This window comes from Pseudomonas sp. B35(2017) (genome assembly GCF_002113645.1).
Lineage (GTDB): Bacteria > Pseudomonadota > Gammaproteobacteria > Pseudomonadales > Pseudomonadaceae > Aquipseudomonas > Aquipseudomonas ekonensis.
Genome location: NZ_NEIZ01000005.1, coordinates 115,344 through 173,014 on the forward strand (window position 1 = coordinate 115,344; position 57,671 = coordinate 173,014).

The window sequence follows — 57,671 nt, forward strand, 5'->3', positions numbered from 1 at the left end:
GCACAAGCTCGAAAGCGGCGGCCTGGCCAAGCGCCCTTGGCTGGTGCTGACGGTGCTGGTGCTGCTGCCGGTGGCGCTGCTGGCGTTGCTGCTGGTGGTGCTGGAACCGGTGGCCTACGGCCTGCTGGCCCTGCCGGTGCATCTGCTGGTGGTGATCTACAGTCTGGGGCGCAACGACCTGCTCGGCGGCCTGGGGCCGTTCCGCGACGCCTGGCGCCGGGAAGACCTGCAAGCGGCGGCCCACGTGGCCAAGCGCGACCTGGGCATCTGCGCCGACCGTGGCGAGCAGTTGCTGGCGCGGGTGCAGGGGCATCTGCTGTGGCAGGCCTACCAGAGCTTCTTTGCGGTGATCTTCTGGTATTTCCTGCTGGGCCCGGTGGCGGCCTTGAGTTACCGCTTGCTGGCGCTGGCCGAGGAGAACGCCGCGAACCCGGCGGTGGCCGAACGGGCGGCGCAGCTGCGGCACGCGTTCGACTGGGTGCCGGTGCGCCTGCTGGCGGCGAGCCTGGCCTTGGTGGGCAACTTCGTCGCGGTCAGCCGGGTGATGCTGCATGAACTGCTGAACTGGCACATCAGCGCCGCCCGCCTGATCGACAAGGCAGGCCTGGCCGCCGGGGAGATCCCGCCGCCGGTGACCGGCCCGGAAGGCATCAACACCCTGGATTGCCTGTGGGAACTGCTGCTGCGCGCCGCCGTGCTGTGGTACGCCGGGTTTGCCTTGTGGACCGTCCTGGTCCGCTGACCCGCATAGCCTGAGGCGAGGGCGCTTGCTCCCGTCGGACTGCGCAACACGCCCGCTGCGAATGGGGCGCTCCGCTTCCCGGCGGGAGCTAGCGCCCTCGCCTCGGCCGTTAACCTTAAGTTACAAAACCTCCCTCCGATTTGAGCTATACAGAGATGGCGCTCGATAGTGGCTATCTGCTTTCGCCCCGCGCCTGCCAATAAAAACAAGAACAAACCTAGGGAGACTTCCAGTGAAGAGCTTGCTCTATCCCGCCGTCTCGCTGATGAACCGCCTGAGCTTCGGCATGAAGTTCAGCCTGATCAGCGTCCTGTTCCTGGTGCCGATGCTGGTGACCAACTTCTATCTGGTGCGCGATTCGTACCGCGAGTTCCAGGGCACCCGGGTGGAACTGCAAAGCCTCGACCTGCTGGGCAGCAGCCTGAGCCTGCGGCGGGATCTGGAGACCCTCAACAACCTGGTGCAGATCAACGTGACCCTCGGCCAGTCGGGCAAGGCGGGCAATGTCGAAGCGAACATCACCACCCTTGAGCAGAACGTGCTGACGCGCCTGCAAGGGCTGAAGGCGATGACCGACGATCCGGAGCAGACCGCGGTGTTCGACGCCAAGCGCGATGAGATGATCGCCGCGTTCAAGGCCCAGCAAGCGGAGAACTCCCTGCAAAGCAAAAGCGCGCTGATCGGCAAGCTGCTGGGCAGTGCGCAGATCTTCAGCCAGATCGTCGCCAGCCAGGCCGGCCTGAGCCGCGACGGCCAAAGCGACATGCGCCAGCTCAGCGAGCTGGTCACCGCCATCACCCCGGCCGTCACCCAGACCCTCGGCGAAGGCCGGGCCATGGGCTCGTACTCGTTGGGCCAAGGTTTTCTCAACAGTTCATCCAGCACCCGCTTCGACGAGCTGTTGGCGCAGATCGAAAAACTCCAGGCCGAGTACGGCCTGAAGCTGCAGGATGCCCTCGGTTCGAGCAAGGCGGCGCGGGAGTTCCTCAGCGCCCCGGCGGACGCCAGCAAGGCCTCGCTCAAGCAGGCCAGCGAGCTGTTCGAGGAGCAAGTGGTGATGGCCGACACCCTCGATGCGCCCTGGCAGGCGTTCTACGATCAGGTCAGCGGGCTGATGGAGCGCACTTACCAGCTCAACGAAGCGACCCTGAAGTTCCTCGACAGCCAATTGCAGCAACGCCTGGCCCAGAACCGCACGCACATGGTGCTGCAGGCGGTGGCGCTGGCGGTGGTGTTCGTGTTGATTTTCTACCTCTACGGCGGTTTCTACGCGTCGACCCGCACCACCCTGAAACGTCTGGGCGCCATGATGGACAAAGTGGCGGCCGGCGACATGACGGTGAATTTCCGCGCCAACAGCCGGGATGAACTGGGCGAGCTGGGCGAGGTGTTCAACGGCACCGTGAAGAAGATCCACGACCTGATCGAACGGGTCGGGCAGACCGTCAGCGAGGTCGAGCGCCAGGCCGGTCAGGTGCAGAGCGTGTCGGCCCAGAGCAACCAGGCGGTGGCCGGCCAGCGTACCCAGATCGAGCAGGTGGCGACGGCCATGAACCAGATGTCGGCCACCTCCCAGGAAGTGGCGCGCAGCGCTGCGGCGGCGGTCAGCAGCGCCCACAGCGTGAACGACGAGACCGTCAGCGGGCGCGGCCTGGTGGAGTCCCAGCAGGGCAGCATCGCGGCGCTGGCCAGCGAGATCGATCAGTCAGTGCTGGTGATCAACCAGTTGGCCAGCGACAGCCAGTCGATCAGCAGCGTGCTGGAAGTGATCAAGAGCATCGCCGAGCAGACCAACCTGCTGGCGCTCAACGCCGCCATCGAAGCGGCGCGGGCGGGCGAGCAGGGGCGGGGTTTTGCGGTGGTGGCGGACGAGGTGCGCACGTTGGCCAAGCGCACCCAGCAATCGACCGAGGAAATCGAGCAGATGATCGCCAAGCTCCACGGCGGCGTGGGCGCGGCGGTGAAGGCCATGGGCGTCAGCCATCAGATGGCCAACGGCACCGTGGGGCAGTCGGAAAAGGTACAGCAGGCGCTGGAAAACATCCTCGGCGCGGTCGGAATGATCGTCGACCAGAACCAGCAGATCGCCGCCGCCGTGGAGCAGCAGACTGCCGTGGCCCACGACATCGACCAGAACATCGTCGAGATCAACCGTGCCGGCGAGCGTACGGCGCAAGGCGCGCACCAGACCGAGAACGCCAGTCGCGCCCTGTCGGCGCAGGTGGTGGAGCTCAAGCAGTTGATCAACGCGTTCCGGGTCTGACGTTGGGTTCGATCCGGCCTTCGTGGGAGCGGTCGTGCTCCCACGGCTGAGGTTGTGGAATTTTTTGTAGTACTTTTTTGCTTACATTTGTAAGCCAAATCCTGTTTTTCTCCGCGCTCTGTTTTTTCGTCTTCAATCAATCAAGATCACCCGACTTGACCGCTTGGAGGAGCCCGTTAATGTCCGTCGCCACCTTGGGAGTCCAAGGCCGTTGCGCCCATTGTCAGACCACCTTGGTGCTGAAGCCCTGGCAGCTCAATGCCCTTTCGATCAACGAAGCCTTCACCTGCCCCCATTGCGAGCAACGGTTGGAGCTGCGTTGCCCGCAGCAGATCAAACGCTTCAGGTCCCTCGACTCGCTGGGGCTGTTGCGCGCCAGCGCGCGGGTGACGGTGTGCACCGCGCTGCTGGTGGCGCTGGTGATGGAGTGGGTGGGGCTGCTCAGCGTCACCGAACAGTTGAACGCGTCTTTGATCACGGTGTTCGTGTACTTCGCCGTCACGCGTTACTTCCGCCACCGGCAGCACCTGACGCTGATCCTCGACGCCGCCAAGGCCCACGGCGACTGATCACCAGCCGAACACCTCGCAGGCATTGGCCGTGCTGGCGGCGGCCAGTCGTTCGGGGCTGACGGCCATCAGGGCGGCCAGCGCCGCGCAGATCGCCGGCAGATGCGCGGGGGTGTTGCGCACGCCGGGGAACATGGCGGGGGCCATGTCCGGCGAGTCGGTCTCCAGCACCACCGAATCGAGCGGCAGATCCGCCAGCACCCGGTGCAGGCGCAGCGCCTGGGGCCAGGTCGGCGCGCCGCCCAGGCCCAGCCGGAACCCCAGCTTGATGTACTCCCGCGCCTCTTCGCGGCTGCCGGCGAAGGCGTGGATGATGCCGGCGCGCTTGAGCCTGAAGCGCTTGAGCGTGGCGATCACCGCCGCATGGCTGCGCCGCACGTGGATCAGCGCGGGCAGCCCGAAGTCCGCCGCCAGTTGCAGCTGAGCCTCGAACAGCGCCTGCTGGCGCTCGCGGTCGAGGGTTTCGATGAAGTAGTCCAGGCCGATCTCGCCCACCGCGCACAATTGCCGATGGCCGCGCAGCCGGGTCAGCCAGTCGCCGAGGGCCTGCACGTCTTGCGGGCGGTGTCGGTCGAGATACACCGGATGCAGGCCGAACGCCGCGTACAGGTCGGCGTCGCCCTGCACCAGGTCCCACACCCGTTGCCAATTGCCTTCATATACCCCCAGCACCACCATCCGCCGCACTCCGAGGGCGCGGCTCTCGGCCATCAACGCCGTGCGGTCGGCGTCGAAGTCGGGAAAGTCCAGATGGGTGTGGCTGTCGATCAGCTCCACGGTTCAGTCCAGGCGGATGCGCTGCTTGAAGGTGCGGGCGATGGCCTGCACGCCGGGCTCGTAGTCCGATTGCTCGACGGCGGCCAACGCCAGGGCCAGGGCCTTGTCGGCGATCAGCTGGTGCTGCTGGGCCATGGCGTTGACCGGCAGCGGCAGGAAGTCCAGCAGTTGCGTGTCGCCGAAGGTGCCCAGGCGCAGCGGGCGGTTCTTGAGCGGGAAGTCGTGCAGCGCATCGAACACGCCCTGCAGCAGCACGTAGGACGTAGTCACCAGTGCGTCCGGCAAATGCCCCAGCCGTTGCAGGAGTTCTTCCATCAGTTGCTTGCCGCAGTCGCGGCTGAACGACTCGGCATGCTCGATGAGGATGTCGCCCTTGAACCCGGCCAGCGCCTGCCTGAACCCGGCGGCCCGCTCTTGGCTGATGCTCAGTTCGGGACGGGCGCCGAGCAGGACGATCTGCTTGGGTTGCGGTTCGAGCAGGCTTTGGGTCAGGTGCAGGCTGGCCTCGCGGTCGTCGCTGATCACCGAGCAGAAGTGCGCAGGATCCATCACCCGGTCGATGGCAATGATCGGCAGGCCCTTGGCCTGCAATTGGCGATAGCTGTCGTCGCCGGCCGGCAGGCAACTGGCGACGATCAGCGCATCGCAGCGGCGGGCGCGGAACAGTTGCAGCAGTTGCCGTTCGCTGTCCGGCGCATCGTCGGAGCTGGCGATCAGCAATTGGTAGCCCCGGGCCCGGGCGCCTTGTTCCAGCAGCTTGGCGATCCGCGCGTAACTGGGGTTTTCCAGGTCCGGCAGGATGAAGCCCAAGGTGCGGGTGTGCCGGCTGCGCAGCCCGGCCGCCTGGGGGTTGGGGGTAAAGCCGTGCTGATCGACCACCGCCCGCACCCGCTCGACGGTGGCGTTGCTGATGCGTTGCTGTTCGGCCTTGCCGTTGATGACGTAGCTGGCGGTGGTCACGGACACTCCGGCCAGCCGCGCGATATCACTGAGTTTCACCCGGGATTTCCTTGTTTTTTCCAGCGTGCCCCGACATTTTCGCCAATCCTACCCGATTCGGGGAGGCGACCATTGTCGCAGCGCAGCCGACGGTTGGCCTTCAAGGATGGGACATTATCGAGTAACGTGCCGATCAATCTAGATTAAACGTTTCAGCAGGCGTATTTTCTGCACTTTAGTCGCCTTTGGCCGCAGCTGCCGCGAATCCGCCAAAACTGCCCCTGAAAAGTGCAGGCGCTAAGCTGAAACTATCCACAACAATACCTGGCACCTCCCGATGCCAAAAAGGAGAACGCATGCTCGAGCTCACTGTAGAGCAGATTTCCATGGGCCGGTCGGCTGTGGATAAGTCCGCCGCCCTGCAACTGCTGGCTGACCGCCTGGTGGCCGATGGATTGGTGGCCGACGGTTACCTGGCCGGGCTGCAGGCGCGGGAGGCCCAGGGCTCGACCTTTCTCGGGCAAGGCATCGCCATTCCCCACGGCACCCCGGAGACCCGCGATCAAGTGTTCGCCACCGGCGTGCGGCTGATGCAGTTCCCCGACGGCGTGGATTGGGGCGACGGCCAGATCGTCTACCTGGCCATCGGCATCGCGGCCAAGTCCGATGAGCACCTGCGTCTGCTGCAACTTTTGACCCGCGCCCTGGGCGAGACCGACCTGGGCCAGGCGCTGCGCCGCGCCGGCTCGCCCGAGGCGTTGCTGAAGCTGCTGCAGGGCGCGCCCCAGGAGCTGGCGCTGGATGCGCAGATGATCGGCCTTAGCGTGTCCGCCGACGATTTCGAAGAACTGGTCTGGCGCGGTGCGCGCTTGCTGCGCCAGGCCGATTGCGTGAGCAACGGTTTCTCCGGCGTGCTGCAGCAGGTCGAAGCGCTGCCGCTGGGCGACGGCCTGTGGTGGTTGCACAGCGAGCAGACCGTGAAGCGCCCGGGCCTGTCCTTCGTCACCCCGGACAAGCCGATGCGCTACCTCGGCCAGCCCCTCAACGGGCTGTTCTGCCTGGCCAGCCTGGGCGAGGCCCACCAGGCGCTGCTCGAACGCCTGTGCGCGCTGCTGATCGAGGGGCGCGGCCATGAGCTGGGCCGCGCCACCAGCAGCCGCAAAGTGTTGGAGGTGCTGGGCGGCGAGCTGCCGGTCGACTGGCCGAGCGCGCGCATCGCCCTGGCCAATGCCCATGGCCTGCATGCACGGCCGGCGAAGGTGCTGGCGCAACTGGCGAAGAATTTTGAGGGCGAGATCCGCATCCGTCTCGTCGACGGCCAGGACAGCGCCGTGTCGGTGAAAAGCCTGAGCAAGCTGCTCAGCCTCGGCGCCCGTCGCGGCCAGGTGCTGGAACTGATCGCCGAACCGGCCATCGCCGCCGATGCCTTGCCGGCGCTGCTGGCGGCCATTGAAGAAGGGCTGGGCGAAGAGGTCGAGCCGCTGCCGGCGGTCGCCCCTGCGCAGGAGGCGCTCGCCGAGGTGGCCGAGGTGCTTGTCGCGCCGGCCTCCGGCAGCCTGCTGCAAGCCATCGCCGCCGCCCCCGGCATCGCCATGGGGCCGGCGCACATTCAGGTGCAACAGGCCATCGATTACCCGCTGCGCGGCGAGTCCGCCGCCGTCGAGCGCGAGCGTCTCCAGCAAGCGCTGAGCGAAGTGCGCCACGACATCCAGGGCTTGATCGAGCGCAGCCAGGCCAAGGCCATCCGCGAGATCTTCATCACCCACCTGGAAATGCTCGACGACCCGGAGCTCACCGACGAAGTCGACACCCGCCTCAAGCAGGGCGAAAGCGCCGAGGCGGCGTGGATGGCGGTGATCGAGGCGGCGGCGAAGCAACAGGAGTCGCTGCAGGACGCCTTGCTCGCCGAGCGCGCCGCCGACCTGCGCGACATCGGTCGGCGGGTGCTGGCGCAACTGTGCGGCGTGCAGACCCTGAGCGAGCCCGCGCAACCTTACATTCTGGTGATGGAAGAGGTCGGCCCCTCCGATGTGGCGCGGCTCGATCCGGCGCGGGTGGCGGGGATCCTCACCACGCGCGGTGGGGCCACCGCCCACAGCGCCATCGTGGCCCGGGCGCTGGGCATTCCGGCGCTGGTCGGCGCCGGCGCTGCGGTGCTGTTGCTGGCGCCGGGCACGCCGCTGCTGCTCGACGGGCAGCGCGGCCGCCTGCACGTGGACGCCGACGCCGCGACCCTGCAACGGGCCGCCGAAGAGCGCGACAGCCGCGAGCAACGTCTGAAGGCCGCCGCCGAACAGCGCCATCAACCGGCGCTCACCGCCGACGGCCACGCAGTGGAGGTGTTCGCCAACATCGGCGAAAGCGCCGGCGTCGCCAGCGCGGTGGAGCAGGGCGCCGAAGGCATCGGCCTGCTGCGTACCGAGCTGATCTTCATGGCCCACCCGCAAGCGCCGGACGAGGCCACCCAGGAAGCCGAATACCGCCGCGTCCTCGACGGCCTCGCCGGTCGGCCGCTGGTGGTGCGCACCCTGGACGTGGGCGGTGACAAGCCGTTGCCCTATTGGCCGATCGCCAAAGAGGAAAACCCGTTCCTCGGCGTGCGCGGCATCCGCCTGACCCTCCAGCGTCCGCAGATCATGGAAGCGCAGTTGCGCGCCTTGCTGCGTTCGGCCGACAACCGTCCGCTGCGGATCATGTTCCCCATGGTCGGCAGCGTCGAGGAGTGGCGTCAGGCCCGGGACATGACCGAGCGTCTGCGCCGGGAAATCCCGGTGGCCGACCTGCAACTGGGGATCATGATCGAAGTGCCCTCCGCCGCGCTGCTGGCGCCGGTGCTGGCCCGCGAGGTGGACTTCTTCAGCGTCGGCACCAACGACCTGACCCAGTACACCCTGGCCATCGACCGTGGCCACCCGACCCTTTCGGCCCAGGCCGACGGCCTGCACCCGGCGGTGCTGCACCTGATCGACATCACCGTGCGCGCCGCCCATGCCCACGGCAAATGGGTCGGCGTGTGCGGCGAGCTGGCGGCCGATCCGCTGGCGGTGCCGGTGCTGGTCGGCCTCGGTGTGGATGAACTGAGCGTGGCCGCCCGCAGCGTCGCCGAAGTCAAGGCGCGCATCCGTGAACTGACCCTGACCCAGGCGCAAACCGTCGCCCGGCAAGCGCTTGCCGTGGGCAGCGCACAGGATGTGCGCGCATTAGTGGAGGCTCTGTAAATGGCCAAGATCCTGACCCTGACCCTCAACCCGGCCCTCGACTTGACGGTGCGCTTGCCGCGCCTTGAGGCCGGCCAAGTCAACCGCAGCGACGAGATGCACAGCCACGCCGCCGGCAAAGGGGTGAACGTCGCCCAAGTGCTGGCGGACCTTGGGCATCAGCTGACGGTCAGCGGGTTCCTCGGCGAGGAGAACCTGCAAGCGTTCGAGAACCTGTTCGCCCGGCGCGGGTTCGTCGACGCCTTCATCCGCGTGCCGGGCGAGACCCGCAGCAACCTCAAACTGGCCGAGCACGACGGTCGCATCACGGACATCAACGGGCCGGGGCCGGTGGTCGGCGCCGTGGCGCAGCAAGCCTTGCTCGACCGTCTGGTGCAGATTGCGCCGGGGCACGATGCGGTGGTGGTGGCCGGCAGCCTGCCGCGCGGGGTGAGCGCACAGTGGTTGCGCGAGCTGATCGAGCGCCTGAACGGTTTGGGCCTGAAGGTCGCGCTGGACACCAGCGGCGAAGCGTTGCGCACGGCGCTCAAGGCCAACCCGTGGCTGATCAAGCCCAACGCCGAAGAGTTGGCCGATGCGCTGGGTTGCGATGTGCTGTCCCACGAGGCCCAGGCGCAGGCGGCCAACCGCCTGCACGCCCAGGGCGTCGAGCATGTGGTGATTTCCCACGGGGCCGAGGGCGTGAGCTGGTTCGCGGTCGGTGCGGCCCTGCACGCCACGCCGCCGAAGGTCCGCGTGGCCAGCACGGTGGGGGCGGGCGACTCGCTGCTGGCCGGCATGCTTCACGGCCTGCTCAGCGCCGATACGCCCGAGCAGACCCTGCGCACCGCCACGGCGATCGCCGCGCTGGCGGTGACCCAGATCGGTTTCGGCATCCACGATGCGGCGCGCCTGGCGCCGCTCGAACAGGGCGTGCGCGTGCGTCCCCTGACAGAACAATAAGAGGGTTTGTCATGAAGTTAGCCATTGTCACGGCCTGCCCGAACGGCATGGTCACCAGCGTGCTGTGCGCCCGCCTGCTGGAGGCGGCGGCCCAGCGCCAGGGCTGGAGCACCAGTGTCGAGGTGGTGGATGCCGCGCACCCGGAACGCCGGATGTCGGCCACCACCCTCGAGGCGGCCGAGTGGGTGCTGCTGGTCGCCACGGGGCCGGTGGACATGACCCGGTTCATCGGCAAGCGGGTGTTCCGCATCGCGCCGTCGCAGGCGTTGCAGGATGTCGAAGCGGTGCTGCGGCGCGGGGCCGTCGAGGCCGCCGTGCACGTCGCCGATCACGCCGAAGCCGTGCCTGCGGCAGCGGGCGCTCCGCGCCTGGTGGCCGTCACGGCATGCCCGACCGGCGTCGCCCACACGTTCATGGCCGCCGAAGCCTTGCAGCAGGCCGCCAAGCGCCTGGGCTATGAGCTGCAGGTCGAGACCCAGGGCTCGGTCGGCGCCCGCAACCCGCTCAGCGCAGCGGCCATCGCCGAGGCGGACGTGGTGCTGCTCGCGGCGGACATCGAAGTCGCCACCGAGCGTTTCGCCGGCAAGCGGATCTACCGCTGCGGCACCGGCATCGCCCTCAAGCAGTCCGAAGCCACGCTGAAGAAAGCCTTGGCCGAGGGCAAGCAGGAGAGCGCCGCGGGCGACGCAAAGGCTGCGCCGAAACAAGAGAAGACCGGCGTCTACAAACACCTGCTGACCGGTGTGTCGTTCATGCTGCCGATGGTGGTGGCGGGCGGCCTGATGATCGCGCTGTCGTTCGTGTTCGGCATCACCGCGTTCAAGGAGGAGGGCACGCTGGCGGCGGCGCTGATGCAGATCGGCGGCGAGACGGCGTTCAAGCTGATGGTGCCGTTGCTGGCCGGCTATATCGCCTATTCCATCGCCGACCGTCCGGGCCTGGCGCCGGGGATGATCGGCGGTCTGCTGGCGAGCACCCTCGGGGCCGGGTTCATCGGCGGGATCGTCGCCGGGTTCATCGCCGGCTACACGGCCAAAGCGATCAGCCGCTATGTGGCGTTGCCGCAAAGCCTCGAGGCCTTGAAGCCGATCCTGATCATCCCGTTGTTCGCCAGCCTGTTCACCGGGCTGGTGATGATCTACGTGGTCGGCAAACCGGTGGCGGGCATGCTGGCGGCGCTCACGCACTTTCTCGACAGCATGGGCACCACCAACGCGATCCTGCTCGGCGTGCTGCTGGGCGGCATGATGTGCGTCGACCTCGGCGGGCCGATCAACAAGGCCGCGTATGCGTTTTCGGTGGGGCTGCTGGCGTCTCAGAGCTACGCGCCGATGGCCGCGACCATGGCCGCCGGCATGGTGCCGCCGATCGGCCTCGGCCTCGCGACGTTCCTCGCCCGGCGCAAGTTCGCCCAGACCGAACGCGAGGCCGGCAAGGCGGCGCTGGTGCTGGGGCTGTGCTTCATTTCCGAGGGGGCGATCCCGTTCGCGGCCAAGGATCCGCTGCGGGTCATCCCCGCGAGCATCGCCGGCGGCGCGCTGACCGGTGCGTTGTCGATGTACTTCGGCTGCAAGCTGATGGCGCCCCACGGGGGGCTGTTCGTGATGGCGATTCCGAACGCGATCAACCATGCGTTGCTGTATCTGCTGGCGATTGTCGCGGGGAGTGTGCTGACGGCGTTGGCGTACGCGCTGGTCAAGCGGCCGGAGTCGGTGGAGCTGGCCGTGGAGCCCAGCGCCGCGTGATCGCCCGGGGAGCGGGGCTGGCTGTGATAGCGGTACCTGCCTTCATCGCCAGCAGGCGAGCTCCCACAGGCCTGATCGCCTGCCGAAAGGCATCGGGTGTCACTCCGGGGTCATGAAGCCGTGCTTTAGTTTTCCTTTTTCAGGGAGAACACCATGAGCGAATTCGACCTCGGTCGCCGACGGGTCATGCAGGTCGTCGGCGCCGGATTGCTGGTGCCGGGGATGGCGCCGGCCGTGATCGCCTCGGTCAAGGACCGGCCGAAACTCACCGACGGCGTGCAGTCCGGCGATCTGCTGGGCGACCGGGCCATGATCTGGAGCCGCACCGACCGCCCGGCGAAGATGGTGGTGGAATGGGACACCCGCAGCCGCTTCGCCAATCCGCGCCGCGTCGTATCGGCGCTGGCCGATGCCGGCACCGACTTCACCGCCCGGGTCGAGCTCACCGGCCTGCCCGCCCACCAGGCGATCTTCTATCGCGTGCACTTCGAAGACGCCCGCACCGGGGTCGCCAGCGAACCGTGGCTGGGCCACCTGCGCAGCGCACCGTCGGGCCGGCGTGACATTCGTTTCGTCTGGAGCGGCGACACCGTCGGCCAGGGCTTCGGCATCAACCCGGACATCGGCGGCATGCGCATCTACGAAGCCATGCGCCTGCGCCTGCCGGACTTCTTCATCCACAGCGGCGACACCATCTACGCCGACGGCCCGGTGCCGGCGCAACTGACCGTCGAAGGCGGCCGCCTCTGGCGCAACCTCACCAGCGAAGCCAAGAGCAAGGTCGCCGAAACCCTCGACGAATACCGCGGCAACTACCGCTACAACCTGATGGATGAGAACGTCCGCCGGTTCAACGCCGAGGTGCCGCAGATCTGGCAGTGGGACGACCATGAAGTGGTGAACAACTGGTCGCCGGGCAAGCAGCTCGACGAGCGCTACCAGGAAAAGGACATCCACACGCTGGTGGGCCGCGCCCGCCGCGCCTGGCTCGAGTACGCGCCGATGCGCCTGCAGGCTGCCGACGGCGGCGGGCGGATCTACCGCCGGCTGAGATACGGGCCGATGCTGGAGGTGTTCGTGCTCGACATGCGCAGTTACCGCGGGGGCAACGACGACAACCTCGGCGCGGCCAAGCCGTTCCTGGGGCGTGAGCAGTTGGACTGGCTCAAGCGCGGGCTCAAGAGTTCCAAGGCCCAGTGGAAGGTGATCGCCGCCGACATGCCTATCGGCCTCGGCGTGCCGGACGGCGAAGTCAGCCCCGGCGTGCCGCGCTGGGAAGCGGTGGCCAACGGCGACCCCGGCCCGGCCCAGGGGCGCGAGCTGGAGATCGCCGAACTGCTCGGTTTCCTGCGGGCGCAGCAGGTGCGCAACTTCGTGTTCCTGACGGCGGACGTGCATTATTGCGCCGCCCATCACTACCACCCGGACCGCGCCGCGTTCCAGGACTTCGAGCCGTTCTGGGAGTTTGTCGCGGGGCCGTTGAACGCCGGCAGCTTCGGGCCCAATGCGCTGGACAAGACCTTCGGTCCCGAAGTGGTGTTCCAGAAGGCGCCGCCGACGCAGAACGCCTCGCCGTTCGCCGGCTTCCAGTTTTTCGGTGAGGTGAACATCGACGGCCGCAGCGGCGAGATGAGCGTGGTGCTGCGGGATCTGAACGGGGTGGCGGTGTTCGAGCAGAAGCTGCAGCCGGCCTGACCCCTGCGGCACCTGTAGAAGCGAGCCTGCTGGCGATGGGGCAGTCAACGGTGAGTCGACAGGCCCGGCGCCATCGCCAGCAGGCTCGCTCCCACAGTGGGGATGTGTCAGTAGACGTCGCGGCGATAGCGGCCCTGTTCGATCAGGCGTTCGACTTCGGCGGCGCCGAGGATGTCGTTGAGCGCTTCGTCGACGCCCGAGGCCATGCCCTTGAGGCTGCCGCAGATGTAGATCACCGCGCCGTCCGCCAGCCATTTCTTCAGCTCGCCGGCCGATTCGCGCAGGCGATCCTGCACGTAAATCTTTTCGGCCTGATCCCGCGAGAAGGCCAGATCCAGCCGCGCCAGATCGCCGTTGACCAACCACTCCTCCAGCTCCGCGCGGCAGAGGAAATCGTGCGCGCGGTTACGCTCGCCGAACAGCAGCCACTGGCGTTGCTGGCCATCGGCGATCCTGGCCTTGAGCAGGCTGCGCAGCCCGGCCAGCCCGGTGCCGTTGCCCAGCAGAATCATCGGCACCGGCGCATTGGGCAGGTGGAAACCGCTGTTGCGCCGCACCCGCAGGCTGATGCTGCCGCCCACCGGGGCATGCTCGGTCAGCCAGCCGGAGCCGATGCCCAGGCTGCCGTCGCTGCGCAGTTCCTGGCGCACGATCAGCTCCAGCACGCCGTCGGCGGCGATCGAGGCGATCGAGTACTCGCGCATCGGCAGCGGCACCGTCGCATCGATCAGCGCCTGGGCATGCAGGCCCACCAGGTGCGCCCGGTGTTCGGGCAACTGGCGGCTGGCCAGGGCCAGCTCCAGCGGTTCTTCGAGGCCGTTGACCTTGACGGTGCTTTCGCCGCGGATGCCCAGGCCGTCGAGGAAGTGCTCGATGGCCCACGGGCAGTTGCGCGGCAGCACTTCCACCAGGTCACCGGCCAGCCAACTGCCGATGCCCGGTGCTGTCAGGCCCAGCAGGAAGACCGGGGCGCCGCTGCTGTCGGCGTTCATCAGCTCGCGGCGCGCCAGCGTCCAGTTCTCATAGTCCGGGGCCTGCCAGGTGTCGACCGGGGCCTGCCCGGTGATCAGGCCCAGCTGCGTCTGCCAGTGGCGCAGGGCGTAGGGGTCGCCGCCGTCGACTTCCACCGGGGCGAACAAGGTCTTGCCGCCGTGCTCGCCCAGCCAGCGGTGCAGGCGCCGGGCGAAGCCGCAGAAGTGTTCGTACTGGCGGTCGCCGAGGCCGAGCACGGCGTAGTTCAGGCGGTCGAGGGCCGGGGCGTTGCCCAGCACCTTGCGTTCGAAGCCCCGGGCGCTGTCCGGCGCCTGGCCGTCGCCGAAGGTGCTGACCACGAACAGGGCGTTGTCCGACTCGCGCAGGTCCTGTTCGCTGACGTGCGCCAGCGGCTGCACCTTCACCGGCAGCCCGGCGGCCTGCAACTGGCCGGCGGTCTGCCAGGCCAGCTGTTCGGCGAATCCGCTCTGGCTGGCGAAGCCGATCAGCCACGCCGGCGCGTCGCCGGTCGGTTGCCCGATGCCTTGGCGGGCGTCCCTGACCTGCTTTTTCTTGCGCCGGCGGTCCAGGTACAGCAGCCAGCCGGTGATGAAGAACAGCGGCATGAGCACGGCGGCGACGGTCACGATGATCCGCCCGGCGAGGCCGAAATAGCTGCCCACGTGCAGGGCGTAGATGCTGGTCAGCAGCTGTGCCTTGAAGCTCTTGTCCGCGTAGCGGTCGACCCGTTTGACGATGCCGGTGGCCGGGTCGAGGGTGATCTGGTTGAGGGCGCGCTCATGGGGTGAGCTCTCCAGCAGGTAGAACACGGTGGCCGGTTGACCGGCCACCGGCGGCATGCGGATGTTGTAGGCGGCCAGGCCGGGGCCGGCGGCGCTGTAGATGCTGCTCCACATCGCCGCGTAGTCGGCGGTCGGCGCCGGGCCTTCGGGGGCCGGGCCGCGGCCGCCGCGCACGCGCTCGTTCTGCGGGGCGTCCGACAGCAGGCGGGTCAGGCCTTTGTTGTACCACTCGTAGGACCAGGACAGCCCGGTCAGCGCCAGCAGCAGGTACACCAGCAGGCACCAGGTGCCGGCCACCGAGTGCAGGTCCCAGTTGAAGTTGCGGCCTTTCTTGTTCCAGTCCAGGGTCAGCCACACGCGCCAGCTGTTCCACTGGCGCGGCCAGCGCAGGTACAGGCCGGACAGGCAGAAGAACACCAGGATCAGGGTGCAGGCGCCGGTGATGTTGCGGCCGGTGTCGCCCATGGCCAGAAAGCGGTGCAGCTGCAGCATCAGGTCGAAGAAGTCCTGGCCGACGGCATCGCCCATGAACTCGGCGGTGTAGGGGTTGAAGTAGCGCATTTCGCCGCGGCGCTCGCCCTTGGGCGGGGTGAAGTACACGCGGGCGGCGGTGCCGCTGTCGGTCTCGACCCACAGCATCGAGACCTTCTTGCCCGACGCGCCCTCGATGCGTTCCACCAGCTCGGCGGGCGGAAGGACGCCGGCCACCTGTTTTTCCACCTGCAGCACCGAAGGGTTCAGCGCCCGCAGGATTTCGTCCTGAAAGGAATAGGCCGCACCGGTGATGCCCATCAGGGCCAGCACCAGGCCTGCGCTGATGCCAAAAAACCAGTGCACCTGGAACAGGGTCTTCTTCAACACGTCATTCGCCTTGTCCGTTCGAAAATGTCGTCACGGCGCGCATTATGCCGTGGGCTTCGAGAAGCGTTCTTTGATTACGCACAAATGCCCCGTTCAATCGAATGAACGGGGCATTTGCGTTTCCACGTCTTCCTTGTGGGAGCGAGCCTGCTCGCGAAAGCGGTGGGTCAGTCAGCATCGATGTCGCTGATCGATCGCCATCGCGAGCAGGCTCGCTCCTACAGGTCTTGCAGCCGTCAGAAGTGGAAGTTGGTGCTCAACAGTGCCGTACGGCCCGCCGCCTGGTTGGCGAAGTGGGTCGAGAAGGCCTTGTCGTAGTAGGTCTCGTTGGTCAGGTTCTGCACGTTCAGCTGCAGGTCGACGTTCTTGCTCAGCTTGTAGGCGGCCATCGCGTCGTAGCGCACGTAGGAATCGACCATGGTGGTGTTGGCCACGCTGCCGAACACGTCGTCCACATAGAACGCCCCGCCACCGACGGTCAGCTTCGGCGTGACCTGATAGGTGGTCCACAGGCTGGCGCTGTTCTTCGGCGTGTTGGGCAGTTCGTTGCCGTCGTTGGCCTTGCCCATCGGGCCGCCGTCGATCTGCTCGCTGTCCATGTAGGCGTAGCCGGCGAACACTTGCCACTTGTCGGTGATCTTGCCGCTGGCCGACAGTTCGATGCCCTGCACGCGGGTCTTGCCGGCGTTTTCGTACGAGGTGGTGTCGACCTGGACGCGGGCGTTCTCCTTCTCGGTGCGGAAGATGTCGGCGGTCAGCGACAGGCGATCGTTCAGCAGGTCCCACTTGGTGCCGATTTCGTAGTTCTTGGTGGTTTCCGGCTCCATGTCGCTCTTGAGCAGGTTGCCGTTGCGGTCCGGCGTGCCGGCCAGCGGGTTGCCTTCCATGCCTTCGCCCAGGGTGTTGCCCGGCGGCGTGGCGGAGGTGGCGTAGGACGCATAGATGCTGCCGTTCTCGGCCGGCTTGTAGACGACGCCGAACTGGCCGGTGACGAACTCGCTGGTGTCGGAACCTTTGGCGGTGGTGGTGCCCGCGTTGGTGTAGGTCTTGTAGCCGGTCTCGAAGTGGTCGTAGCGCAGGCCCATGTTCACCAGCCACTGCTCGTGCAGCTCCAGGGTGTCGAACACGTACAGCGCGTAGGTGTCGGACTGGGTGTCGGTGCCGGCGTAGTTGCGCGAGATGGCGCCGTTCCACGGGTCGTTCGGGTTCGGGTTGGACAGCGAGGTGCAGTTGTAGCCGCTCGGTGCGCCGATCATCGCCGGGGTGCAGTTGGTGCTGGACGGCACGTTGGTGGTGCGCGGCGTGGTGTCGGTGTTGACGTTGTACGAGGACTTGCTGCTTTCCTCGCGGGTGTACTCGACGCCGGTGGAGAAGCTGTTCTTGAAGCCGCCCAGGTAGAACGTGCCGAACAGGTCGGTCTGGTTGGTGGTGGTCTCGGTGTTGCTCACGCGGGTGTTGGCGCGGCGCCAGACGCTGCCGTTGTTGACGTTGCCCTTGCTGTCGTCCGGCTGGGTCAGGATGTAGTCCTGCATGCTGGTGCCGTGGCGCAGGGTGTTCTTGATCGTCAGCGAGTCGTTCAGGTCATGCTCGATGGCGAAGGTCGCGGTGTCGGTGCGGCCCTTGCGGAAATCGCGGTCCAGACCGTAGAAGTTGCTGTGGTCGCCGCCGGCGTAGGGCTTGTCCGGATCGGACTTGGTGCGTGCGGCGGAACCGGCTTTCGGGATGGTGTACGGGATGCCCGAATCCGGGGTGTCGTTGCTCTCGAGGTGGTAGTAGTCGAGGTTGACGCGGGTGTCGGTGCCCAGGCCGAAGGCCAGGGACGGCGCGATGCCCCAACGGTCGTAGTCGACCTTGTCGCGGCCGGCGACGTTGCTTTCGTGGCTCATCAGGTTCAGGCGGCCGGCGGCGGTGTCGCTGAACTGGTAGTTGCCGTCCAGGGTGTAGCGCTGGGTCTGGTCGGAGCCCCAGGTGAAGCCGCCGTCGAACGAGTTGCCCAGGTGCGCCTTCTTGCTCACCAGGTTGATGCTGCCGCCGGCGGCGCCGCGCCCGCCGATGGCCGAGTTCGGGCCCTTGCTGACTTCGATGTTTTCCACGGCGAAGATTTCGCGGCTCTGGGAGCCGGTGTCGCGCACGCCGTCCAGGTAGGTGTCGCCCTGGGCGTCGAAGCCGCGGATGAACGGACGGTCGCCCTGAGGGTTGCCGCCTTCACCGGCGCCGAAGGTGATGCCCGGCACGGTGCGCAGCGCGTCCTGCATGTTCAGGGCGCCGGTGTCCTTGAGGACTTGTTGCGGAATCACGGTCACCGAGCGCGGTGTGTCGACCAGCGGCGCGGTGTACTTGGGCGAGGAGGCTTTCTCGACCTGGTAGGAAGTCGAACTCTGGTTTTCGCCGGTGATGGACGTGGCGTCCAGGGCGATGGCATTGCCGGAAGGCTTGCTGTCGGTCTTTTCGGCGGCGAATGCCACGTGGCCTGCGGAGCTGGCGGTGATCGCCACGCCAATGGCAGAAGCGAGCAAACGTGGTGAGCTGACCGGCATTTGTACTTGTCGACGTGACATTGAAGATTCCCCTCCCCAAGGATTTGAGGTCGCGGAATATAGGGTAAACAAGTATTCGTATCAATTGCGAAACATTGCCATTCGCACTGAATTTACATTCTTTACAATTTAGCCTTACGGTTTTTGCCGGTTCATTCGTCACGCGGGTTTTACACAGCCAATAAGAATCAATACCATTGCCGCCTCTTTGCCATCAGGTGACATCGCCATGCTGCTGCACATCCCCGGACTGTTCGAAAAGGACGAAGTGCAGCGCATCCGCGAGGCGTTGGAGCAGGCCGACTGGGCCGACGGCAAGATCACCGCCGGCTACCAATCGGCCAAGGCCAAGCACAACCTGCAACTGCCCGAAGGCCATCCGCTGGCCAAGGAAATCGGCGCGGCCATGCTCGACCGGTTGTGGAAGAACCCGCTGTTCATGTCCGCCGCGCTGCCGCACAAGGTGTTCCCGCCGTTGCTCAACTGCTACACCGCCGGCGGCAGCTTCGGCTTCCACATCGACAATGCGGTGCGCCAGCCCAAGGGCAGCATCGAGCGGGTGCGCACGGACCTGTCGGCCACGCTGTTCTTCAGCGAGCCTGAGGACTACGACGGCGGCGAACTGGAGGTCCAGGACACCTACGGCACCCAGCGGGTCAAGCTGCCCGCCGGCGATATGGTGCTGTACCCCGGCACCAGCCTGCACAAGGTCAACGCCGTCACCCGCGGCGCGCGCTATGCGTCGTTCTTCTGGACGCAGAGCCTGGTGCGCGAGGACAGCCAGCGCGCCTTGCTGTTCGAGATGGACGGCGCGATCCGCCAGCTCACCCAGGACATGCCCGACCACCCTTCGCTGATCCGCCTCACCGGCACCTACCACAACCTGCTGCGCCGTTGGGTCGAGGTGTAAGTGACGGACTTCCGCTTGCGCCGCGAGGAAGCCCTCGACGGCGACCGGCTCAACGCCATGCTCGAAGAGAGCCCGGCCCGCGCCGCCCAGGCGATTCTGCTGGCGGCGGGCGAAGGCGTGCTGGAGGCGCAGGCATTGCTCGGGCAGATCCTGCTCGACGGCCACGGTATCGCCCAGGACCTGCCGCTGGCACTGCGTTGGTTCGGGATCGCGGCAGGGCAAGGCCATGCGATGGCGCGCAATATGGTCGGCCGTTGCCATGAGCACGGTTGGGGTTGCGCGGCGGACGCTGCGCTGGCTGCACGGCATTACCGGATCGCGGCGGACGCCGGACTGGACTGGGCGATGTACAACCTCGCCAATCTGCTCGCCACCGGACGCGGCATGGACGAGGACCAGGGGCAAGCGCTGGAACTGTATCGGTGCGCCGCTGAACGGGGGCATGCCAAATCCATGAACCTGTTGGGACGCTATCTGGAGCAAGGGCAGGCATGTGCGCAGGATGTGGCGGCGGCGCATGAGTGGTATCGCCGCTCGGCCGAGGCCGGGGATTTTCGTGGGCAGTTCAGTCATGCAGCAGTGCTGGCGGATCAGGGGCGAGTCGAGGAGGCACTGGTCTGGCTGGAAAAAGCGCGGGTCGGCGGCAATCTGAAATTTCTGCGGGTGGCGAGCGAAGCGCTGGCCGGGGCGAGTGATCCCCGGATTCAAGCCATCGCAGACACCTACCGGACGCGCCAAAACGAACTGACTGCCTGACCCTGTGGGAGCGAGCCTGCTCGCGAAAACGGTGGGTCATTGCAGATGCTGGAGCCTGACACGACGCCATCGCGAGCTGGCTCGCGCCTACCGGAGAAGTGCCAAACAAAAAAGCCCATGACGTGTCATGGGCTTTCGCTTGGCGCTTGCAGCTTGATACGGACCGCTGCCTTTACACGTAGAACGACTTCAGCGGCGGGAAGCCGTTGAACTCCACCGCGCTGTAGCTGGTGGTGTACGCGCCGGTCGACAGCCAGTACAGGCGGTCGCCGATGGCCAGGTTCAGCGGCAGGCCGTACTTGTAGTTCTCGTACATGATGTCGGCGCTGTCGCAGGTCGGGCCTGCAATGACCACTTCTTCCATCTCGCCTTTCTTTTCGGTCCAGATCGGGAACTTGATGGCTTCGTCCATGGTTTCGATCAGGCCGGAGAACTTGCCCACGTCGGTGTACACCCAGCGCTCGACGGCGGTGCGCGACTTGCGCGCCACCAGCACCACTTCACTGACCAGGATGCCGGCGTTGGCGATCAGCGAGCGGCCCGGCTCCAGGATGATTTCCGGCAGGTCGTCGCCGAAGTCTTCCTTGAGGAAGCGGATGATTTCCTCGGCGTAGGTCTCCAGGCTGTTGGTGCGGGTGATGTAGTTGGCCGGGAAGCCGCCGCCCATGTTGATCAGCTTCAGGTGGATGCCGTCTTCTTCCTTCAGGCGTTCGAAGATCACCTTGACCTTGGCGATGGCGGCGTCCCACACGCTGATGTCGCGCTGCTGCGAGCCGACGTGGAACGAGATGCCGTAAGGCACCAGGCCCAGGTCGCGGGCGAGGATCAGCAGGTCCATGGCCATGTCGGTCTGGCAGCCGAACTTGCGCGACAGCGGCCAGTCGGCGGTGGTCGAGCCTTCGGTCAGGATGCGTACGTACACTTTGGCGCCCGGCGCGGCCTTGGCGATGTTGCGCAGGTCGGCTTCCGAGTCGGTGGCGAACAGACGCACGCCCTTCTCATAGAAGTAGCGGATGTCCTTGGACTTCTTGATGGTGTTGCCGTAGCTGATCTGGTCCGGGCGCACGCCGCGGCCCAGCACCTTGTCCAGCTCGTAGATGGAGGCGATGTCGAAGCTCGAACCCTTTTCCTTGAGCACGTCGATGATCTCGACGGCCGGGTTGGCCTTGACCGCGTAGTAGACCTTGGCGAATTCGAAACCGGCGCGCAGGTCATCGTAGGCCTGGGCGATCATCGCGGTGTCGATCACCACGAACGGGGTTTCCTGCTTGTCGGCGAACGCCTTCATCTTCTGAAAGGTTTCGCGCGCGAAATAGTCTTCGACCTGGATCGACATACCTGGGAGCTCCTATGGGCAAACTCGTGAAAACAATGGGTGCAATGAACGTCCTCCGTATCCCCACTTTGGTTCGCCTACTTCCCAAGGCATGTCGCCGAAAGCAAAAAGGCCATGGGAAATGCAGCTTTCTTTCCCTTGGCCTTGCTGTCTCGTCGTCAGTACTTGAGCCGGATGGATCGTTTCCAGCATGGACGTTCGGCGCGAACTTTAGGGCGTGGGGGGCCTGAGATCAACTAAAAATGTCGCGTTTTTGCACGCTTCTGACGTACGTCGTCCGCAGCACTCTTTGTAGCCGACCGAGATGACGGCCAGATGTTCCATGAAAATATCGAAGTGTTAAAAATACCTGCATGTTCGAAGCTTTTGCGCGCCAGATCGTCGATAAGTACGATGGCTGCAACTTCGGCGACGTTGGCCGCGAGAAGGTTTTCCGAAAGGGGATTTGGTCGGTTCGGGAGGGATTCTTTAGGGGGACTTCGAGGACGTGGTGTTGATATTTCTTTCCGGTCGCTGTGCTGGTCGAAAAATGTACAGGGCCTAGGGGCGACGGGGCTGATCCGGCCCTGCGGCGCCTTGACTCACCCCACCATCAGCACGCTGGTTCCCAAAGAGAACCAGGGTGAAGGGAGAATCTCTGGCCACCGAATAGCCCTGCGGGAGCGGGCTTGCCCGCGAAGGCGTCCTCACGGACACCTTCGCGGGCAGGTTTCCCGGTGATGGCCGGGTCAGGCGAGCGCTTCGGCCGGCGACACGATGTGGGTCTTCATCCCCCGCGAACGGCCCGAGCTCAGGTACGCCGCAATCGACTCCTGCGTCACCTCGCCGAGGAACACCCGCTCGGCGTCGAGCACCGGCAGCCATGCACGGTTGAACTCGTACATGCGCGACAGCAGGATCCGCAGGTGCTCGTCGTAGGCCGCCGTGGCGTTGAACTCGCGCAGGAACTGCCCGCAGGCGCCGGCCTGGCGGTGCAGGTCGCGGCGGCGCACATAGCCCAGCGCCTTGTTCTGGGCGCAGGTGACCACGACGTAGCGGCGGTCGAGTTCGTCCATCAGTTCCAGCGCCTCGGCCACCGGGGTCTCGGGGCTCACCGACGGCGCGTTGTCCGCGGCGTCTTCGGCCTTCACCAGCAGCAGGCGCTTGAGGGTGCTGTCCTGGCCGACGAAGTGGCTGACGAAGTCGTCCGCCGGGTGCGCGAGCAACGTGTCGGGATGGTCGATCTGCAACAGCTTGCCGGCACGGAAGATGGCGATCTTGTCGCCCAGCTTGATCGCTTCGTCGATGTCGTGGCTGACCATGATCACGGTCTTGTTCAGCGCCCGCTGCATCTCGAAGAACTCGTTCTGGATCATCTCCCGGTTGATCGGGTCGACCGCGCCGAACGGCTCGTCCATCAGCAGCACCGGCGCATCCGCCGCCAGCGCGCGGATCACGCCGATCCGCTGCTGCTGCCCGCCGGACAGCTCGCGGGGGTAGCGGTGCAGGTACTGCTTGGGTTCCAGCTTGATCATGTTCATCAGTTCGCGGGCGCGGTCGTGGCATTTCTGTTTGTCCCAGCCGAGCAGCTTCGGTACCACCACGATGTTTTCCTCGATGGTCATGTTCGGGAACAGGCCGATCTGCTGGATCACGTAGCCGATGTTGCGGCGCAGGGTCACTTCATCGAGGGCGGTGGTGTCCTCGCCGTTGATCAGGATCTTGCCCGAGGTCGGTTTGATCAGGCGGTTGATCATTTTCAGGGTGGTGCTTTTGCCGCAACCCGATGGCCCGAGGAACACGCAGATTTCACCTTCATTGACGGTCAGGCTTACCGAGTCCACGGCTTTCACATCTTTGCCGTTGCTTTGGAAGGTCTTGCTGAGGTTTTGAAGTTCGATCATTTGAGGAGTCCTTTTGGAGTCAGCGAACGTTGCAGCCACTGCAGAATGAGGTCGGCGAAAATCGCCAGCAGGCTGACCAGCAGCGCGCCGACGATCAGCATCGGCATGTCGCTGCGGCTGATGGAGGCGAGGATCAGCACGCCGAGGCCGCCGGCGCCGATGGTGGCGGCGATGGTCATCACGCCGATGTTCATCACCACGGCGGTGCGTACGCCGGCGAGGATCACCGGCACCGCGATCGGCAGTTCGACCATGCGCAGGCGCTGGCCGAAGGTCATGCCGATGCCCCGTGCGGCTTCGCGGATGCCGGGCTCCACGCCGGTCAGGGCCAGGTAGGTGTTGCGCATGATCGGCAGCAGTGAATAAAGGAACACGGCGGTGATGGCGGGCAGCGGCCCGAGGCCCTGGCCGAACTTCGAATAGAACGGCAGCAGCAGGCCGAACAGCGCAATCGACGGCACGGTCAGCAGCACCGTGGCGCTGGCCTGCAGGGGGCCGGCGAGGCTCGGAAAGCGCGTCATCAGGATGCCCAGCGGCACGCCGAACAGAATCGCCAGGCTGACGGCGACCCCGACCAGGGTGATGTGCTGCCAGGTCAGGTGCAGCACCTGCTGCCAGTCGAGATGGGAAAAGGCGTTGAAGAATTCCATGGCTTTTCCTCCTTCAGTTCAGTGGGTGCCGGCGCAGGAAATCGGCGGCCACTTTCGATGGGCTCTCGTGATCGACATCGACCCGCGCGTTGAGCTGGCGCATGGTTTCGTCGTCGAACAGTTCGGCCAGCGGCTTGAGTTGTTCCGCCAGTTGCGGATGGGCGTCGAGGTAGGCTTGACGCACCACAGGGGCGGCGGTGTAGTCCGGGAAGTAATGCTTGTCGTCTTCCAGCAGCTTCAGGCCGAACGCGTTGAGGCGCCCGTCGGTGGTGTAGACCAGCCCGGCGAACACCTGGCCGTTGCGCAACGCCGTGTAGACGAGGCCGGCATCCATCTGCCGGATGTTTTGCCGCGTCAGGTTCATGCCGTAGCGTTTGACCATGCCCGCCAGGCCGTCGGAGCGGTTGGCGAACTCGGTGTCCAACGCCACCAGATGATGGGTCTTGGCCTCGCTGCGCAGCACCTCGTTCAACTGACTGATGTTGCTGATCTGCGGATATTCCTCGGCCACTTTTTTCGGCAGGGCGAGGGCGTAGGTGTTGCTGAATTTCGACGGCGCGAGCCAGACCAGTCCTTTTTTCGCGTCGAGTTCTTTCACCCGTGCGTAGGACTGTTCGCTGTCGAGTGTTTCGGTGACATGGTTGTAGGCCACCAGCGACACACCGGTGTACTCCCAGAGCAGGTCCAGTTGCCCGCTTTCGTGGGCGCTGCGGGCCAGGTTGCTGCCCAGGCCGCCGGTGATCTGCGCGTCGTAGCCTTTGCTGCGCAGGTATTGCGAAGTGATTTCCGCCAGCAGGGTCTGTTCGGTGAACACCCGGGCGCCGATGCGGATCGCCGGTTTGTCGGCGGCTTGGGCAAATCCTGCGAACAGCAGGGCACAGCCTAGGAAAAAGCTAAGTCGTTTCATGGGTTTTCCTTCCGGGAGCCTTAGGACGGGCGCAGACCACGTTCCAGCCAGAGGCGGCTGGCGAGGGTGACCGCGCCGTCGAGCAGCAGGGCCAGCAGCGCGGTGCACGCGGCGCCGAGCAGCAGTTGCGGCTGATTGTTCAGGGCGATGCCGGGGAAGATCAGGCTGCCGAGGCTGTTGGCGCCGATCAGGAACGCCAGCGGCGCGGTGCCGACGTTGATCGCCAGCGCCACCCGTACGCCGCCGACGATGATCGGCACGGCGTTGGGCAGCTCGACCTGCCACAGCACCTGGCGCGGAGTCATGCCGATGCCGATCGCTGCTTCCTTCAATGAGCCCTGGACGTTTTTCAGGCCTTCGTAGGTGTTGCGCACGATGGGCAGCAGGGAGGCCAGGAACAGGGCGAAGATCGCCGGGCCGCTGCCGATGCCCAGGATGCCCAGGGCGATGGCGAGCACGGCCAGCGGCGGCACGGTGTTGCCGATGTTGAAGCCTTGCATGAAACGTTCGGCGCGGCCGAGCATGGCCGGGCGGCTGAGGAGGATGCCGGAGGGTATGCCCACGGCCAGGGCGGCCAGCATGGACGCGAGGACAAGCACCAGGTGGGCTTGCAGGTAGAACAGCAGATCGTCGCGGTAGCGTTGGATCGTGTCGGTGCCGATCCAGTGGATCAGCAGGGCCAGGAGGGCGATCACCACCGCACCTCCCGTCAGCCCTTTGCCATAGCGGATAGCCACAGGCGGACTCCTTTTCCAGTCGGCGACCGCTGTCCCGTGCGGCAATGCCATACCTGGCTGCCGGAGCGGCGGTCGCGAGAAGCGGCTGTTTTCCGGTACGCCTAGACGTACCGCAAGCGAGCCATGAGCGCGGCCCCGCAGGGCCGACTTGCCGGATTCTCAGGCCCTCGCGAGAGGGCGTGACAGGGGAGTGGACGTGCGCGCGCTTTGAAAGGTTCCCCGGCGAGACAGCATTTGGCCATTTCGGATGCGCTCAACGGTTCGGATATTGAAGCGAGTTGGGCTATAATCGCCGCCCTTTTTGAATCACCGCCAGGCGATTTCCCATGACCAGACAGGCCGCCGAAGTCGCGAAACGCCGCACTTTCGCCATTATTTCCCACCCCGATGCCGGTAAAACCACCATCACCGAAAAGCTCTTGCTGATGGGCAAGGCGATTGCGGTGGCCGGTACGGTGAAGTCCCGCAAATCCGATCGCCATGCGACATCCGACTGGATGGAGATGGAGAAGCAGCGGGGCATTTCCATCACCACGTCGGTCATGCAGTTCCCGTACCGCGAACACATGATCAACCTGCTCGACACCCCGGGACACGAAGACTTCTCCGAAGACACCTACCGCACCCTGACCGCGGTGGACTCGGCGTTGATGGTGCTCGACGGCGGCAAGGGCGTGGAGCCGCGCACCATCGCCCTGATGGACGTCTGCCGTCTGCGCGACACGCCGATCGTCAGTTTCATCAACAAACTCGACCGTGACATCCGCGACCCGATCGAACTGCTCGACGAGATCGAAGCCGTCCTCAAGATCAAGGCCGCGCCGATCACCTGGCCGATCGGCTGCTACCGCGACTTCAAGGGCGTGTACCACCTGGCCGGCGACTACATCATCGTCTACACCCCGGGCCACGGCCACGAGCGCACCGAAACCAAGATCATCGAGAAGCTCGACTCGCCGGAAGCCCGCGCGCACCTGGGCGACGAGTACGACCGTTTCCTGGAGCAGCTCGAACTGGTGCAGGGCGCCTGCCACGAGTTCGACCAGCAGGAATTCCTCGACGGCCAGCTGACCCCGGTGTTCTTCGGTACGGCCCTGGGCAACTTCGGCGTCGACCACGTCCTCGATGCCGTGGTCGACTGGGCGCCGCGCCCGCTGGCCCGGGTCGCCAACGAGCGCACCGTGGAGCCGGTCGAAGAGAAGTTCTCGGGCTTCATCTTCAAGATCCAGGCGAACATGGATCCCAAGCACCGCGACCGCATCGCGTTCATGCGCATCTGCTCGGGCAAGTACGAAAAAGGCATGAAGATGCGCCACGTGCGCACCAGCAAGGACGTGCGCATCGGCGACGCCCTGACGTTCTTCTCCTCCGAGCGCGAGCAACTGGAAGAGGCCTACGCCGGCGACATCATCGGCCTGCACAACCACGGCACCATCCAGATCGGCGACACCTTCAGCGAAGGTGAAGCGCTGGGCTTCACCGGCATCCCGCACTTCGCCCCGGAACTGTTCCGCCGCGTGCGCCTGCGCGATCCGCTGAAATCCAAGCAGCTGCGCCAAGGTCTGCAGCAACTGGCCGAAGAAGGCGCGACACAGGTGTTCTTCCCGGAGCGCACCAACGACATCATCCTCGGCGCCGTGGGTGTGCTGCAGTTCGATGTGGTCGCCAGCCGCCTGAAAGAGGAATACAAGGTCGAGTGCTCCTACGAGCCGATCACCGTGTACTCCGCGCGCTGGATCGATTGCAGCGACAAGAAGAAGCTGGAGGAATTCTCCAACAAGGCGGTGGAAAACCTGGCCATAGACGGCGGCGGTCACCTGACCTACCTCGCCCCGACCCGGGTCAACCTGGCGCTGATGGAAGAGCGCTGGCCAGACGTGAAATTCCGCGCTACCCGTGAGCACCACTAAGCGCTGAGCGATGCACCCGAAACCCCGTTGCGAAAGCAGCGGGGTTTTTTGTTGCCTGCCGGTTCCCTGTGGTAGCGAGCCTGCTCGCGATAACGGTATGTCAGGCGCCCCTTGAGCGACGGGATGACCGCCATCGCGAGCAGGCTCGCTCCCACATGCGCGGGGATAAGAGCCATTTGGCATAACGCTTATTTCAAAGCGGTCTTCGGCATCAGGGCAATTTAGCCGGGCCGTCAGCGTCCCATATGGAGAACCCGGCTGACCGGAACTAGATTTCACAGAGCGCCAGTCCGGCACTGTTGTTTCACCTGAAAAGGGATGGAATCGGCTATGAAGAGCAGGTTGCTACGCGTATTGCTGCTGTTGAAAGTGATGGTGATGCTGTCCCTCGGCACGGCGACGGCCTGGGCCGAATGCGAGGATCACGATACCCAGGCGTTCAGCGGGCAGGTGGGGCACAGCGGCCTGATGCTGGCCAAGTCCGAATCCGAACCGGGTGACCAGGGCCAGGGCGGTAGTGCCGATGACGATGACTCGACCACCGACGAGCCGGACACCGATGATCCGGATGACGGTGACAGCCAGACGTAGGTCGCCGGCAAAAGAAAACCCCTTGTCCCCCGACTGATGCGCAATCGGGGGAAGAGGGGTTTGTTGAACGCTTGATCCCCTGAGGGAGCGGGCCGGCCCGTTCCCTCAGTTCGTTTGGCTCAGGCCGCGCCGTCGAGGAACTGTTCGGCGTAGTGGCAGGCCACCTGCCGGGTGTCGAGCTTGCGCAGTTCCGGCACTTCGCTGCCGCAACGCTCGGTGGCGTACGGGCAGCGCTTGTGGAACGCGCAGCCGGGCGGCGGGTTCAGCGGGTTGGGCAGTTCGCCGGCGATCTTGATCTTCGGCTTGTCCGGATCCGGGTGGATGGCCGGGGTCGCCGACAGCAGCGCCTGGGTGTACGGGTGCAGGGGACGGGTGTAGATGTCCTCTTTCGGGCCCATCTCCACCGGACGGCCGAGGTACATCACCAGCACCTGGTCGGCGACGTGGCGCACCACCGCCAGGTTGTGGGAGATGAACACGTAGGCGGTGTTGAATTCCTGCTGCAGGTCCATGAACAGGTTCAGCACCTGGGCCTGGATCGACACGTCCAGCGCCGACGTCGGTTCGTCCGCCACCAGCACCTTCGGTTGCAGCATCATCGCCCGGGCCAGAGCGATCCGCTGGCGCTGGCCGCCGGAGAACATGTGCGGATAGCGCTGGTAGTGCTCGGGGCGCAGGCCGACCTGTTTCATCATCGCCTGGACTTTCTCGCGACGTTCGGTGGCCGACAGGTTGGTGTTGATCAGCAGCGGCTCGGCCAGCTGGTCGCCGATCTTCTGGCGCGGGTTCAGCGACGCGTAGGGGCTCTGGAACACCATCTGCACGTCTTTGCGCAGTTGCTTGCGCTGGGCCTTGTCGGCGCCGGCGACTTCTTGGCCGGCGATCTTCAGGGAACCGGACGACGGCTCCTCGATCAGGGTCAGGGCCCGGGCCAGGGTGGATTTGCCGCAGCCCGACTCGCCCACCACGGCGAGGGTCTTGCCGGCCTCCAGCTCGAACGACACGCCGTTGAGGGCGCGCACGGTCGCATGGCCCTTGAACAGGCCGCGGGAGACCTCGTAGTGACGGGTCAGGTCACGGGCGGTAAGTACGACGGCCATTACGCCACCTCCTGGTTCAGCGGGTAGAAGCAGCGGGCGAGGCTGTGGGTTTTCGGGTCAAGGGCAGGGCGCTGCGCGCGGCAGCTCTCTTGCACGTAAGGGCAGCGCGGCGACAGCAGGCAGCCCTGCGGACGGTCGTAGCGGCCCGGCACGATGCCCGGCAGGGTCGCCAGGCGCTCGGCGCCCAGGCTGTGCTCCGGGATCGCCTTGAGCAGCGCTTCGCTGTACGGGTGCGCCGGGATGTCGAACAGCTGCGGCACCTGGCCGACCTCCACCGCTTGCCCGGCGTACATCACGCACACGCGCTGGGCGGTTTCGGCCACGACGGCGAGGTCGTGGGTGATCAGCACCAGGCCCATGTTCTGCTCTTTCTGCAAGGCCAGCAGCAGGTCCATGATCTGCGCCTGGATCGTCACGTCCAGCGCGGTGGTCGGTTCGTCGGCGATCAGCAGCTTGGGTTCGCCGGCGATCGCCATGGCGATGGCCACCCGCTGGCTCATGCCGCCGGACAGCTGGTGCGGGTAGGCGTCCATGCGGCTGGCGGCGGCCGGGATCTCGACCTTTTCCAGCAGTTCGATGGCGCGCTTGCGGGCGGCCTTGCCGGACATCTTCAGGTGCAGGCGCAGCACTTCCTCGATCTGGAAGCCGACGGTGTAGCTCGGGTTGAGCGCGGTCATCGGATCCTGGAAGACCATCGACAGGTCCTTGCCGACGATCTGCCGGCGCTGGCGGTTGCTCAGCTTGAGCATGTCCTTGCCGTCGAAGCTCAGGGCGTCGGCGGTGACGATCCCCGGGTGCTCGATCAGGCCCATCAGCGCCATCATGGTCACGGACTTGCCGGAACCGGACTCGCCGACGATGGCCAGCACTTCGCCCTTGTCCACTTTCAGGTCCAGGCCGTCGACCACCGGGGTGGCGTTCTTGTCGCCGAAACGGACGTTGAGATTCTTGATTTCTAACAGTGACATGGGAATCTCCTCAGGCGGCGTTCTTGAGTTTCGGGTCCAGCGCGTCGCGCAGGCCGTCGCCCATCAAGTTGATTGCCAGCACGCTGAGCAAAATGGTCAAGCCAGGCAGACTCACTACCCACCAGGCGCGTTCGATGTAGTCGCGGGCCGAAGCCAGCATGGTGCCCCACTCAGGGGTCGGCGGCTGTACGCCCAGGCCCAGGAAGCCCAGGGCGGCGGCGTCGAGGATCGCCGAGGAGAAGCTCAGGGTCGCCTGGACGATCAGCGGTGCCATGCAGTTGGGCAGCACGGTGATGAACATCAGGCGCGGCAGGCCGGCGCCGGCCAGGCGCGCGGCGGTCACGTAGTCGCGGTTCAGCTCGCCCATCACGGCGGCGCGGGTCAGGCGCACGTAGGACGGCAGGGACACCACGGCGATGGCGATCACGGTGTTGATCAGGCCTGGGCCGAGGATGGCGACGATGGCCACGGCCAGCAGCAGCGACGGCAGGGCCAGCATGATGTCCATCAGGCGCATGATGGTCGGGCCGAGGATCTTGGGGAAGAAACCGGCCAGCAGCCCCATGAGGATGCCCGGGATCAGCGACATCACCACCGAGGACAGGCCGATCAGCAGCGACAGGCGCGAGCCCTGGATCAGGCGCGAGAGCAGGTCGCGGCCCAGCTCGTCGGTGCCGAGCAGGAATTGCCATTGCCCGCCTTCGAGCCAGACCGGCGGGGTCAGCAGGAAGTCGCGGTACTGTTCGCTCGGGTTGTGCGGCGCCACCCACGGGGCAAAGATCGCGCAGAACACGATCAGGGCGAAGAACATCAGGCCGGCGACCGCGCCCTTGTTCTTGGCGAACGCTTGCCAGAATTCCTTGTAGGGCGACGGGTACAGCAGGCTTTGGTCCACGGCGGAAGCGGCGGTGGCGACTGAGGAAGTTTGAGTGCTCATGGGTATGTCCTCAGCGCTGGTGACGGATGCGTGGGTTGGCGAAGCCGTAGAGGATGTCCACCACGAAGTTGACCAGAATCACAATGCAGGCAATCAGCAGGATGCCGTTCTGCACGACCGGGTAGTCCCGGGCGCCGATGGCTTCGATCAGCCATTTGCCGATGCCGGGCCAGGAGAAGATCGTCTCGGTCAGCACGGCGCCGGCCAGCAGGGTGCCGACTTGCAGGCCGACCACGGTCAGCACCGGGATCAGCGCGTTGCGCAGGCCGTGGACGAACACCACGCGCGCCGGCGACAGGCCCTTGGCCTTGGCGGTGCGGATGTAGTCTTCGCGCAGCACTTCGAGCATCGACGAACGGGTCATCCGGGCGATCACCGCCAGCGGAATGGTGCCCAGCACGATGGCGGGCAGGATCAGGTGATGCAGGTAGTCGAGCAGGGCGCCCGGTTCATCGCTGAGCCAGGTGTCGATCAGCATGAAGTGGGTCTTGCGCTCCACGTCGATCAGCAGGTCGTTCTGGCCGGAGACCGGTGTCCAGCCCAGGCTGACCGAGAAGAACATGATGAGGATCAGGCCCCACCAGAAGATGGGCATCGAGTAGCCCGTCAGGGAGATGCCCATCACGCCGTGGTCGAACAGGGAGCCTCGCTTGAGCGCGGCGATCACGCCGGCCAGCAGGCCGAAGACGCCGGCGAAGAGCAGGGCCGCCATCGACAGTTCGAAGGTGGCCGGAAACAGCTGCGTGAACTCGGTCCAGACGCTTTCCCGGGTGCGCAGGGATTCACCGAGGTCGCCGTGGGCGAGCTTGCCGACGTAGTCCAGGTACTGGACGTACAGCGGCTTGTTCAGACCGAGGCGTTCCATTGCCTGAGCGTGCATTTCGGGGTCGACCCGACGTTCGCCCATCATCACTTCCACGGGGTCGCCGGGAATCATGCGGATCAACGCGAACGTCAGTAAGGTGATGCCGAAAAACGTGGGGATCAGCAATCCCAGTCGGCGGGCAATAAAACTAAACATCTTGTGTGGTACCTCATCAGCCGGTTAGGCGTGCCCGGCGACCCTGGGTTCAGGGAGGCCGGGAGTCTCTTATCTACTTCACCTGGGTGGTGGCGAAGTTATTGGTGGTCAGAGGGCTGATGTAGTAGCCCTCTACGTTGTTGCGCATCGCCGTGAACATCCGGGTGTGGGCCATGCTGATCCAGGGTTGGTCCTGGTTGAACAGCACCTGGGCCTGTTCGTACAGCTTGGCCCGTTCGGCCGGATCTACTTTAGCCCGTGCTTCGTCCAACAGCGCCTGGAATTTTTCGTTGCACCAGCGCGAGTAGTTTTCGCCGTTCTTGGCGGCCTCGCAACTGAGCATAGGCGTCAGGAAGTTGTCCGGGTCGCCGTTGTCGCCCGCCCATCCGGCTGAGACCATGTCGTGCTCGCCGCTTTTGGCGCGTTTGAGCATTTCGCCCCATTCCATCACGCGGATGTCGATCTTGAGGCCGATCTTGGCAAGGTCGGCCTGCATCATCTGCGCGCCGAGCATCGGGTTCGGGTTGGTCGGGCCGCCGCCGTTGCGGGTGAACAGGGTGAACACGGTGCCTTCCGGCACGCCGGCTTCCTTGAGCAGGGCGCGGGCCTTGTCGAGGTCGCGGGGCGGGTTCTTCAGTTCATGGTTGTAGCCCAGCAGGGTCGACGGGTAAGGGTTGACCGCCACGGTCGCGTTGCCCTTGCCGAACAGCGCATCGACATAGGCTTCCTTGTCGAAGGCGATGTCGATCGCTTTGCGCACCCGCACGTCGCTCATGTATTTGTGCTGGGTGTTCAAGGCGATGTACGACACGGTCATCGCATCCAGTTCGGAGACTTTCAGCTTGTCGTCCTTCTTGATGCTCGGAATGTCATCGGGCTTGGGATACAGCGCGACCTGGCATTCGTTGGCCTTGAGCTTCTGCAGGCGCACGTTGTTGTCGGTGGTGACGGCCAGGATCAGGGCATCGGCCGGCGGCTTGCCGCGGAAGTAGTCCGGGTTGGCCTTGAACCGCACCTGCGCGTCCTTGTTGTAGCGCTGGAAGACGAACGGGCCGGTGCCGATCGGTTTGCTGTTCAGGTCGCCGGTCTTGCCGGACTTGAGCAGTTGGTCGGCGTATTCGGCCGGGTAGATCGAGGCGAACGCCATGGCCAGGTCGGCCAGGAACGGCGCTTCGCGGCGGGTCAGGGTGAACTTGACCGTGTTGTCGTCGACTTTCTCGACGTTCTTGAGCAGTTCTTTGAAGCCCATGCTTTCAAAGTACGGGAAGCCCACGCTCGACAGTTTGTGCCACGGGTGGTTCGGGTCCAGCTGACGCTGGAAGCTCCAGAGCACGTCGTCGGCGTTCATGTCGCGGGTCGGCTTGAAGTATTCGGTGGTGTGGAACTTGACGCCTTTGCGCAGGTGGAACGTGTAGGTCAGGCCGTCCTCGCTGATGTCCCAGGATTCGGCCAGGGCAGGCACTACCTCGGTGGTGCCCGGCTTGAAGTCCGCCAGCCGGTTGAAGACGGTCTCGGCCCCCGCATCCGCGGTGACTGCAGTCGTGTACTGAACCACATCGAAGCCTTCCGGACTGGCTTCGGTGCAGACCACCAAGGGTTTGGCCGACACGCCGACAGCGACGCTCAGCAACGCGGCCGCGACGGCCGCACGTAGGGGAAGCATTTTCATCAAGAACCCTCTGCAATCGGTTGAAGACAAAAAGCCGGACGGCCGACCCTTCATGAGTCAGCCGTCGGCGTGCGGTTTTACAGGATGTTGAACGGAACGGTGGTCACCAGGCGGAACTCGTTGATGCTGCCGTCCAGTTGGTTGTCGCTGGCGCGGTGTGCGGTGTAGGTCGCGCGGACGGTGGTCGCCTTCAGCGGGCCGCTCTGCACGGCGTAGGTACCGCCGATGCCGTATTCGTAGTGGGTCTCGCCGTTCATGGCCAGAACGCTGTCGTAGGCGCCGCCCTTGTAGTGGGTGCCGTCGATGCCCCAGCCACGGGCGCTGTAGATGTTGAACTTCAGGCCCGGTACGCCGTACTCCGCCATGTTCAGGCCGTAGGCGACCTGGAACGATTTTTCGTTCGGACCGTTGAAGTCCGAGAGCAGGGAGTTGGCCAGGTAGATGCCGTTGGTTTCGTGCAGGTAGTCGAAGTACTCGTTGCCGTTCACTTGCTGGTAGGAGAACGTCAGGCTGTGGGCCTGGTGAGTCAGCCCCAGGGACAGGGAGTAGGTGTCGTTGTCGATCTCGCCCAGCTTGGCTTTGCCTTCGTCCACGGTCTTGTAGTAGTTCAGGCCGGTGGTCAGGGCCAGGAGGGAGCTGTCGCCCAGCTCGTGGGTGGCGCCGAAGTAGTACTGCTTCCAGATGTCTTCAGCCTGGGTCGCCCAGAGGCTGGTCTTCAGGCTGGCGAATGGCTGGTAGGACACGCCCAGGGTGTTGACGTGATCGATCTCGACCAGGGTATCGGCGTATTCGGTGCGGAACTTGCTCAGGCTCTGTTCGCTACGCGGCGATACGCGGTCGAAGGTCGCGGCGTCGAACGTCAGGTTGTTCAGTTCTTCGCTGTGGATCGACACGCCCTGGAAGCTGGAAGGCAGCGGACGGTTGCCGATGACATCGACCTGCGGGCTGCTGAAGTTCTGGCGACCGGCGGTCAGGGTCGTGTTGGAGATGCGTGCCTTGACGTTGGCCAGGCCCAGCTTGCTCCACTGGCCTTCGGCGTCGCCGCCGTTCTTGGTCAGGGTACGGTTGTTGCCGCGGCCGCCGACGCCCGGGATCGGAGCGCCGCCGTTGGCGGAGGCGAGATCCTTGCGGTCACGTTCCAGGGCAATGGCGTTGTAGGCGGCGAGTTCGGTGCTGAAGCCCACGGTGCCTTCGGTGAAGCCGGAGTTGTACTTGACGATGGTGCCTTGGACCCAGTTGATGCGGCGGTCGGTCTCTTGCAGCGCGCCGTCCTTGTTGTAGCGGAATTTCGCCCCGCGCTTGAGTTGCTCGTTGGCGTACCAGTTGCGGGTCGTGCCGCTGATCGACTGGCCTTCGAGGAAGCCGGTGGCTTCGGCCTGGGCGCTCTTCTCGTTGACGGTCACCGGGGTGAACGCCTGGCTCTGGGTTTCCGCATAAGCCGTGGCGGTGATGCTGCTGATGGCCAAGGCCAGTATCGCGGTGCTGCTCAGTTTCATGGGTGAAGCTCCTTTACTTTCTTTTTATGCCGGCCTTTTTGGTTTGGCCGGTTATTGGTTTAGAACTCATTCACACATCGCAAACGTTTGCAGAAAGCCTGAACGGCGAATTTCGGCAAAACGCTTGCGTGAGGGGGTAGACGGCCCCCCCAGCGTTGCGGCTATTCGGTTTTGTGTTTAATCGATGCTGACACCCGAGAACACGTTGCGGCCGAAGGGGCTGACCTTGAATCCTTCGACTTTGGCGCTCAACGGCTGGTTGACCGTCGAGTGGGCGACAGGTGTGATCGGCACTTGCTGCTTGAGCAACTGCTGGGCCTGTTTGTAGAGCACGGTGCGCTGGTCGCGGTCGGTGACGACCTTGGCTTCCTTGATCAGCTTGTCGTAGGCCGGATCGCACCACATGGAGTAGTTGTTGCCGCCGATGGCGTCGCAGCTGTACAGCGTGCCGAGCCAGTTGTCGGGGTCGCCGTTGTCGCCGGTCCAGCCGATCAGGCTGATGTCGTGCTCGCCGTTCTTGGTGCGCTTGATGTACTCGCCCCATTCGTAGCTGACGATCTTGACCTTCAGGCCGATCTTCGCCCAGTCGGCCTGGAGCATCTCGGCCATCAGCTTGGCGTTGGGGTTGTAGGGGCGCTGCACGGGCATCGCCCACAGGGTGATCTCGGTGCCTTCCTTGACGCCGGCGGCCTTGAGCAGTGCCTTGGCCTTTTCCGGGTCGTAGGCGGCGTCCTTGATCGAATCGTCGTAGGACCACTGGGTCGGCGGCATGGCGTTGACCGCCAGTTGGCCGGCGCCCTGGTACACGGCGTTGAGGATCGCCGGCTTGTTCACTGCCATGTCCAGCGCCTGGCGCACTTCGAGCTGGTCGAACGGCTTGTGGCGGGTGTTGTAGGCGATGTAGCCGAGGTTGAAGCCCGGCTTGGTGATCAGTTGCAGCTTGGGATCGTTCTTCAGCGCTTCGACGTCGGCCGGGCGCGGATGCAGGGTGACCTGGCACTCGTTGGCCTTGAGCTTCTGCACCCGCACCGAGGCATCGGTGTTGATCGCGAAGATCAGGTTGTCGAGCTTGACCCGGCTCGGATCCCAGTAGTGCTTGTTGCCGGTGTAGCGGATGTTCGAGTCTTTCTGGTAGCTCTTGAACACGTACGGCCCGGTGCCGACCGGCTTCTGGTTGATGTCGCTCGGCTTGCCTTCGGCCAGCAGCTTGTCGGCGTACTCGGCGGACAGGATGGCGGCGAAGCTCATGGCGATGTTCTGGATGAACGCGGCGTCGACGGTGTTGAGTGTCATGACCACGGTCAGCGGCCCGGTCTTCTCGACCTTGGCGATGTTCTTGTTCAGGCTCATCCCGTTGAAGTACGGGAATTCTGTCGGATAAGCCTTACGGAAAGGCTGCTGCGGATCGAGCATGCGGTTGAAGGTGAACAGCACGTCGTCGGCGTTGAAATTGCGGGTGGGCTTGAAGTACGGCGTTGTATGAAATTTCACGCCTTCACGCAGGTGGAAGGTGTATTTCAGGCCATCTTCGGAGATTTCCCAACGGGTCGCCAGGCCCGGTACGACGTTGGTCGCGCCTTTCTCGAATTCGGCGAGGCGGTTGTACAGCGGCTCGGCGGCGTCGTTGTCGGTGGCCGTCGTGTACTGCGCGGTGTCGAAGCCGGCCGGGCTGCCTTCGGAGCAGAACACCAGGCTGTTGCCGGCGGCGAGGCTGGCGGATGAGGCGGCCAACAGGCCGGCGCCCAGCAATGCGGAAAAAACCAAGGAATGGCGCATGACGCTCCCTCTTATTGTCGTGTGTTCCGATGCGCGCGATCCCGTCCGGGGATCTGGCGGCCGCATCGGGCTCAAACCAGTACGGGCAACAAACCGATGGCCCGCGCGATCACTGGTCAGCACCCGACGGTAGGGGCCGTGGGGCTGGCAGTAAATGCGCTGAGTCCTAAAGACTCGTAGGAAAAGGCAACGCGTCCTAAACCACTATGGTCAGACCCAGTGGAAACGGATGTAGGCAAATTCCTGGCTTCTCGGCAGAAAAAAGCAGCGGCGACGCTGAATACGTCGCCGCTGCCGTTTCTTACTTGCTGACGCTGACGCCGTAGAAGGAGTTCAAGCCGAATGGGCTGATCTTGAAGTCCTGCACGTTGGCGCGCATGGGTTGATACACCGTCGAGTGAGCGATAGGTGTCATTGGCACAGCATCTTTGAGGACGTGTTGCGCCTGTTTGTACAGTTCGGTGCGCTTGGCCTGGTCGGTGGTGCGCTTGGCTTCCTTCACGAGGCCGTCAAACTTCTTGTCGCACCATTTGGAGAAGTTGTTGCCGCTGAGCGAGTCGCAGCCGAACAGCACGTTCAGCCAGTTGTCGGGGTCACCGTTGTCGCCGCTCCAGCCGATGATCATCGCCTGGTTCTCGCCGCCCTTGGAGCGCTTGATGTACTCGCCCCACTCGTAGCTGACGATCTTCACGTTCAGGCCGATCTTCTTCCAGTCGGACTGGAGCATTTCGGCCATCAGCTTGGCGTTCGGGTTGTACGGACGCTGTACCGGCATCGCCCACAGGACGATCTCGGTGCCTTCCTTGACGCCGGCTTCCTTGAGCAGCTCCTTGGCTTTCTCTGGATCGTACTTGGCGTCCTTGATGGTGGTGTCGTAGGACCATTGGGTCGGCGGCATGGCGTTGACGGCCAGTTGGCCGGCGCCCTGGTAAACGGAGTCGATGATCTGCGGCTTGTTGACCGCCATGTCCAGCGCCTGACGGACCTTGAGGTTGGCCAGCGGGTTCGCGTCGTTGCTGCCCTTGACCTTGTCCATCACGTTGTAGGCGATGTAGCCCAGGTTGAAGCCGGCCTGGTCAGGCATCTTCAGCGCCGGATCGGCCTTCAGCGCGGCCAGGTCGGCCGGACGTGGGAAGAGGGTGATCTGGCACTCGTTCTTCTTCAGCTTCTGGATGCGCACCGACGGGTCGGTGGTGATGGCGAAGATCAGGTTGTCGATCTTCACGTCATCCGGTTTCCAGTAGTCCTTGTTGCCGGTGTAGCGGATGTTCGAGTCTTTCTGGTAGCTCTTGAACACGAACGGGCCGGTGCCGACCGGTTTCTGGTTGATGTCGGCGGCCTTGCCTTCCTTGAGCAGCTGGGCGGCGTATTCGCCGGACTGGATCGAGGCGAAGCTCATCGCCAGGTTCTGGATGAACGCGGCGTCCACTTCCTTGAGGGTGAACTTGACGGTGTGGTCGTCGACTTTCTCGACCTTGGTGATGTTGGTGTCCATCCCCATGTCGGTGAAGTACGGGAATTCGGTCGGATACGCCTTACGGAAAGGGTCGTCCTTGTTGATCATGCGGTTGAAGGTGAACAGCACGTCGTCCGCGTTGAACTCACGAGTCGGCTTGAAATACGGGGTGGTGTGGAACTTGACGCCTTCACGCAGGTGGAAGGTGTAGGTCAGGCCGTCGTCGGAAATGTCCCATTTGGTCGCCAGGCCAGGAATCACGGCGGTGCCGCCGCGCTCGAACTGGGTCAGGCGGTTGAACATGGTCTCAGCCGAGGCGTCGAAGTCGGTTCCGGTGGTGTATTGGCCTGGGTCGAAACCGGCCGGGCTGCCTTCGGAGCAGAACACCAGGTTAGTCGCAGCGGAAGCGAAAGGTGCGGAGGCAAGCATGCCTGCGCCGACTAAAAACGGAATGACCGCGTGTTTAAGCATGTTGGCCTCATGATTTGTTGTCATTTTTTGATATTGAGGTACGACCTCGTGAGTCGTGCCTGCGGATACTTATGCAGGCCCCATACCCAATGCAAGATGCAGAGCGACGGCAGGCGTCAAACGGTGGCACGAACGTACCTTAATGTCGCATTGGTGTAAGTTTTGACGCATTTGACCGTTTGCGGGTGGTTTTTACGGTGCACGGAGCGCTCTAAAACGGTGCATTGGCGGGTGCAGCCGCTCCGCAATGGGGCCGGGTGTTACCTATTTATACCGGCGGTTTGCGGGACGCTTCGGGGCAGGCCGGCGCGTATCGGACGCAAGGCGTCTGGATAGCAGGGAAGGGCGGAGTTTCACCAGGTGCAACTGGTGCTTCTTTTGGTAGCGCCGGGTTTCGGTGGTGTATGGGTCATTGGGCGCCCTGTCGGACGCCATCGCCAGCAGGCTGGCTCCCACGGGAACTTGTGCGCGATGCAGATCATGTGGGAGCCAGCCTGCTGGCGATGGCGTCAGTGAAGACACTGCCGACCGTGCGCATTGGCACGGTCGGCAGGCACAAAAAAACCGGCGGTCGCTGCCGATCGCCGGTTTCCGTTCACGGATCAGATCACTGCATCAGCACTTCAATCGACCCGTCCGCCGTCATGCCGACCTGGCTGGTGCCGGCTTCGACTTCCGGGGTCACCGGCGCTGCGTCCATGCCGGCCGCCTTCATCATCATCGGCGCGCGCAGGTACGGCTGCGGGTAGCCGTTGCTGTTGAGGTTCAGGTTGACGATCTTGTAGCCCTTGCCGCCCAGTGCATCGGTGGCCAGTTGGGCGCGGGCCTTGAACGCGCTCACGGCTTCCTTGAGCAGCTTGTCTTCGCTGGCCTTGCGGGTGGCGTCGGCAATGGCGAAGTCCATGCCGCCCATCTTCAGCTCGCCCAGCAGTTCGCCGGTGAGCTTGGACAGGGCGGCGAAGTCGGCGCTTTCCAGGCGCAGTTCGGCGCGCTCGCGCCAGCCGGTGATCTTCTGGCCCTTGGTGTCGTAGATCGGGTAGCTGTTGCGGCTGCCCTGGCGCAGGGTGACGTCCTTGACCTGCTTGGCCTGGGCCAGCGCCTTGTTCATGGTGGTGCTGACGTCGGCGGCGAGCTTGGCCGGGTCGGTGTTCTGCTCTTCGGTGTAGAGGGTCACGATCATCAGGTCGCGGGCCACTTCCTGGCTGACTTCGGCGCGCAGGGAAATCTGGTTGTAGTGCAGCTCGTCGGCGGCCAGGGCCGGAAGGCTGGCGACGCTGCCGACGGTCAGGGCGAGAAGGGCGGCGCTGCGGCGGAATGTGTGCATGAAGGCTCCTTGATGGGGGCGCAGGCGATGGTTCGGGGGCCTGCGTGAAACCATCAGACTCTAGCCCTGTCGGCGCGGTTCGCCCAGTTACAACTTCTATACAGATGGCCCGCTCCACTTGCCCTAGATCAATTTCCCGTTTGCGCCATGTGGTCGTTTGCCGCACTTTCGACTCTCAGGCGCGCCGCTTCGGTATACTCCGTGCGATCCGCCTGGAGCGCTCATCAGGAGAGCTCATGCTCGCCCCCGTACAACTGACTTCCGCCACCCGCCAGAACCTCTGGCGCCTGACGTTCATCCGCATTCTGGTGCTCGCCGCCCAGGCCGGCTCCGTGGGCCTGGCCTACTGGCTGCAACTGTTGCCGTTGCCGTGGGTGCAACTGGTGATGACCCTGGGCTGTTCGATCCTGCTGTGCACGTTCACCGCCGTGCGCCTGCGCACCTCGTGGCCGGTCACCGAGCTTGAGTATGCGCTGCAGCTGGCCTGCGACCTGTTTATCCACAGCGCCTTGCTGTATTTCTCCGGCGGTTCGACCAACCCGTTCGTGTCCTATTACCTGGTGCCGTTGACCATCGCGGCGGTGACGCTGCCATGGCGCTACTCGGTGATCCTGTCCGGCATCGCCCTGGCCCTGTACACCTTGATGCTGACCCATTTCTATCCGCTGGAGACCCTGCCGGTCGCCCGGGAGAACCTGCAGATCTACGGCATGTGGCTGAGCTTCGCCCTGGCCGCCGCCGTCATCACGTTCTTTGCCGCGCGGATGGCCGAAGAGCTGCGCCGCCAGGAAGAACTGCGCGCGATCCGCCGCGAAGAAGGCCTGCGCGATCAGCAGCTGCTGGCCGTCGCGACCCAGGCGGCCGGCGCGGCCCATGAGCTGGGCACGCCGCTGGCGACCATGAGCGTGCTGCTCAACGAGATGCAGCAGGACCATCACGACCCGATGCTTCAGGACGACCTGAAAGTGCTCAAGGATCAGGTCAAGCTGTGCAAGGAGACCCTGCAGCAACTGGTACGCGCCGCCGAGGCCAACCGGCGGATGGCGGTGCAGATGCAGGACGTCACCGACTGGCTGGACGAAGCCCTGAACCGCTGGCACCTGATGCGCCCCGAAGCCAGCTACCGTTTCCAGCGCCTGGGCCAGGGCACGCTGCCGCGCATCGCGCCGCCGCCGGACCTGACCCAGGCGCTGCTGAACCTGCTCAACAACGCCGCCGACGCCTGTCCGGAAAACCTTCAGGTGACCCTGGACTGGACCGCCGAAGACCTGACCATCAGTATCCGCGACCACGGCGCCGGCGTGCCGCTGGCCATCGCCGAGCAGATCGGCAAACCGTTTTTTACCACCAAGGGCAAGGGCTTCGGCCTGGGCCTGTTCTTGAGCAAGGCCAGCGTGACCCGCGCCGGCGGCTCCGTGAAACTCTATAGTCATGAGGAAGGCGGCACGCTCACCGAGCTGCGCTTGCCCCACGGCGCCCGAGGAGACCAACTATGAGTGACGAAGAAATCCAAACCGAAGGCGAAGAGCTGCCGCATCTGCTGCTGGTCGACGACGACGCGACCTTCACCCGGGTGATGGCCCGCGCCATGGCCCGCCGCGGCTTTCGCGTCAGCACCGCCGGCTCCGCCGAAGAGGGCCTGGCCCTCGCCCAGCAGGACCTGCCGGACTACGCCGCGCTGGATCTGAAGATGGACGGCGACTCCGGTCTGGTGCTGCTGCCCAAGCTGCTGGAGCTGGATCCGGAGATGCGCGTGGTGATCCTCACCGGCTACTCGAGCATCGCCACGGCGGTCGAGGCGATCAAACGCGGCGCCTGCAACTACCTGTGCAAACCGGCGGACGCCGATGACGTGCTGGCGGCGCTGCTGTCCGAACACGCCGACCTCGACAGCCTGGTGCCGGAAAACCCGATGTCGGTGGATCGCCTGCAATGGGAGCACATCCAGCGCGTGCTGACCGAGCACGAAGGCAACATCTCCGCCACCGCCCGCGCCCTGGGCATGCACCGCCGCACCTTGCAGCGCAAGCTGCAGAAGCGCCCGGTCCGTCGCTGAACCTGCGCTGAACGGCCATCGCCGCCGCTCGCGATGAAACGCACCGATCTACTATGATCGGTGCGTGTCTGTTCTTTTCTCTATCGAGCCTTATCCATGAATCAGAACGCTGAATATTCCGCGGTCAACGATGCCGTGCGCGGGCAGTTTTTCCGCAAAGTGTGGGCGATGACCACGCCTTACTGGCGCAGCGAAGAGAAGGGCAAGGCGTGGACGCTGCTGATCGCCGTGATCGCGCTGTCGCTGTTCAGCGTGGCGATTTCGGTGTGGATCAACAGTTGGTACAAGGATTTCTACAACGCCCTGCAGAAAAAGGATGAGGCGGCGTTCTGGCAGTTGATCCTGTATTTCTGCGGGATTGCCACAGTGGCGATCCTCGGCGCCGTGTATCGGCTGTACCTGACGCAGATGCTGACGATCCGCTGGCGGGCATGGCTGACCGAAAACCACTTCAAGCGCTGGCTCGGCCACAAGAACTATTACCACTTGGAGCAGGGCGGCTACACCGACAACCCTGACCAACGGATTTCCGAAGACCTCAATACCTTCACCGCCAACACCCTGAGCCTGGGCCTGGGGCTGATCCGCACCGTGGTCAGCCTGGTGTCGTTCTCGATCATTCTGTGGGGCGTGTCCGGCAGCATCGAAGTGTTCGGCGTCGAGATCCCCGGCTACATGTTCTGGTGCGCACTGCTGTACGCCGCCGTCGGCAGTTGGCTGACGCACCTGATCGGCCGTCGCCTGATCGGCCTGAACAACCAACAGCAACGCTTCGAGGCCGACCTGCGTTTCTCCATGGTGCGGGTGCGCGAGAACGCCGAGAGCATTGCCCTGTACAACGGCGAGCCCAATGAGAACCGTCGGTTGAGCAACCGCTTCGGTCTGGTCTGGCACAACTTCTGGGACATCATGCGGGTGTCCAAGCGCCTGACGTTCTTCACCTCCGGCTACGGCCAGATCGCGATCATCTTCCCGTTCATCGTCGCCGCGCCGCGTTATCTGGCGGGCAAGATCGAGCTGGGTGAGCTGATGCAGATCAACTCGGCCTTCGGCAACGTGCAGGAGAACTTCAGTTGGTTCATCAGCGCGTATGCGGAGCTGGCCGCCTGGCGCGCCACCTGTGACCGTCTGCTGAGCTTCCGTCAGGCGATGACCGACAACGAAGAGCGTGCGCCGGCCATCGACGTGCAGAACCAGGGCAGTGAACTGAAAGTGCACAACCTCGGGCTGGACCTGGCCGACGGCCGTCACCTGCTGACCAGCGCCGACATGACGGTCGACGCCGGCGAGCGGGTGATGCTCAGCGGTCGCTCCGGCAGCGGCAAGTCCACCCTGCTGCGGGCGATGGGGCACCTTTGGCCGGCGGGGCACGGGAGTATCCGTCTGCCGGCGGCGCGCTACCTGTTCCTGCCGCAGAAACCCTACCTGCCGATCGGCACCCTGCGCGATGCGCTGAGCTATCCGCAACCGGGCGACACCTATGCGCCGGAGCGCTATCAGGAGGTGCTGGACATCTGCCGCTTGCCGCACTTGGCGGCGCGTCTGGACGAGGCCAACCACTGGCAGCGCATGCTTTCGCCGGGCGAGCAGCAACGCCTGGCCTTCGCCCGTGCGCTGCTGTACGCGCCGCAGTGGCTGTATATGGACGAGGCCACGTCGGCGATGGACGAAGAAGACGAAGCGAACCTGTACCAGGCGCTGATCGACCGCTTGCCGGGGCTGAGCATCGTCAGCGTCGGTCACCGCAGCAGCCTCAAGCGTTTCCACCCAAGGCATGTGCGGATCGACAGCGGCCATCTCGTTGAGCAGGCCGTCACCGCCTAGGCAGCGAAGCCCCCGTGGGAGCGGCCGACGCCATCGCCGGCAGGCTGGCTCCCGCAGGGGCAATGCGAGCCAGCAGTGATCGTACAACCCGCTTGCGCTATGATGCCCGCCAAGCCGACCTTCGAGACCAGACGCAGACCATGCAAACCCCGATCGACACCCCGCGCCTTCCGCGCAAGCGCCGCAGCCTGGCCCAGGAACTGGTGACGGTGCTGACCGAGCAGATCCGCGACGGCCTGCTCAAGCGCGGCGACAAGTTGCCCACCGAGTCGGCGATCATGGAGGCCCATGGCGTCAGCCGCACGGTGGTGCGCGAGGCGATTTCCCGCTTGCAGGCCGCAGGCCAGGTGGAGACCCGCCACGGCATCGGCACCTTCGTGCTCGACACGCCGAGCCCGAGCGGCTTTCGCATCGACCCGGCCACGGTGGTCACCTTGCGTGACGTGCTGGCGATCCTGGAGTTTCGCATCAGCCTGGAAGTCGAATCCGCCGGCCTGGCCGCCCAGCGCCGCAATCCCGAGCAACTGGCGGCCATGCGCGCCGCCCTCGATGCCCTGAACGAAAGCGTGGCCCACGCCAGCGATGCGGTGGCCTCGGACTTCCAGTTCCATCTGCAGATCGCACTGGCCACCGGCAACCGCTACTTCACCGACATCATGACCCACCTGGGCACCAGCATCATTCCGCGCACCCGCCTGAACTCCGCGCGCCTGGCCCACGACGATCAGCAGCACTACATGAATCGCCTGAGCCGCGAGCACGAAGAGATCTATGAAGCGATCGCCCGCCAGGACGCCGACGCCGCCCGGGCGGCCATGCGCCTGCACCTGACCAACAGCCGCGAGCGGCTGCGCCAGGCCCACGAGGAGGCGCAGGCGCAGGGCAACTGACGGGGCAGCCCCACCGCCATCGCCAGCAGGCTGGCTCCGACAGTGAAGCTTGGGTGGATGCAGAATCTGTGGTCACTGCAGAACCCTGTGGGAGCAAGCTTGCTTGCGATGACGGCGGCCCATCCGACCTCGATGCGCCAGACAGACCGCCATCGCCAGCAGGCTGGCTCCTACAGTTTTTGGATGCACACCGACCCCTGTGGGAGCGAGCCTGCTCGCGATAGGCCGGTGTCTTCAGCGCAAGGGCATCAGTCAGCAGAAAGGATCGAACGGTCCACCCGGACCGCCAATGCCCCTTTCACAGGCCCGGTCTCGAACACCGCATACCCCTGTTTATCCACAACCCCCCGGGCCACCGGCCGTCCATCGGCCAGCAGTTCCAGCGGCGCCCCTTGCATCGATTGGCCCGAAGCCAGTTCCAGTTTCAATTTGATCGTCATCGCAGCGTGCCTCAATTCGTGTTGCCGGTCGGTTGATAGTTCTTGAGCAGCAGGTAAGTGCTCCAGCCCCACCAGTCGTCGACGGTGGCGGTGTCGTTGAGGTTGTTCACGTCCTTGCGCCGCAGCACCTTGCCGTTCTCCAGGCGGAACAGCGGCGAGTAGTTGCTCTTCAGGTCCAGCACCGCCGTCAGGTCGGGGAGCCGTTGCAGCGCGGCGAAACCGGAGGCGGCCGGCACGCTGCCGCTGGCGTAGGCGGCGAAGACCTCGTCCGCCGACGCCTGCACCGCCTGGTTGACCTGCTGACGGTTGTCGTTGTCGGCGGCCGCGAAGTAGCGCTTGTCGCCGAAGGCGCGCCATTGCTCGCCGCGGCTGTTGCGCACCTTGAGGCCGAACCGGCTGTCTTCGTCGTGCATGAAGCGGCTGACCAGCGAGCCCAGGTCGCTCGGCGTCACCACGGCGGCCATGGCCTTGCGCGGCACCCGCAGGTGGCCGGCGGAGAACAGGTCGGTGAGGTAATGGTCGGCGAACGCGTTCATGGCGTAGGCCCGTTCCAGCTGTCGTTCATCTTGGCCTGCGTGAGCCGCCGCAGCGGCCTGCAACGCGACGGTGTGCCCGGCGATGTAGGCGGCCCTGGCCCATTCGGCGAAGTGGTCGGCGTTGTTCGCGGCCAGTTTCAGGTAGCGTCCCAGCGGAATCAGCGCCGAAATGAAGCTGCCGCCGCCGGTGATCTTGTTCCACTCTTCCGACAACGTATCTCCCAATGCGTCGTAGGCTTCGTGGGGCGGCTTGCCGTCCTTGATCGCCTGTTTGACCGCCTCGATTTCCTTCTGCATCACCGCCAGGATCTGCGCCGCCTCGGCCCGGGAGGCCGAGGTCACGGCGAGGGTGTCGAACGCGGCGCTGAAGCGCTGCTGACGCTCCGCTGCGCTGGCGCCTTCATTGATCGGCCGGTCCGCCACGCCGTAGAAGTCGCCGCCCAGCGAGATCACCTGGCCGTAGGTGAGGGCCAGGCCGTTGGGCAAGTGCAGCGGCACGCTGTGAGCGGGCACCGGTTCGGCGTTTTCCGAGAAGCGCAGCCGGGTGCCGTCGCCGATGGCGGTGTGTTCGGCGCCCTCGAACCTCAGCGGTGGCTTGCCTTTGAGGGCTTTGCCTGCGGCGGCGGGGGACGCTGCGACGTCGCTGTGGGCATCGGCGATGTGCAGCAGCAGGTGCGGCTCGTCAGGGTGGAAGGGGATACCGTGTTCGGTGAACAGGTCGTCGAGACGGGCCACGGTCGGCGTGGGTCTTTCCTGGGGTTTCGGTACGAGTCCGGACATTTCTTTCTCCTTGATATGTCGTCGGTCGGTTCTTATTTAGCTGTATGGATATACAGTTAAAACGAGCCTAGCCGAGAAACCTCCCACGTCAAGAAACGATCTTGTCCGACAAAAAATGCCCCACAGCGATGAAATGCAGTTGACGGTTGTCTTTTAAGTTGTACGATGACCTACAACTTCGGCCAAGGCTGAACAGTCCACTCACAAAAAACGTTGCTACAGGGTGTTCGAACAATGAATCCACAAGAACTGAAGTCCATCCTCTCCGCCGGCCTGCTGTCGTTCCCGGTCACCGATTTCAACGCCCAGGGCGATTTCAACCGCGCGGGCTACATCAAACGCCTGGAATGGCTGGCACCGTATGGCGCTTCGGCCCTGTTCGCCGCCGGCGGCACCGGTGAGTTCTTCTCCCTGGCCGCCAGCGAATACTCGGAAATCATCAAGACCGCCGTCGACACCTGCTCGAGCAGTGTGCCGATCCTGGCCGGCGTCGGCGGCTCGACCCGCCAGGCCATCGAATACGCGCAAGAGGCCGAGCGCCTGGGCGCCAAGGGCTTGCTGCTGCTGCCGCACTACCTGACCGAAGCCAGCCAGGACGGCGTCGCCGCCCATGTCGAGGCCGTGTGCAAATCCGTGAACATCGGCGTGGTGGTCTACAACCGCAACGTCTGCCGCCTGAACGCGCCGCTGCTGGAACGCCTGGCCGAACGCTGCCCGAACCTGATCGGCTACAAGGACGGCCTGGGCGACATCGAACTGATGGTGTCGATCCGCCGCCGCCTCGGCGACCGCTTCAGCTACCTGGGCGGCCTGCCGACCGCCGAAGTCTATGCCGCGGCCTACAAGGCACTGGGCGTGCCGGTCTACTCGTCGGCGGTGTTCAACTTCATCCCCAAGACCGCGATGGACTTCTACCACGCCATCGCCCGTGAGGATCACGCCACCGTCGGCAAGCTCATCGACGATTTCTTCCTGCCGTACCTGGACATCCGCAACCGCAAGGCCGGCTACGCCGTGAGCATCGTCAAGGCCGGCGCCAGGATCGCCGGCTACGACGCAGGTCCTGTGCGCGCGCCGCTGACCGACCTGACCGGCGAAGAGTACGAAATGCTCGCCGCGCTGATCGACAAGCAAGGTGCGCAATAACATCCGCGACTGAATCGGGGCCGCTGAGCGATCAGCGGCCTTTTGCGTGAGGAGAACGACTCGTGACAAAGCGCTACGACAACTACATCAACGGCGAGTGGGTCGCCGGCACCGACTACTCGGTCAACATCAACCCGTCCGAACTGAGCGACGCCATCGGCGACTACGCCAAGGCTGACGTGACCCAGGTCCACGCCGCCATCGACGCGGCCCGCGCCGCGTTCCCGGCCTGGTCGGTCTCGGGCATCCAGGCCCGCCACGATGCGCTGGACAAGGTCGGCAGCGAGATCCTCGCCCGCCGCGAAGAGCTGGGCATCCTGCTGGCCCGGGAAGAGGGCAAGACCCTGCCCGAAGCCATCGGCGAAGTCAGCCGCGCCGGCAACATCTTCAAGTTCTTCGCCGGCGAGTGCCTGCGCCTGTCCGGCGACTATGTGCCGTCGGTGCGTCCGGGCGTCAACGTCGAAGTCACCCGCGAAGCCCTGGGCGTGGTCGGCCTGATCACTCCGTGGAACTTCCCGATCGCCATCCCGGCCTGGAAGATCGCCCCGGCCCTGGCCTACGGCAACTGCGTGGTGCTCAAGCCGGCCGACCTGGTGCCGGGCTGCGCCTGGGCCCTGGCCGAAATCATCTCCCGCGCAGGTTTCCCCGCCGGGGTGTTCAACCTGGTGATGGGCAGCGGCCGCGTCGTCGGCGAAGCGCTGGTCAACAGCCCGAAGGTCGACGGCATCAGCTTCACCGGTTCCGTGGGCGTGGGCCGCCAGATCGCGGTCAACTGCGTGTCGCGCCAGGCCAAGGTGCAACTGGAGATGGGCGGCAAGAACCCGCAGATCATCCTCGACGACGCCGACCTCAAGCAGGCGGTCGAGCTGTCGGTGCAGAGCGCGTTCTACTCCACCGGCCAGCGCTGCACGGCCTCCAGCCGCCTGATCGTCACCGAGGGCATCCACGACAAGTTCGTAGAGGCGATGGCCGAACGCATGAAGTCGATCAAGGTCGGCCATGCGCTGAAGACCGGCACCGACATCGGTCCTGTGGTGTCCCAGGCCCAGCTGGAGCAGGACCTGAAGTACATCGACATCGGCCAGTCCGAAGGGGCTCGGCTGGTCAGCGGCGGCGGCCTGGTGACCTGCGACACCGAGGGCTACTTCCTGGCGCCGACGCTGTTCGCCGACAGCGACGCGTCGATGCGCGTCAGCCGCGAAGAGATCTTCGGCCCGGTGGCCAACATCGTCCGCGTGGCCGACTACGAGGCGGCGCTGGCCATGGCCAACGACACCGAGTTCGGCCTTTCGGCGGGCATCGCCACCACCTCGCTCAAGTACGCCAACCACTTCAAGCGCCACTCCCAGGCCGGGATGGTGATGGTCAACCTGCCGACCGCCGGCGTGGACTACCACGTTCCGTTCGGGGGCCGTAAGGGTTCATCCTATGGCTCACGTGAGCAAGGCCGTTACGCGCAAGAGTTCTACACGGTCGTGAAGACCAGCTACATCGGTTCCTGATACAGGCAATACCGGTGGGAGCCGGCTTGCCGGCTCCCACAAGACAGACCAAAGAAAAGATTCACCCGCGCATAAAAACAATCAGTGGGAGTACATCTGCATGCAATCCTCCAAGCCGACTCACGTCCGCTATCTGATCCTGCTCATGCTGTTTCTGGTGACCACGATCAACTACGCCGACCGGGCCACCATCGCGATCGCCGGCTCCAGCCTGCAAAAGGACCTGGGCATCGACGCGGTCACCCTCGGCTACATCTTCTCCGCGTTCGGCTGGGCCTATGTGGCCGGCCAGATTCCCGGCGGCTGGCTGCTCGACCGCTTCGGCTCGAAAAAGGTCTACGCCCTGAGCATCTTCACCTGGTCGCTGTTCACCGTGCTACAAGGCTTCGTCGGTGAGTTCGGCCTGTCCACCGCCGTGGTGGCGCTGTTCATGCTGCGCTTTCTGGTGGGGCTGGCCGAGGCGCCGTCGTTCCCCGGCAACGCGCGCATCGTCGCGGCGTGGTTCCCGACGGCCGAGCGCGGCACCGCGTCGGCGATCTTCAACTCGGCGCAGTATTTCGCCACCGTGCTGTTCGCGCCGCTGATGGGCTGGATCGTGTTCACCTTCGGCTGGGAACACGTGTTCATCGTCATGGGCATCCTGGGCATCGCGTTCTCGCTGGTCTGGCTGAAAATCATCCACAGCCCGCGCCAGCACCCTATGGCCAACGAGGCGGAAGTGAAGTTCATCGCCGACAACGGCGGCATGGTCGACATGGACCAGAAGCAGGGCAAGCGGGCCGACGGGCCGAAATGGGACTACATCCGCCAGTTGCTGACCAACCGCATGATGCTGGGCGTGTACCTGGGCCAGTACTGCATCAACGGCATCACCTACTTCTTCCTGACCTGGTTCCCGGTGTACCTGGTGCAGGAACGCGGCATGACCATCCTCAAGGCCGGTTTCATCGCCTCGTTGCCGGCGATCTGCGGCTTCATCGGCGGCGTGCTCGGCGGGGTGATCTCCGACTGGCTGCTGCGCAAGGGCCATTCGCTGACCTTCGCCCGCAAGGCGCCGATCATCGCCGGCCTGCTGGTGTCCAGCAGCATCGTGGCCTGCAACTACGTCGAGGTGGAATGGATGGTGGTCGGCTTCATGGCCCTGGCATTCTTCGGCAAGGGCGTCGGCGCGCTGGGCTGGGCGGTGGTCTCCGACACTTCGCCCAAGCAGATCGCCGGCCTGAGCGGCGGCCTGTTCAACACCTTCGGCAACATCGCCTCGATCACCACGCCGATCGTCATCGGCTACATCATCAGCTCCACCGGCTCGTTCAAGTGGGCGCTGGTGTTCGTCGGCGCCAACGCACTGGTCGCGGTGTTCAGCTACCTGGTGATCGTCGGCCCGATCAAGCGTGTGGTGCTCAAGGAGCCGCCGACCAACGGCGGATCCGAAGCCACCGGCAAATTGTCCCAAGCGCATTCCTGAGGAGCGGCGCCATGCAGTTGATTGAACATTCCGACTCGCCGCGCTACATCCGCCTGCACGAGCGGGACAACGTCGTGGTCGTGGTCAACGACCAGGGCGTGCCGGCCGGCACCGAATTCGCCGAGGGCCTGGTCACGGTGGATTTCGTGCCGCAGAGCCACAAGGTCGCCGTGGAGGACATTCCCGAGGGCGGTAAGGTGATCCGTTACGGTCAGATCATCGGCTACGCGTTGCAGCCGATCCCGCGCGGCAGTTGGGTCAAGGAAGATCAACTGCGCATGCCGACCGCGCCACCGCTGGACAGCCTGCCGCTGTCCACCGACGTGCCGGACGCCCAGGCGCCGCTTGAAGGCTATACCTTCGAGGGCTACCGCAACGCCGACGGCACCGTCGGCACGCGCAACATCCTCGGCATCACCACCACGGTGCAGTGCGTCACCGGGGTGCTGGATCACGCGGTCAAGAAGATCAAAGAGGAACTGCTGCCCAAGTACCCCCACGTCGATGACGTGGTGGCGCTGACCCACAGTTATGGTTGCGGCGTGGCCATCACCGCCACGGACGCGTACATCCCGATCCGCACCGTGCGCAACCTGGCGCGCAACCCGAACCTGGGCGGCGAAGCGCTGGTGATCAGCCTGGGCTGCGAGAAACTGCAGGCCGGGCAGGTGATGCACGAGGACGACGCCTCGGTGGATCTCAGCGAGCCATGGCTGTACCGCTTGCAGGATTCCAGCCACGGCTTCACCGAAATGGTCGAGCAGATCATGGAACTGGCCGAGACCCGCCTGAAGAAACTCGACCTGCGCCGCCGGGAAACCGTGCCGGCTTCGGAGCTGATCCTCGGCATGCAGTGCGGCGGCAGCGATGCGTTTTCCGGCATCACCGCCAACCCGGCGCTGGGGTACGCTTCGGACTTGCTGCTGCGGGCCGGGGCGACGGTGATGTTCTCCGAAGTCACCGAAGTGCGCGACGCGATCTACCTGCTCACCTCCCGGGCGCAGACCAAGACCGTCGCCGAGGAACTGGTGCGCGAGATGGACTGGTACGACCGCTACCTGGCCAAGGGCGAGGCGGACCGCAGCGCCAACACCACGCCGGGCAACAAGAAGGGCGGGCTGTCGAACATCGTCGAGAAGTCCCTGGGCTCCATCGTCAAGTCCGGCGGCAGCGCGATCAGCGGCGTGCTCGGCCCCGGCGAGCGGTTCAAGCACAAGGGGCTGATCTTCTGCGCGACCCCGGCCAGCGACTTCGTCTGCGGCACGCTGCAACTGGCGGCGGGGATGAACCTGCATGTGTTCACCACCGGTCGGGGCACGCCTTACGGGCTGGCCATGGCGCCGGTGGTGAAGGTCTCGACCCGCACCGAGCTGGCGCAGCGCTGGCCGGACCTGATCGACATCGACGCCGGGCGGATCGCCACCGGGCGTGCGTCCATCGAGGAGCTGGGCTGGGAGCTGTTCCATTACTACCTGGAGGTGGCGAGCGGCAAGCAGCAGACCTGGGCGGAGAAGCACAAGCTGCACAACGACATCACCCTGTTCAACCCGGCGCCGATCACCTGAGGCCGTGTCATCGTTCATTGCAGGCAGGCCAGCTTCCACCGGGACATGGATGGCGATGCTGGGGGCAGCGGTCCGCTCCTGGCCAGCGGCGCCTGGGCTGGCGTCATCGCCAGCAGGCTGGCTCCTACCGTTTGTGTTCTGGCGCCAAAACGGGTGGGAGCGGGCTTGTCTGCGAAGCGGACCGACAGACGCCGGAGGACTTGTGGCTTATCATTAGCCCCCTAACGACACCCATCCAAGGTTCCCCGGCATGCTGGCCATTTTCCTCGAAACCCTGAACATCACCGCGCCGGTGTTTGCCATGCTGTTTCTGGGTGTGCTGCTCAAGCGCATCGACTGGATCAACGACAACTTCATCCACACCGCGTCGGCCCTGGTGTTCAACGTCACCATGCCGGCGCTGCTGTTTCTGGGCATCCTCCATGCCGACCTGCACGCCGCCCTGCAACCGGCGCTGCTGATCTATTTCGCCATCGCCACGCTGGCCAGCTTCGCGGCGGCCTGGGGCTGGGCGATCCTCAAGTGCCCGCGCGAGGATCGCGGCATCTACACCCAGGGGGCGTTCCGCGGCAACAACGGGGTCATCGGCCTGGCGCTGGCGGCGAGCATGTACGGCGACTACGGCATCTCCCTCGGGGCGATTCTCGCGGCGCTGGTGATCCTGTTCTACAACACCCTCTCGACCATCGTGCTGGCGGTGTACAGCCCGGTGATCAAGTCCGACCCGTGGAGCATCTGCAAAAGCGTGGTCAGCAATCCGCTGATCATCAGCGTGATCGCGGCGGCGCCGTTCGCCTACTTCAAGATTGCCTTGCCCGGCTGGCTGGAGACCTCCGGCCAGTACCTGGCGCAGACCACCTTGCCGCTGGCGCTGATCTGCATCGGCGGCACGCTGTCGCTGGCGGCGCTGCGCAAGAGCGGCAACATGGCGCTCAGCTCCAGCCTGGTGAAGATGGTCGGCCTGCCGGTGCTGGCGACGCTCGGCGCCTGGCTGTGGGGTTTTCGCGGGGCGGAGCTGGGGATTCTGTTTCTGTACTTCGGCAGCCCCACCGCCGCAGCCAGTTTCGTCATGGCCCGGGCGGCGCAGGGCAACCATGAGCTGGCGGCGGCGATCATCGTCATGACCACCTTGATGGCGGCGGTGACCACCAACATCGGGATCTTCTTTTTGCAGTGGGGCGGGTGGATCTGACCTGCGGGTTGACGGTGTCCTCGGGGGCCTCATCGCTGGCAAGCCAGCTCCCACAGGGTTCTGCGGTGTGAATGCAATCACATTGGCAACACAAAACCCTGTGGGAGCTGCGGTGCGACGATTCGACTTGCCTGCGATGGCGCCCGATCAGGCGCCGGGAAACTCACTCAGGTTTCTGGTAAGTGTCGATCACTTCCTGCGCCGCCCGGAACGCATCGATCGCCGCCGGCACGCCGGCATACACCGCGCAGTGCAGCAGCGCCTCGCGGATTTCCTCCACGGTGCAGCCGTTGTTCAGCGCGCCGCGCACGTGGCCCTTCAGTTCCTGCGGGCACTTGAGCGCCGTCAGCGCGGCGAGGGTGATCAGGCTGCGGGTCTTGAGCGGCAGGCCTTCGCGGTTCCACACGCCGCCCCAGGCGTGTTCGTTGACGAAGTCCTGCAGCGGCTGGGTGAATTCGGTGGCGTTGCCCAGGGCGCGGTCGACGAACGCATCGCCCATCACCTGGCGGCGGATCTCTACCCCGGTCTTCTTCGAATCGGTCATGGCACATCCCTCTTGTGGTGTTGGCGGCGCCAGGCGCGCACGGACGTGAAAAACAGAAACGCCAGCAGCGTCGGCAGCACATAAAACAGCATCAACCGCTCCAGCTTGCCCGCCAGCGGCATGCCGGTGGTGAACGACAGCAGGTGCAGCCCGTAGGCCAGGTACAGGCCGAGCAGCAGCAGGCCCTCGGCGCGGGTCACCCGGTAGCCGGAATAGAACACCGGCAGGCACAGCACGGCGACGCCGAGCATCACCGGCAGGTCGAAATCCAGCGCATTGGGCGACACCGACAGCGGCGTCGGCGACACCAGCGCGGTGAAGCCCAGCACGCCCAGCAGGTTGAACAGGTTGGCGCCGATCACGTTGCCCACGGCGATGTCGCGCTGCCCGCGCAGGGCCGCGATCAGCGAGGTGGCGAGCTCCGGCAGCGAGGTGCCGACCGCCACCACGGTCAGGCCGATGATCCGCTCGGAGAACCCCAGGTCGGTGGCCACCGCCACGGCGGCGCCCAGCAACAGGCGCCCGGCGAACACCAGCAGGGTCAGGCCGCCGACGATCATCAGCACGCTGACGGCCCATGAGGCCTGCGGATCCTGCGGGTGTTCGGCGTGCGGTCGCGCCGAGTGCCGCGACTGGCGCTTGAGCAGGCCGAGGTACAGCGCCAGGGCGCCCAGCAGCACAAGGCCGTCGATGTGCCCCAGTTCCTTGTTCCAGGCCAGCGCGAACACCAGCAGGCTGGCGCCGATCATCAGCGGAATGTCCAGGCGCACCAGTTGCCGCGACACCCGCAACGGGATGATCAGCGCCGACAGGCCCAGGGTGACGAGGATGTTGAAGATGCTGGCGCCGACCACGCTGCCGACGGCGATGTCGGGGTTGTGCGTCAGCGCGGCCTGCAGGCTGACCGCCATCTGCGGAGCGCTGCTGCCGAGGGCGACGAGGGTCAGGCCGATGATCAGCGGGCGCACGTGCAGGCGCGTGGCCAGGCGGACGGCGGCGCGCACCATCAGTTCGGCGCCGGCGATCAGCAGGATCAGTCCGCTGAGCAGTTCGATCACGCTGATCAGGGGCAGCTCGGCTAAGGCGAAAATGGTCGGCGCTCCATCAGTCTTCGAGGGCCTGCACCCGTACCCGGGCGGTGCCGCTGCCGATCATGCCCAGGCGCTGCGCGGCTTCGCGCGAGAGGTCGATCAGGCGCCCGCGGGTGTGCGGGCCGCGGTCGTTGATGCGCACGACGCAGGATCTGTCGTTTTTCAGGTTGGTGACCTTCACCCGCGTGCCGAACGGCAACTGGCGGTGGGCGGCGGTCAAGGCATTCTGGTTGAACGGCTCACCGCTGGCGGTGCGTTTGCCGTGGTGCTTGGCGCCGTAATAGGAGGCGACGCCGGTCTGGTCGTACCCGTGCGGGTCGATGGTGCCGGAGCTGGCGCAACCGGCCAGCAGGGAAAGCAGGGCGCAACTCAAGAGCAGGCGCTTCATTCGAAGGGTTCCCGAAAACAGTTGCGGGAGCCCGCTCGCCGGCGATTGCGCAACGACAGACAACCGGAGGCTGAATGTCAGACCGTCATCGCCAGCAGGCGGGCTCCCACAGGGATTGGAGCCTAGATTGGAATCCGGCTCCATTGTGGTCAGCCTTCGAGCTTGCTTTTGAGCAGTTCGTTCACTTGCTGCGGGTTGGCCTTGCCCTTGGACGCCTTCATGGCCTGGCCGACGAAGAAGCCGAACATCTTGCCGCGCTTGGCTTCGTCCGCCGCACGGTACTGCTCGACCTGCTCGGCGTTGGCGGCGAGCATTTCGTCCAGCACCGCGGAGATCGCGCCGGTGTCGGTCACTTGCTTGAGGCCGCGCTTGTCGATGATCTCGTCCGCGCTGCCTTCACCGTTGGCCATCGCCTCGAACACCACCTTGGCGATCTTGCCGGAGATGGTGTTGTCCTTGATGCGCTGCAGCATGCCGCCCAGCAGCTCGGCCGAGACCGGCGACTGCTCGATGTCCAGGCCTTGCTTGTTGAGCAGGCTGCCCAGCTCGACCATCACCCAGTTCGCCGCCAGCTTGGCGTCGCCGCTGATGCCCGCGACCTGTTCGAAGTAGTCCGCCTGCTCGCGGCTGGTGGCCAGCACGTTGGCGTCGTAGGCCGACAGGCCGAACTGGCTCTGGAAGCGCTCGCGCTTCTGCGGCGGCAGTTCCGGCAGGGTGGCGCGCACCTCGTCCAGGTAGGCTTGCTCGATGACCACCGGCAGCAGGTCCGGATCGGGGAAGTAACGGTAGTCGTTGGCTTCCTCCTTGCTGCGCATCGGACGGGTCTCGTCCTTGTTCGGGTCGTAGAGGCGGGTCTGCTGGATCACCTTGCCGCCGTCTTCGATCAGGTCGATCTGGCGCTGGATCTCGGAGTTGATCGCCTTCTCGATGAAGCGGAACGAGTTGACGTTCTTGATCTCGCAGCGGGTGCCGAACTCGGCCTGGCCTTTGGGGCGGATCGACACGTTGCAGTCGCAGCGCAGCGAGCCTTCGGCCATGTTGCCGTCGCAGATGCCCAGGTAGCGCACCAGCGCGTGGATCGCCTTGACGTAGGCCACGGCTTCCTTGGCGCTGCGCATGTCCGGCTCGGAGACGATCTCCAGCAGCGGCGTGCCGGCGCGGTTCAGGTCGATGCCGGTGGCGCCGCCGAACTCCTCGTGCAGGCTCTTGCCGGCGTCTTCCTCAAGGTGGGCGCGGGTGATGCCGACGCGCTTGACCGTGCCGTCCTCCAGGGCGATGTCCAGGTGGCCCTTGCCGACGATCGGCAGGTCCATCTGGCTGATCTGGTAGCCCTTGGGCAGGTCCGGATAGAAGTAGTTCTTGCGGGCGAACACGTTGTGCCGGCCGATCTCGGCGTCGATCGCCTGGCCGAACATCACGGCCATGCGCACGGCTTCCTGGTTGAGCACCGGCAGCACGCCGGGCATGCCCAGGTCGATCAGGCTGGCCTGGGTGTTCGGTTCGGAACCGAAGGTGGTGGAACTACCGGAAAAGATTTTCGACCGGGTGGTGAGCTGGGTGTGAATCTCCAGCCCGATCACGACTTCCCATTGCATGTGCGTCTCCTCAGAAGCCGGTTGGGGTGCGGGTGTGCCAGTCAGTGTTGAGCTGATACTGGTGGGCGACGTTCAACAGGCGACCTTCCTGGAAGTACGGAGCGAGCAACTGCACGCCGACCGGCAGGCCGTCGGCGAAACCGGCCGGCATCGACAGGCCCGGCAGGCCTGCCAGGTTGGCGGTGATGGTGTAGAAGTCTTCCAGGTAGGCGGCGACCGGATCGTTGTTCTTGGCGCCGAGCTTCCAGGCCGGGTTCGGCGTGGTCGGGCCGAGGATGATGTCGACTTCATTGAACGCGGCCATGAAATCGTTCTTCACCAGGCGGCGGATCTTCTGCGCCTTCAGGTAGTAGGCGTCGTAGTAGCCGGCGGACAGCGCGTAGGCGCCGACCATGATCCGGCGCTGCACTTCCGCGCCGAAGCCTTCGCCGCGGGAGCGCTTGTACAGGTCTTCCAGGTTCTTCGGGGCTTCGCAGCGGTGGCCGAAGCGCACGCCGTCGAAGCGCGACAGGTTGGAGGAGGCTTCGGCCGGGGCGATCACGTAGTACGCCGGAATCGCGTGCTGCATGTTCGGCAGGCTGATTTCCTTGATCACGGCACCGAGCTTCTGCAGCTGCTGGATGCTGTTCTGGATCAGTTCGGCGATGCGCGGATCGAGGCCGGCGCCGAAGTATTCCTTCGGCACGCCGATGCGCA

45 protein-coding genes and 1 pseudogene (2 of these 46 cut by a window edge) are annotated in these 57,671 nt (G+C 65.0%); 21 read left to right on the forward strand and 25 right to left on the reverse strand.

Features of this window, described 5'->3' with window-relative positions:
* The 4 genes and pseudogenes from ampE to CAG41_RS11715 form a co-directional block, all read left to right on the forward strand.
* Nucleotides 1-742 carry the 3' portion of a regulatory signaling modulator protein AmpE gene (ampE, locus tag CAG41_RS11705; RefSeq protein ID WP_085578473.1) on the forward strand. Its footprint begins 95 nt before the window's first position, so the window shows 742 of its 837 coding nt (coding positions 96-837); its start codon lies off the left edge, out of view; it ends in the stop codon at nt 740-742.
* A 1,201-nt stretch (nt 743-1,943) separates the two neighbouring features.
* Nucleotides 1,944-2,147: pseudogene (locus CAG41_RS29155) on the forward strand (HAMP domain-containing protein); the annotation flags it as partial.
* A gap of 153 nt (nt 2,148-2,300) precedes the next feature.
* Nucleotides 2,301-3,005, forward strand: coding sequence for a methyl-accepting chemotaxis protein (locus CAG41_RS29160; protein WP_371856093.1), 705 nt, complete (start codon nt 2,301-2,303; stop codon nt 3,003-3,005).
* A 179-nt stretch (nt 3,006-3,184) separates the two neighbouring features.
* Nucleotides 3,185-3,574 carry a hypothetical protein gene (locus CAG41_RS11715; RefSeq protein ID WP_085694965.1) on the forward strand — a complete coding sequence of 130 codons (390 nt, stop codon included), beginning with the start codon at nt 3,185-3,187 and terminating at the stop codon, nt 3,572-3,574.
* Here CAG41_RS11715 and CAG41_RS11720 read toward each other — a convergent pair whose 3' ends face one another.
* Together CAG41_RS11720 and cra are read right to left on the reverse strand one after the other, a co-directional pair.
* A complete protein-coding gene (locus CAG41_RS11720; protein ID WP_085694964.1) occupies nt 3,575-4,351 on the reverse strand; it encodes a TatD family hydrolase in 777 nt (258 codons plus the stop codon).
* A 3-nt stretch (nt 4,352-4,354) separates the two neighbouring features.
* Nucleotides 4,355-5,350, reverse strand: coding sequence for a catabolite repressor/activator (gene cra, locus CAG41_RS11725; protein WP_085707028.1), 996 nt, complete (start codon nt 5,348-5,350; stop codon nt 4,355-4,357).
* A gap of 296 nt (nt 5,351-5,646) precedes the next feature.
* On the opposite strand from cra, the gene ptsP reads away from it, so the two are divergent.
* From ptsP to CAG41_RS11745, 4 genes are all read left to right on the forward strand, one after another.
* Nucleotides 5,647-8,508 (forward strand): phosphoenolpyruvate--protein phosphotransferase, encoded by a 2,862-nt coding sequence (gene ptsP, locus CAG41_RS11730; protein WP_085707029.1) that lies wholly within the window; start codon nt 5,647-5,649, stop codon nt 8,506-8,508.
* Nucleotides 8,509-9,450: a 1-phosphofructokinase gene (gene pfkB / locus CAG41_RS11735; RefSeq protein ID WP_085578486.1), complete on the forward strand. Its 942-nt coding sequence runs from the start codon at nt 8,509-8,511 to the stop codon at nt 9,448-9,450. It abuts the gene before it with no gap.
* 11 nt (nt 9,451-9,461) lie between these two features.
* Nucleotides 9,462-11,195: a PTS fructose-like transporter subunit IIB gene (locus CAG41_RS11740; RefSeq protein ID WP_085707030.1), complete on the forward strand. Its 1,734-nt coding sequence runs from the start codon at nt 9,462-9,464 to the stop codon at nt 11,193-11,195.
* Nucleotides 11,196-11,348: 153 nt separating this feature from the next.
* Nucleotides 11,349-12,890 (forward strand): alkaline phosphatase, encoded by a 1,542-nt coding sequence (locus CAG41_RS11745; RefSeq protein WP_085631738.1) that lies wholly within the window; start codon nt 11,349-11,351, stop codon nt 12,888-12,890.
* A 107-nt stretch (nt 12,891-12,997) separates the two neighbouring features.
* Here CAG41_RS11745 and CAG41_RS11750 read toward each other — a convergent pair whose 3' ends face one another.
* Nucleotides 12,998-15,526 (reverse strand): sulfite reductase flavoprotein subunit alpha, encoded by a 2,529-nt coding sequence (locus CAG41_RS11750; RefSeq protein ID WP_085707031.1) that lies wholly within the window; start codon nt 15,524-15,526, stop codon nt 12,998-13,000.
* Between the two features lie 236 nt (nt 15,527-15,762).
* Nucleotides 15,763-18,084: a TonB-dependent siderophore receptor gene (locus CAG41_RS11755; protein ID WP_085707032.1), complete on the reverse strand. Its 2,322-nt coding sequence runs from the start codon at nt 18,082-18,084 to the stop codon at nt 15,763-15,765.
* Nucleotides 18,085-18,292: 208 nt separating this feature from the next.
* Between CAG41_RS11755 and CAG41_RS11760 the strand changes: the two genes are divergently transcribed.
* Both CAG41_RS11760 and CAG41_RS11765 read left to right on the forward strand, forming a co-directional pair.
* Complete coding sequence (locus tag CAG41_RS11760; RefSeq protein ID WP_085578496.1) at nt 18,293-18,973, forward strand: Fe2+-dependent dioxygenase; 681 nt, start codon at nt 18,293-18,295, stop codon at nt 18,971-18,973.
* Between the two features lie 57 nt (nt 18,974-19,030).
* Nucleotides 19,031-19,729, forward strand: coding sequence for a tetratricopeptide repeat protein (locus tag CAG41_RS11765; RefSeq protein WP_085578888.1), 699 nt, complete (start codon nt 19,031-19,033; stop codon nt 19,727-19,729).
* A 172-nt stretch (nt 19,730-19,901) separates the two neighbouring features.
* Here CAG41_RS11765 and CAG41_RS11770 read toward each other — a convergent pair whose 3' ends face one another.
* The 5 genes from CAG41_RS11770 to CAG41_RS11790 all read right to left on the reverse strand — a co-directional run bounded on the left by CAG41_RS11770 (nt 19,902) and on the right by CAG41_RS11790 (nt 25,242).
* Nucleotides 19,902-21,065, reverse strand: coding sequence for a type III PLP-dependent enzyme (locus CAG41_RS11770; RefSeq protein ID WP_085578498.1), 1,164 nt, complete (start codon nt 21,063-21,065; stop codon nt 19,902-19,904).
* 728 nt (nt 21,066-21,793) lie between these two features.
* Nucleotides 21,794-22,948, reverse strand: a complete 1,155-nt coding sequence (locus CAG41_RS11775) for a betaine/proline/choline family ABC transporter ATP-binding protein (protein WP_085578500.1) — start codon at nt 22,946-22,948, stop codon at nt 21,794-21,796.
* Nucleotides 22,945-23,598 (reverse strand): ABC transporter permease, encoded by a 654-nt coding sequence (locus CAG41_RS11780; RefSeq protein ID WP_085578502.1) that lies wholly within the window; start codon nt 23,596-23,598, stop codon nt 22,945-22,947. Before CAG41_RS11780 ends, CAG41_RS11775 begins: the two co-directional genes overlap by 4 nt.
* A 13-nt stretch (nt 23,599-23,611) precedes the next feature.
* Nucleotides 23,612-24,505: a glycine betaine ABC transporter substrate-binding protein gene (locus CAG41_RS11785; RefSeq protein WP_085707033.1), complete on the reverse strand. Its 894-nt coding sequence runs from the start codon at nt 24,503-24,505 to the stop codon at nt 23,612-23,614.
* Between the two features lie 20 nt (nt 24,506-24,525).
* The gene (locus tag CAG41_RS11790) at nt 24,526-25,242 is read right to left on the reverse strand and encodes an ABC transporter permease (protein WP_085694958.1); all 717 of its coding nucleotides are present in this window, start codon (nt 25,240-25,242) and stop codon (nt 24,526-24,528) included.
* A gap of 326 nt (nt 25,243-25,568) precedes the next feature.
* On the opposite strand from CAG41_RS11790, the gene CAG41_RS11795 reads away from it, so the two are divergent.
* Nucleotides 25,569-27,152, forward strand: coding sequence for a peptide chain release factor 3 (locus CAG41_RS11795; RefSeq protein ID WP_085707034.1), 1,584 nt, complete (start codon nt 25,569-25,571; stop codon nt 27,150-27,152).
* A gap of 330 nt (nt 27,153-27,482) precedes the next feature.
* Nucleotides 27,483-27,743 (forward strand): hypothetical protein, encoded by a 261-nt coding sequence (locus CAG41_RS11800; RefSeq protein ID WP_085578512.1) that lies wholly within the window; start codon nt 27,483-27,485, stop codon nt 27,741-27,743.
* A gap of 119 nt (nt 27,744-27,862) precedes the next feature.
* On the opposite strand, the gene CAG41_RS11805 is transcribed toward CAG41_RS11800, so the two are convergent.
* From CAG41_RS11805 to CAG41_RS11845, 9 genes are all read right to left on the reverse strand, one after another.
* The gene (locus CAG41_RS11805) at nt 27,863-28,843 is read right to left on the reverse strand and encodes a peptide ABC transporter ATP-binding protein (protein WP_085707035.1); all 981 of its coding nucleotides are present in this window, start codon (nt 28,841-28,843) and stop codon (nt 27,863-27,865) included.
* Nucleotides 28,843-29,811, reverse strand: a complete 969-nt coding sequence (locus CAG41_RS11810) for an ABC transporter ATP-binding protein (RefSeq protein WP_085578516.1) — start codon at nt 29,809-29,811, stop codon at nt 28,843-28,845. The genes CAG41_RS11805 and CAG41_RS11810 overlap by 1 nt, the downstream gene beginning before the upstream one ends.
* Before the next feature lie 10 nt (nt 29,812-29,821).
* A complete protein-coding gene (locus tag CAG41_RS11815; RefSeq protein WP_085578518.1) occupies nt 29,822-30,748 on the reverse strand; it encodes an ABC transporter permease subunit in 927 nt (308 codons plus the stop codon).
* Between the two features lie 10 nt (nt 30,749-30,758).
* The gene (locus tag CAG41_RS11820; protein WP_085578520.1) at nt 30,759-31,769 is read right to left on the reverse strand and encodes an ABC transporter permease subunit; all 1,011 of its coding nucleotides are present in this window, start codon (nt 31,767-31,769) and stop codon (nt 30,759-30,761) included.
* Nucleotides 31,770-31,842: 73 nt separating this feature from the next.
* Complete coding sequence (locus CAG41_RS11825) at nt 31,843-33,438, reverse strand: ABC transporter substrate-binding protein (RefSeq protein WP_085578522.1); 1,596 nt, start codon at nt 33,436-33,438, stop codon at nt 31,843-31,845.
* 77 nt (nt 33,439-33,515) lie between these two features.
* The gene (locus CAG41_RS11830; protein WP_085578524.1) at nt 33,516-34,934 is read right to left on the reverse strand and encodes an OprD family porin; all 1,419 of its coding nucleotides are present in this window, start codon (nt 34,932-34,934) and stop codon (nt 33,516-33,518) included.
* Nucleotides 34,935-35,111: 177 nt separating this feature from the next.
* Nucleotides 35,112-36,710 carry an ABC transporter substrate-binding protein gene (locus tag CAG41_RS11835; RefSeq protein WP_085578526.1) on the reverse strand — a complete coding sequence of 533 codons (1,599 nt, stop codon included), beginning with the start codon at nt 36,708-36,710 and terminating at the stop codon, nt 35,112-35,114.
* A 301-nt stretch (nt 36,711-37,011) separates the two neighbouring features.
* Complete coding sequence (locus tag CAG41_RS11840) at nt 37,012-38,637, reverse strand: ABC transporter substrate-binding protein (protein ID WP_085578528.1); 1,626 nt, start codon at nt 38,635-38,637, stop codon at nt 37,012-37,014.
* Between the two features lie 607 nt (nt 38,638-39,244).
* Nucleotides 39,245-39,961 (reverse strand): SIMPL domain-containing protein, encoded by a 717-nt coding sequence (locus tag CAG41_RS11845; protein ID WP_085578530.1) that lies wholly within the window; start codon nt 39,959-39,961, stop codon nt 39,245-39,247.
* A 236-nt stretch (nt 39,962-40,197) separates the two neighbouring features.
* Here CAG41_RS11845 and CAG41_RS11850 point away from each other — a divergent pair, with 236 nt between their 5' ends.
* The 4 genes from CAG41_RS11850 (at nt 40,198) to CAG41_RS11865 (ending at nt 44,731) form a co-directional block, all read left to right on the forward strand.
* Nucleotides 40,198-41,457, forward strand: coding sequence for an ATP-binding protein (locus CAG41_RS11850; protein ID WP_085578533.1), 1,260 nt, complete (start codon nt 40,198-40,200; stop codon nt 41,455-41,457).
* Nucleotides 41,454-42,017 carry a response regulator transcription factor gene (locus CAG41_RS11855; protein ID WP_085578535.1) on the forward strand — a complete coding sequence of 188 codons (564 nt, stop codon included), beginning with the start codon at nt 41,454-41,456 and terminating at the stop codon, nt 42,015-42,017. The genes CAG41_RS11850 and CAG41_RS11855 overlap by 4 nt, the downstream gene beginning before the upstream one ends.
* A 96-nt stretch (nt 42,018-42,113) precedes the next feature.
* Complete coding sequence (locus CAG41_RS11860) at nt 42,114-43,841, forward strand: ABC transporter ATP-binding protein/permease (protein WP_085707036.1); 1,728 nt, start codon at nt 42,114-42,116, stop codon at nt 43,839-43,841.
* A 140-nt stretch (nt 43,842-43,981) separates the two neighbouring features.
* Nucleotides 43,982-44,731, forward strand: a complete 750-nt coding sequence (locus CAG41_RS11865; protein WP_085578890.1) for a FadR/GntR family transcriptional regulator — start codon at nt 43,982-43,984, stop codon at nt 44,729-44,731.
* Nucleotides 44,732-44,979: 248 nt separating this feature from the next.
* Here CAG41_RS11865 and CAG41_RS11870 read toward each other — a convergent pair whose 3' ends face one another.
* Nucleotides 44,980-45,171 (reverse strand): hypothetical protein, encoded by a 192-nt coding sequence (locus CAG41_RS11870; RefSeq protein WP_085707037.1) that lies wholly within the window; start codon nt 45,169-45,171, stop codon nt 44,980-44,982.
* Between the two features lie 11 nt (nt 45,172-45,182).
* Nucleotides 45,183-46,487 (reverse strand): phospholipase, encoded by a 1,305-nt coding sequence (locus tag CAG41_RS11875; protein WP_085656206.1) that lies wholly within the window; start codon nt 46,485-46,487, stop codon nt 45,183-45,185.
* A gap of 234 nt (nt 46,488-46,721) precedes the next feature.
* Between CAG41_RS11875 and kdgD the strand changes: the two genes are divergently transcribed.
* The 5 genes from kdgD to CAG41_RS11900 all read left to right on the forward strand — a co-directional run bounded on the left by kdgD (nt 46,722) and on the right by CAG41_RS11900 (nt 53,357).
* On the forward strand, nt 46,722-47,633 hold the full coding sequence (kdgD, locus tag CAG41_RS11880) for a 5-dehydro-4-deoxyglucarate dehydratase (RefSeq protein WP_085578543.1): 912 nt from the start codon (nt 46,722-46,724) through the stop codon (nt 47,631-47,633).
* 62 nt (nt 47,634-47,695) lie between these two features.
* Nucleotides 47,696-49,135 carry an aldehyde dehydrogenase family protein gene (locus tag CAG41_RS11885; protein ID WP_085578546.1) on the forward strand — a complete coding sequence of 480 codons (1,440 nt, stop codon included), beginning with the start codon at nt 47,696-47,698 and terminating at the stop codon, nt 49,133-49,135.
* Nucleotides 49,136-49,235: 100 nt separating this feature from the next.
* Nucleotides 49,236-50,600, forward strand: a complete 1,365-nt coding sequence (locus CAG41_RS11890) for an MFS transporter (protein ID WP_085578548.1) — start codon at nt 49,236-49,238, stop codon at nt 50,598-50,600.
* An 11-nt stretch (nt 50,601-50,611) separates the two neighbouring features.
* On the forward strand, nt 50,612-52,165 hold the full coding sequence (gene garD, locus CAG41_RS11895; protein ID WP_085707038.1) for a galactarate dehydratase: 1,554 nt from the start codon (nt 50,612-50,614) through the stop codon (nt 52,163-52,165).
* A 250-nt stretch (nt 52,166-52,415) separates the two neighbouring features.
* The gene (locus tag CAG41_RS11900) at nt 52,416-53,357 is read left to right on the forward strand and encodes an AEC family transporter (protein ID WP_085631716.1); all 942 of its coding nucleotides are present in this window, start codon (nt 52,416-52,418) and stop codon (nt 53,355-53,357) included.
* Between the two features lie 163 nt (nt 53,358-53,520).
* On the opposite strand, the gene CAG41_RS11905 is transcribed toward CAG41_RS11900, so the two are convergent.
* The 5 genes from CAG41_RS11905 to gatA form a co-directional block, all read right to left on the reverse strand.
* A complete protein-coding gene (locus tag CAG41_RS11905) occupies nt 53,521-53,901 on the reverse strand; it encodes a carboxymuconolactone decarboxylase family protein (protein ID WP_085578554.1) in 381 nt (126 codons plus the stop codon).
* Complete coding sequence (locus CAG41_RS11910) at nt 53,898-54,959, reverse strand: calcium/sodium antiporter (protein ID WP_085631712.1); 1,062 nt, start codon at nt 54,957-54,959, stop codon at nt 53,898-53,900. The genes CAG41_RS11905 and CAG41_RS11910 overlap by 4 nt, the downstream gene beginning before the upstream one ends.
* A gap of 46 nt (nt 54,960-55,005) precedes the next feature.
* Entirely contained in the window at nt 55,006-55,380 is a 375-nt protein-coding gene (locus CAG41_RS11915; RefSeq protein ID WP_085578558.1) for a septal ring lytic transglycosylase RlpA family protein, read from the reverse strand.
* Between the two features lie 149 nt (nt 55,381-55,529).
* On the reverse strand, nt 55,530-56,975 hold the full coding sequence (gene gatB, locus CAG41_RS11920; protein WP_085578560.1) for an Asp-tRNA(Asn)/Glu-tRNA(Gln) amidotransferase subunit GatB: 1,446 nt from the start codon (nt 56,973-56,975) through the stop codon (nt 55,530-55,532).
* Between the two features lie 10 nt (nt 56,976-56,985).
* Nucleotides 56,986-57,671: the final stretch of an Asp-tRNA(Asn)/Glu-tRNA(Gln) amidotransferase subunit GatA gene (gene gatA / locus CAG41_RS11925; RefSeq protein ID WP_085578562.1), read on the reverse strand. It continues 766 nt past the right edge of the window; 686 of the gene's 1,452 nt are visible here — the last part of the coding sequence; its start codon lies beyond the right edge, outside the window — the gene reads right to left on this strand; the stop codon is at nt 56,986-56,988.

Coding starts and splice junctions, on each gene's coding strand:
- CAG41_RS29160 (WP_371856093.1), top strand. CDS start 2,301: ATGTCGGCCACCTCCCAGGAAGTGGCGCGCAGCGCTGCGGCGGCGGTC.
- CAG41_RS11715 (WP_085694965.1), top strand. CDS start 3,185: ATGTCCGTCGCCACCTTGGGAGTCCAAGGCCGTTGCGCCCATTGTCAG.
- ptsP (WP_085707029.1), top strand. CDS start 5,647: ATGCTCGAGCTCACTGTAGAGCAGATTTCCATGGGCCGGTCGGCTGTG.
- pfkB (WP_085578486.1), top strand. CDS start 8,509: ATGGCCAAGATCCTGACCCTGACCCTCAACCCGGCCCTCGACTTGACG.
- CAG41_RS11740 (WP_085707030.1), top strand. CDS start 9,462: ATGAAGTTAGCCATTGTCACGGCCTGCCCGAACGGCATGGTCACCAGC.
- CAG41_RS11745 (WP_085631738.1), top strand. CDS start 11,349: ATGAGCGAATTCGACCTCGGTCGCCGACGGGTCATGCAGGTCGTCGGC.
- CAG41_RS11755 (WP_085707032.1), bottom strand. CDS start 18,084: ATGTCACGTCGACAAGTACAAATGCCGGTCAGCTCACCACGTTTGCTC.
- CAG41_RS11760 (WP_085578496.1), top strand. CDS start 18,293: ATGCTGCTGCACATCCCCGGACTGTTCGAAAAGGACGAAGTGCAGCGC.
- CAG41_RS11765 (WP_085578888.1), top strand. CDS start 19,031: ATGCTCGAAGAGAGCCCGGCCCGCGCCGCCCAGGCGATTCTGCTGGCG.
- CAG41_RS11770 (WP_085578498.1), bottom strand. CDS start 21,065: ATGTCGATCCAGGTCGAAGACTATTTCGCGCGCGAAACCTTTCAGAAG.
- CAG41_RS11775 (WP_085578500.1), bottom strand. CDS start 22,948: ATGATCGAACTTCAAAACCTCAGCAAGACCTTCCAAAGCAACGGCAAA.
- CAG41_RS11780 (WP_085578502.1), bottom strand. CDS start 23,598: ATGGAATTCTTCAACGCCTTTTCCCATCTCGACTGGCAGCAGGTGCTG.
- CAG41_RS11785 (WP_085707033.1), bottom strand. CDS start 24,505: ATGAAACGACTTAGCTTTTTCCTAGGCTGTGCCCTGCTGTTCGCAGGA.
- CAG41_RS11795 (WP_085707034.1), top strand. CDS start 25,569: ATGACCAGACAGGCCGCCGAAGTCGCGAAACGCCGCACTTTCGCCATT.
- CAG41_RS11800 (WP_085578512.1), top strand. CDS start 27,483: ATGAAGAGCAGGTTGCTACGCGTATTGCTGCTGTTGAAAGTGATGGTG.
- CAG41_RS11805 (WP_085707035.1), bottom strand. CDS start 28,843: ATGGCCGTCGTACTTACCGCCCGTGACCTGACCCGTCACTACGAGGTC.
- CAG41_RS11810 (WP_085578516.1), bottom strand. CDS start 29,811: ATGTCACTGTTAGAAATCAAGAATCTCAACGTCCGTTTCGGCGACAAG.
- CAG41_RS11815 (WP_085578518.1), bottom strand. CDS start 30,748: ATGAGCACTCAAACTTCCTCAGTCGCCACCGCCGCTTCCGCCGTGGAC.
- CAG41_RS11820 (WP_085578520.1), bottom strand. CDS start 31,769: ATGTTTAGTTTTATTGCCCGCCGACTGGGATTGCTGATCCCCACGTTT.
- CAG41_RS11825 (WP_085578522.1), bottom strand. CDS start 33,438: ATGAAAATGCTTCCCCTACGTGCGGCCGTCGCGGCCGCGTTGCTGAGC.
- CAG41_RS11830 (WP_085578524.1), bottom strand. CDS start 34,934: ATGAAACTGAGCAGCACCGCGATACTGGCCTTGGCCATCAGCAGCATC.
- CAG41_RS11835 (WP_085578526.1), bottom strand. CDS start 36,710: ATGCGCCATTCCTTGGTTTTTTCCGCATTGCTGGGCGCCGGCCTGTTG.
- CAG41_RS11840 (WP_085578528.1), bottom strand. CDS start 38,637: ATGCTTAAACACGCGGTCATTCCGTTTTTAGTCGGCGCAGGCATGCTT.
- CAG41_RS11845 (WP_085578530.1), bottom strand. CDS start 39,961: ATGCACACATTCCGCCGCAGCGCCGCCCTTCTCGCCCTGACCGTCGGC.
- CAG41_RS11850 (WP_085578533.1), top strand. CDS start 40,198: ATGCTCGCCCCCGTACAACTGACTTCCGCCACCCGCCAGAACCTCTGG.
- CAG41_RS11855 (WP_085578535.1), top strand. CDS start 41,454: ATGAGTGACGAAGAAATCCAAACCGAAGGCGAAGAGCTGCCGCATCTG.
- CAG41_RS11860 (WP_085707036.1), top strand. CDS start 42,114: ATGAATCAGAACGCTGAATATTCCGCGGTCAACGATGCCGTGCGCGGG.
- CAG41_RS11865 (WP_085578890.1), top strand. CDS start 43,982: ATGCAAACCCCGATCGACACCCCGCGCCTTCCGCGCAAGCGCCGCAGC.
- CAG41_RS11870 (WP_085707037.1), bottom strand. CDS start 45,171: ATGACGATCAAATTGAAACTGGAACTGGCTTCGGGCCAATCGATGCAA.
- CAG41_RS11875 (WP_085656206.1), bottom strand. CDS start 46,487: ATGTCCGGACTCGTACCGAAACCCCAGGAAAGACCCACGCCGACCGTG.
- kdgD (WP_085578543.1), top strand. CDS start 46,722: ATGAATCCACAAGAACTGAAGTCCATCCTCTCCGCCGGCCTGCTGTCG.
- CAG41_RS11890 (WP_085578548.1), top strand. CDS start 49,236: ATGCAATCCTCCAAGCCGACTCACGTCCGCTATCTGATCCTGCTCATG.
- garD (WP_085707038.1), top strand. CDS start 50,612: ATGCAGTTGATTGAACATTCCGACTCGCCGCGCTACATCCGCCTGCAC.
- CAG41_RS11900 (WP_085631716.1), top strand. CDS start 52,416: ATGCTGGCCATTTTCCTCGAAACCCTGAACATCACCGCGCCGGTGTTT.
- CAG41_RS11905 (WP_085578554.1), bottom strand. CDS start 53,901: ATGACCGATTCGAAGAAGACCGGGGTAGAGATCCGCCGCCAGGTGATG.
- CAG41_RS11915 (WP_085578558.1), bottom strand. CDS start 55,380: ATGAAGCGCCTGCTCTTGAGTTGCGCCCTGCTTTCCCTGCTGGCCGGT.
- gatB (WP_085578560.1), bottom strand. CDS start 56,975: ATGCAATGGGAAGTCGTGATCGGGCTGGAGATTCACACCCAGCTCACC.